The sequence below is a fragment of the Chryseobacterium sp. SC28 genome (assembly GCF_003932955.1).
GTDB lineage: Bacteria > Bacteroidota > Bacteroidia > Flavobacteriales > Weeksellaceae > Epilithonimonas.
Genome location: NZ_QOVY01000004.1, coordinates 1 through 55116, shown reverse-complemented (window position 1 = coordinate 55116; position 55116 = coordinate 1). Strand labels below are relative to the sequence as shown.

The following is a 55116-nucleotide window of genomic DNA, read 5'->3' as shown; positions in this document are numbered from 1 at the left end:
TGGGGATTTGAGCAAGATTGGTTCCCGAGAGCGAAAGCGTTTTCAGTTTTGATAGACCCGCGAGATTTCCGTAGCCATTTGCCACGATTGGATTATTGTCCAAAATCAAGGTTTCGAGGTTGGGGAATGTCGCAATTTTTGCCGGAACGGTAGTCAAACCAAGATCTGCGATATTCAGAAATTTGAGATTGTTGAAATTCTGAAGCATTCCGTTGGCGTCTGCAATGGTGAACATATTACCACCCAAGCCAAGATCCTCGACATTGAAAAGCCCGCCCAGAGCAGCAGATGGATCGCCCGTCAATCTGTTGTTGCTGATATCGAGTTTGGTCAATAAGCTGAGGGAAGAAACGCCCATCGCCAATTCGCCCGTGAGCTGATTGTTGCTGAGGTCTAATTTTGTGAGTTTTGTGAGAGAAGTGATAGTTGCAGGGAAAACCCCACGCAAGGCGTTTCCGGAAAGGTTAAGTTCCGCAACCAAACCATTTTTTACAACGACGCCAAACCAATTGCGTGGATCTTCCTCCAAGTTCCAAGTCCTATTCCAATTTTCGCCGTCGGTTGCATCATAAATATTGATCAGCAAAGCACGGTCGGCATTGGAAATGCTCCATTGCGCATAGAAAAAATTGGAAATCAGTAAAAAAAATAGAATTTTTCGCAAGTTTGTGTAAAATTAAAGCGCAAATATAATGTATAAACAAATTAAATAATCTGTTTGTAAGAAAATTAATGATTATTTTCGCACGTGATGTGATTTTTTTATGAGGAAATATCTGATTTACTATATTCTGCTTTTTACCATTGTTACCGGCTTTTATTATGCTTACTCTTACCTACAGTTATCGGGCAATCAGTTTGTCTATCCGATAGACGATGCCTACATCCATCTGGCCATTGCGAAACATTTTGGCGAAAGTGGATTTTGGTCTGTCAATTTGAATAGTTTTGACAGTGCCTCTTCATCGATTCTTTACACCTTGATATTAAGTGCGTTGATCCGCATTTTTGGCGATAACGTTTATTATCCGATGATTGTCAACATTATGGCCGGATATGTTGCGACTTATTGGATCTACAGATTTTTTCGGGATTTTTATTCGGAGAAAGAGCTGAAAGTGGGACTCATCCTTTTTTTGCCGGTTTCTTTATTATATATGATGGTTATCTTGGGTATGGAGCAGACGCTGCATATGATGTTATCGGTGATGGCGGTTTATTTTATCAAGAAAAATTTTAACAATCATTTTCAGCGGCGCGATTTAGCAAAACTCCTGATCACCGTTTTCTTTTTAGGAATGGTGCGGTTCGAAAGTATGTTTTTTGTTTTTTGGCTGAGCATCATTTTGATCATCGCTAAAAAATTCGAAGAAATGCTGTTGATTTTGCTGGTAGGTCTGGCGCCGATGGTTATTTTTGGTTTGATTTCAATCGCAAACGGCGGCTTCTTTTTTCCCAATTCGGTCATTATCAAAGGAAATTATCCCACCGGTAATCTGCTGAGAAGCACTTGGATAATGTTCGAAAATGGAATTTTATTGAATAAGAGTTTCTACAAATTGTTTCTTTTTCCGCTGATCTGCATTTTTCTCTATCTCATCAAAAACTACCGAAAAAAAAGCTTTAAAGAATTGATTCAAAATGAATCATTGCTGATAATCATTCTTGGCACAGCGCTTTTCCAAAGTTTTTTCGCGGTCATCAAATTTCGGTACGAGAACTATCTTATGGCGATGCTGGTGTTGGTTCTGATCCCAATGGCGGTAGAATATTTAGTTACAGAAAAGAAAAAGGCCGGATATTTTTTATTTGCCATCTCGTTTGTAGGCTTTGGTCTTGTAGGTTTTTACCGCTTTGCGGCGGCGCATCCTGTGCTAAAAAATTCGTCTAAAAACATCGAGGCACAACAAATTGAGATGGCCGGGTTTCTTCATCAATTTTACAAAGGACAAAAAGCCGTTGCAAACGATATTGGTGCCATTGCGTATTTTGGAGAAACGCAGCTTTTAGACATCGTGGGGTTGGGATCCACCGATGTTGCAAGGTTTTATATCGAGAATAGATCTTTGCCGGAATCTGATTTTAATAAAAAATACCATCAATTTTTAGCAGATTATATTTCGAGAAACGGATACAAAGTGGCGGTCATCTATCCCAAATGGTTTCCCGGGCAAGTCCCGAAAAGCTGGATTCCTGTGGCATCGTGGAGGATAGAAAACAATATTGGAACGGCTCAGAACCGGGTGGTTTGGTATGCCTTCAATAACAGCGATGCAGTAATTTTGAGGCGCAATCTGGCACAATTTGATCTCAATAAAAATGTGACTGCATATTATTTTATCAATAAATGAAAAAATCCAGCTTTGTAAGGAGCCGGATTCTAATTTTAAAAATTTTAACTTTTATTTGCCAAGGTAGGAACTGTACATCCAGACCTCTTTTTCTTGTTCCGTAATGTAGTCGCTCATTTGGGAGTTGGTGCCTTCGTCGCCCGCTTTTTCTGTGATTTCGAGAAGCTCTCTTTGCAGCTCAATCACTACCTTGAAAGAATTAAGAATGAGTTCGACGCTTTTGTTTCCGTCAGAAACTTCTTTGCTTTCTTTGATGGTCGATATTTGCAAATAGTCCGAATAGTTATGAGCCGGAGTAGCTCCCAGAGTTAAGATTCTTTCGGCAATTTCATCAATTTTTAAAACCAAACTATTGTAAAGTTCTTCGAATTTCGGATGAAGCGTGAAGAATTGCTCGCCTTTGATGTTCCAGTGAGAACCTCTGGTGTTTTGGTAAAAAACCGAGTAATTGGCTAATAAGACATTAAGTTTGTCTGCGATGGTTTTGCAATCGGTTTCTTTGAGGCCGATTAAAGTTGCATTTTTCATTATGTTAAAGATATTGGATTTATTGTTTAAATTTTGATTAATGGAAAATCGCCTATTTGTAAGCAATAATCTTTCCAAAATTAATCATTTCCGGAGAGATGCTGATGAAAATTGGACAAATGTCTTATTGAAAATTTCAATCGCTAATTATTTTTGTTCCAACTACTTGTAGATTACAAAATTATTCATATTTTTGCACCCTAAAATAAAAAGCAATTAAATGCCTACTATTCAACAATTAGTAAGAAAAGGAAGAGTCGCACTCACCAAGAAGAGTAAATCGGCTGCCCTTGATTCTTGTCCACAAAGACGAGGTGTATGTACGAGAGTATATACCACCACTCCTAAGAAACCTAACTCTGCACTGAGAAAAGTTGCAAGGGTAAGACTTTCCAACGGTAAAGAGATCAACGCCTACATCCCGGGCGAAGGACATAATCTTCAAGAGCACTCGATAGTATTGGTACGCGGCGGAAGGGTGAAAGACCTACCGGGAGTACGTTATCATATCGTAAGAGGAGCACTGGACACGGCAGGTGTCAACGGAAGAACTCAAAGACGATCTAAGTATGGAGCCAAGAGACCAAAACCAGGTCAGGCAGCTGCAGCGCCAGCTAAAGGAAAGAAAAAATAATCATTAAATAAAGGTACAGAAACAATGAGAAAGACAAAAGCGAAAAAAAGACCGTTGTTACCAGATCCGAAATTTAATGATCAATTGGTAACGAGATTCGTAAACAACTTGATGCTGGATGGTAAAAAATCTATCGCATTCAAAATATTCTATGACGCACTAGACATCGTAGAAACCAAAAAAGGAGAAACCGAAAAAACCGCCCTTGAAATCTGGAAAGATGCATTGACCAACGTGATGCCTCACGTAGAAGTACGTTCCCGAAGAGTAGGAGGCGCCAACTTCCAAATTCCGATGCCCATCAGAGCCGATAGAAAAATTTCTATGGCCATGAAATGGCTAATCAAATATTCTAAAGCTAGAAATGATAAATCTATGGCTTTGAAATTGGCCAACGAAGTGATAGCAGCCTCCAGAGAAGAAGGAGCCGCTTACAAGAAAAAATCTGATACTCACAAAATGGCGGAAGCTAACAAAGCTTTCTCACACTTCAAATTCTAATTATAAATGAGTAGAGATCTTAAATACACAAGAAATATAGGAATTGCCGCGCACATCGATGCCGGTAAAACCACTACAACCGAAAGAATCTTATTCTATACCGGGGTCAACCACAAGATTGGAGAAGTTCACGATGGGGCTTCTACAATGGACTGGATGGAGCAGGAAGCAGAAAGAGGCATCACCATTACTTCTGCCGCTACAACTTGCAATTGGAACTTCCCGACCGATCAGGGAAGACCGCTTCCGGAAACCAAATCCTACCATTTCAATATCATCGATACGCCGGGACACGTTGATTTCACAGTAGAAGTTAACCGGTCGTTGAGAGTATTGGACGGATTGGTATTCCTTTTCTCTGCAGTAGATGGAGTCGAGCCTCAGTCTGAAACCAACTGGAGATTGGCCGATAATTACAAAGTTGCAAGAATGGGATTCGTAAACAAAATGGACCGTCAAGGTGCCGACTTTCTTAATGTGGTAAACCAAGTTAAGACCATGTTGGGATCAAACGCTGTCCCGATTGTTTTACCCATCGGTGCCGAAGAAGATTTCAAAGGCGTGGTGGATTTAATAAAAAACAGAGCCATCGTTTGGGACGAAGAAGGGCAAGGCGCTACTTTTGAAGTGGTTCCGATCCCCGAAGATATGAAAGACGAAGTTTTGGAATATCGCGAAAAATTAGTCGAAGCTGTTGCGGATTATGATGACTCTTTGATGGAAAAATTCTTCGAAGATCCGGATTCTATTTCCGAAGACGAAATCAACGAAGCCCTTAGAAAAGCGACGATCGATCTTTCTATAATCCCGATGACTTGTGGTTCGTCGTTCAAGAATAAAGGTGTACAGTTTATGTTGGATGCCGTTTGCAAATATCTGCCGTCTCCATTGGATAAAGATGATATCAGAGGCACAGACCCGAGAACCGGCGCCGAAATCGCCAGGAAGCCAGACGTGAAAGAGCCTTTCGCAGCTTTGGCCTTTAAAATAGCTACCGATCCTTTCGTGGGAAGATTGGCGTTCTTCAGAGCCTATTCAGGAAGACTTGATGCGGGTTCTTATATTTTGAACAGCCGTTCGGGAGACAAAGAAAGAATCTCGAGAATCTATCAGATGCACGCCAACAAGCAAAACCCCGTAGATTATATTGAAGCGGGAGATATTGGCGCAGCAGTAGGTTTCAAATCTATCAAGACCGGTGATACTATGTGCGACGAGAAAAACCCAATCGTTCTAGAATCGATGGTTTTCCCGGAGCCCGTGATCGGTATTGCCGTTGAGCCTAAGACCAAAGCGGATCAGGATAAAATGGGTAATGCCCTGTCTAAACTGGCAGAAGAAGATCCCACTTTTACGGTACGAACAGATGAGGCATCCGGCCAGACCATTATCTCCGGGATGGGTGAGCTTCACTTGGATATCATCGTCGATCGTATGCGGAGAGAATTCAAAGTAGAAGTCAACCAAGGGCAGCCTCAAGTGGAATACAAAGAAGCACTCACGCAAGTGGCCAGCCATAGGGAAGTTTACAAAAAACAAACCGGTGGTAGAGGTAAATTTGCAGATATCGTTTTCGACATAGGTCCAGCGGACGAAGGTAAAACTGGTCTGGAATTCGTCAACGAAATCAAAGGCGGTAACATCCCGAGAGAATTTATCCCTTCCGTAGAAAAGGGTTTCAAAGAAGCCATGAAAAATGGACCTTTAGCAGGTTTCGAAGTCGAATCGATGAAGATCGTGCTCAAAGATGGATCTTTCCACGCCGTTGACTCCGATCAGTTATCATTCGAATTAGCTGCCAAAATGGGATTCAAAGAGGCCGGTAAAAAAGCAAAACCTGTGATCATGGAGCCTATCATGAAATTGGAAGTGGTAACTCCGGAAGAATATATGGGCGACATCGTAGGAGACCTCAACCGCAGAAGAGGTACGATAAACGGTATGGACGATAGAAATAATGCCAAGGTCATTAAAGCTTTCGTGCCACTATCTGAAATGTTTGGTTATGTTACTTCGCTCAGAACCTTGTCCTCCGGAAGAGCTACTTCTTCGATGGAATTCGAGAAATACGAACCGGCGCCACAAAACATTGCCGAAGAAATCATTGCTAAAGCTAAAGGTTAATTTTTTAAATTAAAAAAATGTCACAAAGAATCAGAATAAAATTAAAATCTTACGATTACAACTTGGTGGACAAGTCTGCCGAGAAAATCGTAAAAACGGTAAAATCTACAGGTGCTGTTGTAAACGGACCCATTCCTTTGCCAACCAATAAGAGAATCTTCACGGTGTTGAGATCTCCGCACGTGAACAAGAAAGCCAGAGAGCAGTTCCAATTATCATCGCACAAGAGATTGATGGATATCTACTCTTCTTCTTCCAAAACTGTGGATGCCTTGATGAAACTTGAATTGCCGAGCGGTGTAGACGTAGAAATTAAAGTGTGATGATTCAAATTATCATGAATATAATCCCCTTTCGAAAGATTGGGGATTTTTTGCTTTTACTGATGGATTTGATGATGGCGAGAATTTCTCACATAAGCGGGCATTAGTAAATATTTTCGGCTGTTCGAATGGGTAAATTAAATGGTGATGTTTCACAATTCCGTAACTCACAAATTATCAAATAATTTCCAAATATTTATTTGTCATTATAAAAAATATTCCTACATTTGCACACTCATTTTAGGGAAGGAGTATGCCTATTTCAAACATAGTACATTACGAACACCGCTAAAATGTTGTATTTTTTGAATATAGTAGATATATAATAAATAATGTCAGGTATTATTGGAAAAAAAATCGGGATGACATCTCTGTTTGACGAGAACGGCAAAAACTTGCCTTGTACCGTTATCCAGGCTGGTCCATGTACGGTTTTACAGGTCAGAACCGAAGAGAAAGACGGCTACAAAGCTGTTCAGTTGGGTTTCGATGACAAGAGTGAGAAGAACGTTGGTAAAGCGTTGGCCGGCCATTTCAAAAAGGCGGGTTCTACTCCTAAAGCAAAGTTGGTAGAGTTCTACAGAGAATTTGTAGACCAAGTGACGGTAGGAGAAGAGGTAACTGTAAAATTATTCGGCGAAGGAGAATTCGTGGATGTAACAGGTACTTCCAAAGGTAAAGGTTTCCAAGGTGTGGTGAAAAGACACGGCTTTGGAGGTGTGATGCAGGCTACTCACGGACAGCACAACAGACTTAGAGCCCCCGGTTCTATCGGTGCGGGTTCAGATCCCTCAAGAGTATTCAAGGGGATGAGAATGGCAGGCAGAATGGGAGGTAAGCAGGTCACCGTGCAAAACCTTCAGGTTTTGAAAGTAGATGAGGAACAAAATCTTTTAGTTGTAAAAGGTGCTATTCCGGGAGCAAAAAATTCTTATGTAATTGTCAGAAAATGGAATTAGTAGTATTAAATACATCAGGAAAAGAAACCGGAAGAAAAGTATCTCTTGACGAATCAGTTTTCGGAATAGAGCCCAATCAGCACGCGGTTTACTTAGAAGTTAAACAATATCTTGCCGCTCAGCGACAAGGGACTCATAAATCAAAAGAAAGAAGCGAGATCACAGGATCTACCCGAAAGCTTAAAAAGCAAAAAGGTTCCGGATCTGCAAGATATGGTGATATCAAGTCGCCAACTTTCAAAGGTGGGGGTAGAGTTTTTGGCCCGAAACCGAGAGATTACCGTTTCAAATTGAACAAATCTTTGAAAAGATTAGCCAAGAAATCTGTGCTTTCTCAAAAATTGAAAGACAACAGCGTTAGGGTTTTGGAAAATTTCAGTTTTGATGCGCCTAAGACCAAAGAATTCATCAAATTGTTGGATGCTTTGACGCTTACGGGTAAAAAATCATTATTCGTCCTTCCTGAGTCTAACAAGAATGTATATTTATCTTCAAGAAACTTGCCCAAAACAAAAGTTTTGAATTATAACGAGATCTCTTCTTATGATTTGATCAACGCCGGTGAGATTATCTTCTTGGAAGATGCCGTAGAAAAATTTCAGGAAAATCTAAAGAAATAAATCATGTCAGTTATTATTAAACCAATCATTTCAGAAAAAGCAAACTATCTTACAGAGTTGAGAGGTGCTTATTCTTTCTTAGTTGCTCCCAAAGCAAACAAGATCCAGATCAAAGGTGCAATAGAAGCACATTATGGTGTAAAAGTAGCAGACGTTAGAACGATGATTTATGCGCCTAAAGTTTCTACAAAAAACACCAAACAAGGACTCCAGGTTGGGAAAACCAATAAATTGAAAAAAGCGGTTGTAACACTGGCCGCCGGAGATGTTATTGATATTTTCGCAACGAATTAATTAATTATAAATAATAGTAATGTCTGTTAGAAAATTAAAACCTATCACCCCGGGACAGAGATTCAGAATTGTAAACAATTTTGAGGAAATTACTACCAACAAACCAGAGAAATCTCTTACCGTTGGTATTAGTAAGTCAGGTGGACGTAACCAAACTGGTAAGATGACCATGCGTTACACCGGCGGTGGACACAAAAAGAAATACAGAATTATCGACTTCAAAAGAAATAAGCACGACGTAGAAGCCACGGTAAAAACTGTAGAATATGATCCCAATAGAACTGCTTTCATCGCTTTGGTGGAATATGCAGACGGCGAGAAAAGATACATCATCGCTCCAAACGGAATCAAAGTAGATCAAAAAATAGTTTCAGGAGAAAGCGTAGAACCAAATGTTGGCAACGCTATGAAGCTGAAAAATATCCCGCTGGGAACTGTGATCTCTTGCATCGAAATGAAACCCGGGCAAGGTGCTATCCTTGCCAGAAGTGCCGGATCATCGGCTCAATTAACTTCAAGAGACGGGAAATATGCCATCGTGAAATTGCCTTCAGGAGAATCCAGAATGATCCTCACCGAGTGCTATGCAATGATTGGATCTGTTTCCAACTCAGACCATCAGTTGACTGTATCGGGAAAAGCCGGTAGAAGCAGATGGCTTGGGAGAAGACCTAGAACGAGAGCCGTCGTAATGAACCCAGTAGATCACCCGATGGGTGGTGGCGAAGGACGTTCGTCCGGAGGACACCCAAGATCTAGAAACGGTATGCCGGCCAAAGGTTACAAAACTAGAAAGAAAAACAAAGCGTCTAACCGTCACATCATATCTAAAAGAAAATAAATATGTCAAGATCACTTAAAAAAGGACCTTTTATTCATCATACTTTAGATAAGAAGGTTCAGACAAATATACAGTCTAATAAAAAGACAGTCATCAAAACTTGGTCCAGAGCGTCTATGATCTCTCCGGATTTCGTAGGTCAAACTATCGCAGTACACAACGGGAAATCTTTTATCCCCGTTTATGTTACAGAAAACATGGTAGGACACAAGCTAGGCGAATTTTCTCCGACAAGATCTTTCAGAGGTCACGGTGGTAACAAAAATAAAGGAGGTAGATAATCATGGGATCAAGAAAAAGAGAAAGTGCATTAGCACGTAAAGTAGCAAACCAAGATGTGGCAAAAGCGTTGTACAACGACTGCCCATCTTCTCCAAGAAAAATGAGATTAGTAGCTGATATCATCAGAGGAGTAGAGGTAGAGAAAGCTTTGTCCATCTTAAAATATTCTAAGAAAGGGGCTTCCGAGAAATTGGAAAAAGTACTCCTTTCTGCCATTGCCAACTGGCAATCCAAAAACGAAGGTGCCGACATAGAGGAAGCAAACCTGGTTGTAAAAGAAGTATTCGTGGATAGCGCAAGACAACTGAAGAGACTGAGACCGGCTCCGCAAGGACGCGGCTACAGAATCAGAAAAAGATCTAACCACATTACATTAATCTTAGGTACTAAAAATTAATTCAAGGTATGGGACAGAAGACAAATCCAATTGGTAACAGATTAGGAATCATCAGAGGATGGGATTCTAACTGGTTTGGTGGTAAAAACTACGGCGACAGAATCGCTGAAGATTACAAAATCAGAAGATACCTTGAAGCAAGATTATCCAAAGGCGGAATTTCAAAAATCTATATTGAGAGAACCCTGAAATTAGTAACTGTGACGATCACGACTGCCAGACCGGGACTTATCATCGGAAAAGGCGGACAAGAAGTGGACAAACTAAAAGAAGAGTTGAAAAAATTGACCGGTAAAGATATTCAGATCAATATCTTCGAAATCAAAAGACCCGAGCTGGATGCCGTGCTCGTTGCCGACAGCATTGCTAAGCAAATTGAAAACCGTATCTCCTACAGAAGAGCTGTGAAAATGGCCATCGCTTCTACGATGAGAATGGGTGCAGAAGGGATCAAAGTGCAAATTTCCGGAAGATTGAACGGCGCTGAAATGGCACGTTCCGAAAACTTCAAAGAAGGACGAATTCCTTTATCGACTTTCCGTGCAGATATCGATTATCACATCGGTGAAGCATTGACGCAGTATGGTAAATTAGGCGTCAAAGTTTGGATTATGAAAGGAGAAGTGTACGGCAAGAGAGAGCTTACGCCACTCGTAGGACAACAGAAAAAAGCACCTTCCGGAGGACGCAGCGACAGAAATGAAAGAGGCGGAGACAGAGAGAACCGAGGTGGCGAGAGAAAACCAAGAAGAAATAATTAATAAAATTTTAGAGGATAGTTTTTAAATGACCGTTACTTTTTTAAAATCTAAATTCTAAAATCTAAAATTTAAAATTATGTTACAACCAAAAAGAACCAAATTCCGCAGAGTTCACAAGATGAAGATGAAGGGGATTGCCCAAAGAGGGAATCAACTCGCTTACGGAACCTTCGGAATCAAAGCTACAGAGGGAGCTTGGATTACTGCAAGACAAATTGAAGCAGCCCGTATCGCTGCGACAAGATATATGAAAAGAGAAGGCCAGCTATGGATCAAAATATTCCCGGACAAGCCGATTACCAAGAAACCGGCCGAAGTAAGGATGGGTAAAGGTAAAGGTGCCGTAGAATATTGGGTAGCCGTAGTGAAACCCGGTAAAATTATGTTCGAAGTTGGTGGCGTACCTTACGATGTTGCCAAAGAAGCCCTTAGGCTTGCAGCTCAGAAGTTGCCGGTCGTTACGAAATTCGTAGTGGCAAACGATTTTGTTAAACCGCTATAATCTCTATTAAAATGAAAAAAGCTGACATCAAAAATTTAAGCAAAGAGGATTTACAAAACCAATTGGCTGAAGCCAAAGCTAATTATACAAGAACAAAATTAGCCCACAAAATCAGTCCGCTGGAAAATCCGATCTTAATCAGAGATTTGAGAAGATCTATCGCTAGACTAAATACCGCGTTAACTAACAAACAATAATTCCTTTTTACAATGGACAGAAATTTAAGAAAAGAAAGAATCGGAATAGTTTCCAGCAATAAAATGGAAAAGACTATTGTTGTTAGCGAAACTACGAGAGTGAAACATCCAATGTACGGCAAATTCGTTTTGAAAACGAAAAAATATACCGCTCACGATGAAAAAAACGAATGCACAGAAGGCGATACAGTTTTGATCACTGAAACCCGACCTCTGAGCAAAAACAAAAGATGGAGATTAGTAAGAATCATAGAAAAAGCTAAATAATGTTACAAACCGAATCAAGATTAAAAGTTGCTGATAACACGGGTGCTAAAGAAGTACTGGTAATCAGAGTTCTAGGAGGTACTAGAAGAAGATATGCTTCTGTGGGTGATAAAATTGTAGTGACTATCAAAGATTCTACACCATCAGGAAACGCAAAAAAAGGTCAGGTATCCAAAGCGGTGGTCGTACGAACAAAAAAAGCCGTGCGAAGAAAAGATGGTTCGTACATCAAATTTGAAGACAACGCTTGTGTGTTGCTCAACGCTGCCGGAGAAATGAGAGGAACCCGTGTTTTCGGGCCTGTGGCGCGCGAATTGAGAGATAAAGAATATATGAAGGTTATTTCATTAGCTCCTGAAGTACTTTAATTTTAAAATTTTACAAAAAAATGACAAAAGTTAAAATAAAAAGAGGAGACAATGTACTTGTAACTACCGGAAAAAATAAAGGTAAGAAAGGCGAAGTCCTACAAGTCATCAGAAAAGAAGGTAAAGATCCAAGGGTCATCGTTGCAGGACTGAATATCGTGAAGAAACACATGAAACCATCCGCCGCTAACCCTCAAGGAGGAATTGTTGAAAAAGAAGCTTCTATACACATCTCAAACGTGGCACTCATCGATAAAAACGGGAAAGCTACCAAAGTGGGAATCAAAATAGACGGAGACAAAAAAGTAAGAGTAGCGAAAACTACCGGCGAAACTTTATAATTAGATTTACGATGGAATATATAGCAAGACCAAAACAACAATATAAAGACAAGATCGTTCCTGCAATGATGGAAGAATTTGGGTACAAATCTGTAATGCAGGTGCCTAAATTATTGAAAATCGTTGTAAGCCAAGGACTGGGATCGGCGGTTCAGGATAAAAAAATCGTGGATTACGCTATCGAAGAGTTGACGGCAATCACAGGACAAAAAGCGGTAGGTACCCTATCCAAAAAAGATGAAGCAGCCTTCAAACTAAGAAAAGGAATGCCAATCGGGGCGAGGGTGACACTTAGAGCAGATAAAATGTACGAATTCCTAGACCGATTGACGTCCTCTGCGCTACCAAGAATTAGAGATTTTTCCGGTATCAAAGCTGACGGTTTCGACGGAAGAGGCAACTACAACTTAGGAATCACCGAGCAAATCATCTTCCCGGAGATCGTCATAGACAAAGTGAAAAAAATCCAAGGGATGGACATTACTTTCGTGACAACTGCAAAGACTGACAAAGAAGCAAAATCATTATTAACTCACTTCGGGTTACCTTTCAAAAAGAATTAAGAAATGGCTAAAGAATCAATGAAAGCGCGCGAGCGCAAAAGAGAAGCTACTGTAGCGAAATATGCTGAGAAAAGAAAAGCTCTGAAAGAAGCCGGAGATTACGAAGCATTGCAGAAGTTGCCCAAAAATGCCTCCCCCGTGAGATTACACAACAGATGTAAATTGACAGGCAGACCTCGAGGATATATGAGAACATTCGGCATTTCCAGAGTAACTTTCAGAGAAATGGCGAACAACGGCCTAATCCCCGGCGTGAAAAAAGCTAGTTGGTAAGCAACAAGAACAATCGAGGCAATTAAGTTGATTGTAGATAAAAGAAAAAAGTATAAAGAGAAAAGATTTTAAGGTCTTGGCTCTTTGTTCTTTTATCTTGATTCTTTTTCAAAACTGGTTGTCATAAACCAATAATTTAAAACAAAGAAATGGTAACAGATCCAATTTCAGATTTCCTGACCAGAGTAAGGAACGCACAAAGCGCAGGCCACAAAGTGGTGGAAATTCCTGCATCGAAAATCAAAAAAGAGCTTACGAAAATTCTTTTCGACCAAGGTTACATCTTGAATTACAAATTCGATGACAACACGGTTCAGGGAACAATCAAAATCGCTCTTAAGTACGACAAGCAAACTAATAAGCCGGCGATCAAGTCTATCCAAAGGGCTTCGAGACCGGGACTGAGACAGTACAAGGGTTCGGCCGAACTGCCAAGAGTGCTCAATGGCTTGGGCATCGCTATTATCTCTACTTCCAGAGGAGTGATGACCGACAAAAAAGCAAGACAAGAGAAAGTAGGAGGCGAAGTCATTTGCTACGTATATTAATTTTTTAAAACAAAGGAAAATGTCAAGAATTGGTAAAGCAATTATAGAAGTTCCTGCTGGTGTTACAATTTCTCAAAAAGATAATGTGGTAACAGTGAAAGGTCCAAAGGGCGAATTGGTTCAGGAACTTACAGGAGGAATTACCTTCACTCAGGAAGACGGCGTACTGACGTTCAGCCGACCGTCCGACTCAAAAGAACACAAAGCGCTTCACGGCTTGTACCGCGCGCTTATCCACAATATGATTGTGGGGACAACGACAGGATTCACCAAGCAATTAGAATTGGTAGGCGTTGGATACAGAGCATCCCACAGCGGCCAAAGATTAGAATTGGCTCTCGGATTTTCCCACGCTATCGTCTTGGAACTTCCAAAAGAAGTGACCTTGGATACATTGACTGAAAAAGGGAAAAACCCGATCGTTACGCTATCTTCTTACGATAATCAACTGCTGGGAATGGTGGCTGCAAAGATCAGATCTTTCAGAAAACCAGAGCCTTACAAAGGTAAAGGTGTGAGATTCGTAGGTGAAATCATTAGAAGAAAAGCCGGTAAATCTGCATAAAAATTAAGAAAATGGCATTAACAAAAGTTGAGAAAAGAAACAGAATCAAAAGAAGAGTAAGGGGTAAGATCTCAGGATCTGCAACCTTACCAAGATTGTCTGTATTCAAAAGCAATAAAGAAATCTACGCACAGTTGGTAGATGATAAAGAAGGAAAAACCTTGGTATCGGCCTCCTCCAGAGAAAAGGGAGTGGATGCTAAAGGCACAAAAACAGAAGTAGCTGCAGCCGTAGGTAAGGCAATTGCCGAAAAAGCCAAAGCCGCCGGTATCGAGAATATCGTTTTTGACAGAAATGGTTTCGTGTACCACGGCCGAGTGAAAGCTCTTGCAGATGGCGCCAGAGAAGGGGGTCTTAAATTCTAATCTTAAAAATTCGGAAAAAAAATGGTAGATAGTAGTATAGAAAGAGTAAAACCTGGAGGATTAGAATTAAAAGATCGCCTGGTAGATGTCAACAGAGTAACCAAAGTTACCAAAGGAGGTAGAGCTTTCGGGTTTTCTGCAATTGTTGTGGTAGGAAACGAAGACGGAATCATCGGGTACGGACTCGGTAAATCCAAAGAAGTGGCTTCTGCCATCGCAAAAGCCGTTGAAGATGCTAAGAAAAACTTGGTAAAAGTTCCTGTCATCAACCACACCATCCCGCACCAGACTTCTGCAAGATACGGCGGTGCCGATATCTTCTTGAGACCAGCGTCTCACGGTACAGGGCTCATCGCGGGGGGCGCCGTTCGTGCAGTATTGGAATCTGCAGGTGTACACGATGTATTGTCGAAATCTAAAGGTTCTTCTAACCCACATAATGTGGTGAAAGCGACTTTCAACGCATTGCTCGACATCAGAAGACCAGAGGAGATCGCAAGAATGAGGGGAGTTTCTTTAGATAAAGTGTTTAACGGTTAATCAATATCATAATGGCAACAATCAAAGTAAAACAAGTTCGAAGCGCTATTAATAGATCCAAAACCCAAAAAAGAACGCTGGAAGCTTTAGGATTTAAAAAATTGCACCAAGTGATCGAGCACGAAGCAACACCTTCCATCTTAGGAATGATCGCTTCTGTGAGTCACCTATTAGAAGTTCAAAAATAATAACAGATCAAGAGATGCAAGATGGGAGAGTTCTCTTCGGTCTCGCATCTATATCTCAAATATTCAATAAGACAATGAATTTAAATAACTTAAAACCATCAGCTGGTTCCACATTCAGCACAAAAAGAATCGGCAGAGGGCAGGGAAGCGGCTACGGTGGTACTTCAACCAAAGGTCACAAAGGTCAAAAAGCCAGAGCCGGATATTCTCAGAAAATCGGTTTCGAAGGCGGGCAGATGCCTTTGCAAAGAAGATTGCCAAAATTTGGTTTCAAAAACGTTAATAGAAAAGAGTTCAGAGCCATCAATCTCGATACCATCCAAACTTTGATCGATACCAAGAACATCACCGGTGATATCACCCGAGACGTCTTGGTAGAAAACGGTCTTGCATCTAAAAACGAATTAGTAAAAATCCTAGGCAGAGGAGATTGGAAAGCCAATGTTTCGATCGCTGCGGATAAATTCACTAAATCTGCTGAAGAAGCCATCAACAAAGCAGGAGGTAAAGCCATTACTCTTTAATCATTGACTAATGAAAGAATTTATACAAACACTTAAAAACATTTGGAGCCTGAAAGAGCTGAGAGATAAAATAATCCTGACGCTTTTGCTGGTCCTTGTGTATAGATTCGCATCGTATATTTCACTTCCGGCGATCAATACTGCAGAAGTAGGAAACTTACTGCAACACTACCAAAACCAAGGCGGAAACCAGCAGGGTGCGGGTCTTTTGGGTTTATTGTCTTCTTTCACCGGAGGCGCATTCAGCCGTGCTTCTATTATGGCGTTGGGAATTATGCCCTACATTTCTGCTTCTATTATTGTACAACTGATGGGTATGGCAATCCCTTATCTGCAGAAGTTGCAAAAAGACGGCGAAAGCGGCAGAAACACGCTCAACCAAATCACGCGCTGGCTAACCATCGGAGTCTGTCTTGTACAGGCGCCTTCTTACCTCACATCGGTAACACAATTTTTCCTGCCTTACTCGCAGTTCCAGTCGGCGTACTATATAGATCCCGCATCTGTAATGTTCTGGCTGCCAAGCATCATTATTCTGGTGGCTGGCTCGGTTTTTGCAATGTGGCTGGGCGAGAAGATTACGGATAAAGGAATTGGCAATGGTATTTCTATTCTTATTATGGTAGGAATCCTTGCAGATCTGCCGACAGCTTTTTATCAAGAGGTAATTACTCAGAACGGTAAAGGTGGTTTTGGCAGCATTATGATTTTGATAGAAATTATTTTCTGGCTTGTGGTCGTTCTGTTAGCAATCATATTATCGGTTGCCGTACGAAAAATCCCCATCCAGTATGTAAGCAGAGCCCAAGCAAGAGGTGGCGTGAGCAGAAATCTAATGGAAGGTGCCAGGCAGTGGATTCCCCTGAAGGTAAATGCAGCGGGCGTAATGCCCATCATCTTTGCACAGGCATTAATGTTCGTCCCGGGATTGCTTACAAAAGTTGACGAATCCAATACCTTTTTGGCAGGATTCAAAAATGTATTTAGCTGGCAGTACAATGTATTGTTTGCCTTATTAATTATAATTTTCTCGTTTTTCTATACGGCAATCACCATTCCTGTAAATCAGATGGCTGATGATTTAAAGCGCAATGGAGGATTGATTCCGAAGGTAAGACCCGGGAAGGAAACGGCTGATTATCTGGATGATATTTTGTCCAAGATTACCTTGCCGGGAGCAATATTTTTGTCTATCTTTGCAGTCCTTCCGGCGGTAGTGCATGGAACGTTTGTTCAGACAGATCGGTTTGCCTTGTTTTTTGGAGGTACATCGTTGCTGATTATGGTGGGCGTTATCTTAGATACCGTGCAGCAAATCAATACGTATCTGCTGAACCATCACTATGATGGGTTGATGCAATCTAAATTATCAAGATCATCAAACTATTAAAAAAGTCAATGGCTAAACAGAAACATATAGAACAGGACGGCGTGATTACCGAAGCACTTTCGAACGCGCAGTTCCGCGTAGAACTGGAAAATGGACACGTGTTGATAGCCCATATTTCCGGTAAAATGAGAATGCATTATATTAAACTCTTACCCGGAGACAAGGTAAGACTCGAACTCTCTCCTTATGACTTAACTAAAGGGAGAATAACTTTTAGATATTAAAAACAACAAAATGAAGGTTAGAGCATCTATCAAAAAACGAAGTGCTGATTGCAAAATTGTACGCAGAAAAGGTGTGCTTTTCGTAATCAACAAAAAGAACCCTAAATTTAAACAAAGACAAGGTTAAGAACCACAATTAAATTATGGCGAGAATTTCAGGTATTGATTTACCAAAAAACAAAAGAGGCGTTATCGGGCTTACTTACATCTACGGTATCGGAAGAAGAACGGCTTCAGAAATTTTGAAAAACGCTGGAATCAGCGAAGACAAGAAAGTCAACGAATGGAATGACGATGAATTGGCCGCAATCAGAAACTACATCACCGAAAATATCAAAGTAGAAGGTGAATTGCGTTCTGAAGTGCAATTGAACATCAAGCGATTGATGGACATAGGATGCCAACGAGGAATACGTCACAGACTAGGATTACCTTTAAGAGGCCAGAGAACGAAAAACAACTCCAGAACCCGAAAAGGAAAGAGAAAAACAGTTGCTAACAAGAAAAAAGCAAGTAAATAATCGTTAGGAATTATGGCAAAACAAACCAAAGTAGTTAAGAAAAGAAAAGTAAAAGTTGATGCTATCGGCGAAGCGCATATCCAGGCTTCCTTCAATAACATCATCATTTCTTTAACCAATAAAGCAGGAGAGGTAATCTCTTGGGCTTCTGCCGGCAAAATGGGTTTCAGAGGTTCTAAAAAGAATACGCCGTTCGCAGCGCAGATGGCTGCCGAAAACTGTTCGCAAGTCGCTTTCGAAGCAGGCCTCAGAAGAGTGAAGGTTTTTGTAAAAGGTCCCGGCGCCGGTAGAGAATCTGCCATCAGAACGCTGCACAACTCAGGGATCGAAGTAAGCGAAATCGTGGACGTGACGCCGCTGCCACACAACGGATGCAGACCACCTAAAAGAAGAAGAGTATAACCCGAAAGTTTTGAATTTTAAATTTTAAATGCATTCATTTTTAATCTAAAATCTAAAATCCTAAAATCCTACAAAACATGGCAAGATATATTGGCCCAAAAACAAAAATTGCTAGAAAATTTGGTCAAGCAATTTTCGGAGATGACAAAAACTTCGAGAAAAGAAAAAATCAACCACCGGGACAGCACGGCGTCAACAAAAGAAGAGGCGCAAAGAAATCGGAATATGCCGTACAGTTGGCAGAAAAACAAAAAGCTAAGTACACCTACGGCATCCTCGAGAAACAATTTGCTAACCTTTTCGAAAAAGCGCATAGAAGCAAAGGCGTAACCGGAGAAGTCCTGTTGCAACTTTGCGAATCGAGATTGGATAACGTGGTTTACAGACTTGGCTTTGCAAAAACAAGATCTGCAGCCAGACAACTGGTTTCCCACAGGCACATCACTGTGAATGGGGAATTGGTAAACATCCCTTCTTATTTGCTGAAAGCCGGCGACGTGATTGCAGTGCGAGAGAAGTCAAAATCCCTCGAAGTCATTGCAGACGCTCTCGCTTACAAAGCAAATTATGAGTGGTTACAATTCAATGACGAAAAGAAAACTGGCACTTTCACGACTGCTCCTGAGAGAATTCAAATTCCTGAGGATATCAAAGAACAGTTGATCGTCGAATTATACTCTAAATAATAATTTTTTCAAATTTTTGCTCAACCAGACTATGGCAATTTTAACATTTATAAAACCCGATAAAGTAATCCTTTTAAACTCCACAGACTTTAAAGGACAATTCGAATTCAGACCTTTGGAATCAGGTTTTGGGCTTACTATCGGTAATGCATTGAGAAGAGTTTTGCTTTCTTCTCTGGAAGGATATGCTATTACTTCTATCAAAATAGAAGGCGTAGAGCACGAATTTTCCACGATACCGGGAGTAATCGAAGATGTTACGGAAATCATTCTTAATCTGAAACAACTACGCCTCAAAGCGAAGACAGAAAACCCGGGAGCCGAGCAGTTCACTGCAAAAATATCGAACAAAGATGTTGTGACCGCCGGAGATTTGGGCGCCTCCATTACCAATTTCGAGGTTCTAAATCCGGATTTGGTGATCGCAACCCTCGCCAAAGGCGTAACGTTCGAAATCACTTTCAACATAGAAAAAGGAAGAGGATATGTGCCGTCTGATCAGAACAAATCCAGCAATGCACCCGTCGGAACTATTGCGATCGACTCCATCTTCACCCCAATCAAGAAAGTGCAGTACAGCATAGAAAATTATCGTGTAGAGCAAAAAACAGATTACGAAAAATTGGTGTTGGATATAGAAACCGATGGATCTATCACGCCACAGAACGCTTTGACAGAAGCTTCCAAAATATTGATCTATCACTTTATGCTGTTCTCCGATGAGAGAATCACATTAGAAACCGAAGCCGTAAAAGCTTCCATCCAATACGATGAGGAAACCCTTCACACCAGACAACTACTAAAGTCAAAATTAGCAGATATGGATCTTTCCGTAAGAGCCCTCAACTGCCTGAAAGCCGCTGAAGTAGAAACCCTTGGAGAATTGGTCTCTTTCAGTAAATCTGATTTGATGAAATTCAGAAATTTTGGTAAAAAATCGTTAACAGAACTTGAAGAATTGGTTCACTCAAAAGGACTTAATTTCGGGTTTGATGTTGCAAAATATAAGTTAGACGCTGATAAATAATCCTTACAATGAGACACGGAAAGAAAATCAATCACTTAGGCAGAACAGCCCCGCATAGAAAAGCAATGCTTGCCAATATGGCCTGTTCGCTAATTGAACATAAAAGAATCAACACCACAGTGGCCAAAGCCAAAGCTTTGAGAGTTTACGTGGAACCCATCCTCACAAAAGCTAAAGAAGATACCACACACAACAGAAGAACCGTTTTCTCCTACCTGCAAAGTAAAGAAGCCGTGACCGAATTGTTCAGAACTGTGGCTCCGAAAATTGCAGAAAGAAACGGTGGCTACACACGGATCATCAAAACCGGTTTCAGACTGGGCGATGCAGCCGATATGGCAATGATCGAGTTGGTAGATTTCAACGAGATCTACAACCCCAACGCAGAAGAGAAGAAAGCCACCAGAAGAAGCAGAAGATCCGGTTCAGCTCCTAAAAAGGAAGTTGCAGTGTTCGAAGCTACTGAAGCTAAAGCGGAAGAAACGCCTGCTTCAGAAACTTCTTCAGAAGAAAAAACCGAAGAATAAACATTCTCCGTTTTTATACAATAAACCATCTCATTTCGGGATGGTTTTTTTATGGTAATCTTCTCCGTAAATATACTTGAAATTGTAGCAGACTCTTTTTTTAATTCAAACTCTATTTCGACAATCCAACCATTTCCGTGATCTCAATATCGTAGCCTGAAATAACTGGTCTGATATTCGGATTCTGAGTGATAATCTTGAATTTGTGAATGCCAAGATCTTTCAGAATCTGGGTTCCGATTCCGTAATCCCGAAAGTTGGGAGCCACAGGAGGACGCACGCCTTTAGCCTGATAATTAAGAAATTGCTGCACTTTGCTCAGCGTGTTTTCTTTCGTAGAAACATTGTTGATAAAGACGATGGCTCCTTTTCCCTCAGCATTGATAAGATCTACCACCCGCTGCATCAATGGATGCTCCCCGTTGGCAAGCCTGCTCAAGACATCAAAATAAGAACCGGAAGATTGCACCCGCACCAGCACAGGCTCATCCGGCGCCCAAGTTCCCTTGGTCAACGCAAAATGGATCTGCTCCGTCGGTTTTTCCTCAAAGACATAAAATTTAAAATTTCCATAATAGGTCTGGATATCGCGCTCTTCGATTCTTTCTACCAGATCGCCTTGCCTTAACCGATACTGAATCAAATCTTCTATCGATACGATTTTCAGATCGTGCTTTTTGGCAAATTCCATCAGATCCGGCAGTCTCGCCATGCTTCCGTCTTCATTCATAATTTCGCAGATCACGCCACCTTCTTTCAGCCCCGCCAACCGCGTCAGATCGATTGCCGCTTCCGTATGTCCGGCTCTCTTCAGCACGCCGCCTTCCTTTGCCCGCAGTGGGAAGATGTGTCCCGGCCTCATCAAATCACCGGGTTTGGTCGCCGGATCCATGATGGCTTGGATGGTTTTCGCACGGTCGCCGGCCGAGATTCCGGTGGTAGTGCCTTTCCCCAGAAGATCTACCGATACCGTAAAAGCAGTTTCCTTGGGGTCGGTAGAATTGACGACCATCGTATTAAGTTCCAGTTCGTCGCATCTTTTTTCGGTCAACGGCATGCAGATCAAACCTCTGGCGTGGATCGTCATAAAGTTGATCATCTCCGTCGTCACCATCTCCGCCGCAGCCAGCAGATCGCCTTCATTTTCTCGGTCCTCATCATCTACTACGATGATCATTTTACCTTTTTTGAGATCGGCCAGTGCCTCCGGAATCGTATTGAGTTGGATCTTGTCCATTTATTCTAAAATTTCTGCAAAGATACTGATTTCGAACCTAAAAAACAGATGGCAACACCTTTAAAGATGTGGAAAACATCCATCATTTGGAGCCGGGAACCTGCTGTCCACTATTATCTTTTTGTTTTTCAGAAGGCTTGGTGATCCTCACACGGCGTGGCCGAAAAAACAAAAAGGATAGCCGTTACCATCAGGGCTAGTAACGCTTGGTCTTCAAAGTCTGTTTAGAATCCTTTCAAACTTATTTCTGAAATTAGAAACTTTTTAAATTTGAAATTTGAAAAAAAACACTAAATTTGCAAGCCAAGAAAAATGGTGCTTTGGCCGAGTGGTTAGGCAGTGGTCTGCAACACCATCTACAGCGGTTCGAATCCGCTAGGCACCTCATCCGAAAACCCCAATTCATTTTAATAATGTTTTAGGGTTTTTTTATTACATTACAGTTGTTCTAAAATCAAATAGTTGTTCGCTCCGATTTTTCTGCTAAAATATTTCCTTAATAATCTCCAAAGATTTTGGCTCGCGGAAGTCTGAAAAATGGCAATGGAAATAGACCAAAATAGAATCGAGGAAATTCTGTTTTTCGGCTCTGCTCAGTTTTATGGAATAAGGATCGTGGGAAGTAATAAGATTCCTCCAAACCCCCGAAACTTCTTTGCCAAACAAAGGATGAACTTCTGCATCTTCGAAATGTCCGGTCTCGGGATTCAAAAACGTTTTCTCCGAGAAGAGCGGCTGCAAGCCTTGTTGCTTGAGAAGCCTGAAAATAAAAATCAAATGCGACTGGAAATTATTAATCTGCAACTGACTTAAGAAAATAGAAATTTCGGAATAGATGCCCACATTTCGATGCTCATTCCTCAAAACCTGATTGAGCAAATCTGATATAAAAAACAAAATGGAACTTTTCCGAATGTCTGTACTGAAAAAATCGACATTTTTTTGCTCCATTTTCAGGACGTTCGGAATATTTTTTTTCTTGTCCGAAGTGTACAGTACGAGCTCATTCAACGGAAAAAGAAAAGCCTTCTTATTATTTTTGGGCGCGTATATTCCTTTGGCAAAGAAACTTTCGAAGCCATTTTCTTTGCAAAAACAATGGAGAACCGCATCCTGATCTCCATATTTGGTATAAGACAGTAGAAAAACTTCCTGTGTCATCGGTTAATTCACGACCGCAATCTTGGCCGTGGCCGTATCGGTTCCGTCTTCGTTGGTCATCAGCACAAAATAGATTCCGGAGGCCACCCGCACGCCACGCTGATTTGCCAAATTCCACTCGAAATACCCGCCCGTTGCCACCGCAGAATGTACCAGATTTCCCGCCGCATCGGTGATCCGGATATTGGTTTTTGCGGCCAGCCCGCGTATTCTCACGTTGCCTTTGTATTGGGCATAGACCACCGGATTGGGGTAAACCAGAACGTCGCCAAAGTTGGAAGTCACTTCTGCGACGTCGCCCTGGTAAACCACGATGCCGTCCAAGGTTACGAAATAGACTTTCCCGGTTTTGCTGTCGATTTCGATATCGGTAACGCTGTCATTGGGCAAAGGGGAGTTGGATTTTGTAAATTTATAGATGGTTTTGTCGCCATTGGAACTGATGTAGAAAACACCGCCGCCATCGATGGAGATCCATTTTTGATTTCCGGAGTCTGTCCTGATTTGCAAAAGCTTTGCATCCCTGAAAAGTTCTTCTGCCAGGCCATTCTCTTCGATGATAATGGGATCGGTCTGCGGATTATCTTCCAAAATGGCAGCTTTCGGATTCGACAATATGCGCAGACCTTCGTTGTTGCCAATCCAAACATCATCATTGTTGTCGATGCTTACAGATGTAGTACCGTCGATGGGTAGATTATTACCTTTTTTCAACACCTTGAATCTGTCATCGGAAGTGGAACTCGCGGTGTTGTTGTAATCATAAATCATCAGTCCGCCGTCACTCGTGTAGGGTGCCGGAATATACAGGACGCCGTCTTTGGTAACCGGCTTTTGGATGCCTCCGATATTAAAAGTCGTAAAGGGATTGACCCCAAATGCATCGTTGGACTTATTGAATAAATAAAAGCTGGAGGTAGGACAAGGATCATTAAAAGCCGGACAAGTGGACTGGACGGTGCAGAAAAGATTATTCTGACTGTCGAAAACTAATCCCACAGGCTTGTACCAATACGCCCTTTCATCACTATTGAAAGAATATCTTTTGACAAATTCATTATTCCGCATCTTATAAACGCCTTTGTCGGTTGGCGAAAATCCGTTGGAATAAAAATTGGTAAAATAGATCTCTGTGGGATTGGACGGATCGGGAACCACATCCAAAATATTGAATTTGACGGAGGTATTGTTTAAAAAATAGGTTGGATAGTTCCATTTGGTGCCGTCGAAATGGTAATAGCCGATTTTGTCTTCGTTGGGATTGCCGGCAGTGGCTACAGGATCAGAATTTCTATTGCCCGAGGCCACCCATATTTCGTTATTGAGTAAGCTAAGCTTATAAGCTCTGTTGTTGTAGGGACCATCGGGTCGGAAACTGTTTTTTTGCTCATTATAGATTCCCGAAAATTTTGTTCCTGTAAACAAAGTATTGTTATAGACCAATGCAGTATTGACTATTTCTCCCGCATCAAAGGTTTTCTGAAGCGCACCCGCCGTGCTGTAGATATAAACTTGGCTCTGATCTGTCACGATGATTTGGTTCTCCGTCACTCTCAAATCCTGAATATTTGTAAACGTTTTGCTAAGGTTAGAATAAGTGGGGCCGGTGCCATAGCTCACTTGTGTGCTCGTGGCAAAAGCAATTGTACTGTTGGCATCTACTTTTTTAAAAGTTCCGCCGAGAGGCGTTGCCCAGCTGGAAAATACAGGGAAAGTCGCGTCCACTTCGTGGGACTTGATGCCGGAACTGGTTGCGGCGTATATCGTATTGTCTTTCAAGACTGCGGCATTGGCAGCCAAATATGTTCCGCCGGTTGCAAAAAAAGCCGTGTCTCCAAATTCTCTTCTGCCAATATTGAAGATAGAAACGCCATAGCCCACCGAGATCACAGCCCGGTCGCCATTAATGGAGATATGATTGATTCTCTTGCTGCCGTTGTAGCCGGTGGCCAAAGGAATATCGACGATCAGGAAAATACCCTCGGGCGTGATGACATCCATCGAGCCGTTTTGATAGCCTACGATTCCCATCTTCGTAGCCGAATTGTAATCAAAGGCGGAAATTTTCACCTCGTGCAGACCATTGGCTTTAGAGAGTTTTTTGATCTCCCCCGTCGATGGATTATAGTAGAAAATACCGTTTTCCGTAGCCGCTATCAATCGGTCGCCATCTTCCCGAATAGTCAAAACATTGTTGTAGGAGAACAGGTCGCTCCATTTGGTGGAAGTCTGAGCTTGGCAAAGCAGCGCAATGCCAAACGATATCAATAATAAAATTTTCTTCATTCTAAACAATGATGTTTCCATCTATTAACTGATTATTCCACGAAATATTTTTCAAATCCTTTTGATTATCGAAATAAAAATCCAGTCTTCCCAGTAAGATCCCGGCCCAACCTACCTGATTGACAATCACATTCTTCCCCGCTTTATTTTGAAAAGTCAAAGGCTCCTTCAAAAAAGTATGGGTGTGACCGCCCAAAATCAAATCTATCCCCGAGGTTTTGGCAGCCAGATGCTTGTCCGATATTTTCGCAGGATCATCTTTATAATCAAATCCAATGTGGGACAGGCAGATCACGAGATCACATTTTTTATCTTTCCGAAGAAAATCTGCATAGTGCTGCGCAATTTCGATCGGGTTTTGATAAATCGTTTCGGCATAATTCTTCTTACTCACCAAGCCATTCAATTCAATCCCCACCGCAAAAACGCCCACTTTGATCCCGTCTTTGCAGAAGATTTTGTAAGCCTCCGTTTTGCCGTCTAATAGGGTATTTTTAAAATCATAATTGGAGCAGATGAAGGGGAACCTGGCATTGGGCAAGACTTTCAGAAAACCTTCCAAACCGTTGTCGAAATCGTGGTTTCCCATTGTAGAAGCGTCGTACTTCATCATACTCATCAGCTTGAACTCCAGCTCGCCACCGAAAAAATTGAAATAAGGCGTTCCCTGGAAAATATCGCCCGAGTCCAGCAACAAAACATTTTTTTCTTCGGAGCGGATTTGTTGTATTAATGAGGCGCGCCTTGCAAATCCGCCTTGGTTAGGGTTCTTGGTGTAAGACGAGTCAAATGGCTCAATCCTGCTGTGCTGATCGTTGGTATGCAAGATGGTCAGTTTGTAAGCCGATTTTTTATTGATAGAATCCAGTTGATCGGCCAACAGAAGATTGGGAGCCAATGTTAAAGCAAGGCTTCCGGCGCCAACATATTTTAGAAATTCCTTTCGTTGCATTATTCTTCGGATTTTTTATTTTTGAAAATCAATCGCACATCATTGGGTGCAGAAATTTCGGGATTTTGCTGGAACTTTTCCAAAAAAAGATCACGCATTTTGATTCCGGTTGAGATCAGTTCGCCTTTGCCAAAAAACAACATATTATCACCGCCCAAAGCCAGATAATCCGAAGTAGCAATGTAGTATGTTTTGTTGTAATCTATGGCTTTTCCGTTGATTAGCTTCTGAGAAAGTTTTCCATTTTCCGTTTCGATGATGAGGTGCGATACCGGATTATTCTTTTGGGTTTTCAAATAATAATCAAACAGTCCTTCCATACCTTTACCGCTCATTTTCACGATCACGATTTCGTTTTCAAAAGGCATTACTTCGTAAATCTGTTTGGTTTGGATGTCACCTTTCGGGATGATCGTCCGGATGCCGCCGATGTTGATGACGGCCGCATCTACCGGCGGCCGATTGTTTTTCTTTGCCCATTCATCGGCACCTTCAAAGGTGTAATCTGCCAGCAGATTCCCAAGATTGCTGTTGTCTCCGGCTTTCGTCAGTTCTACATTCGTGTGGGAGATGACGGTGTTCATCTTGCCTTCCAGCTCTTGCTTGTAGGGCTGGATTGCCGCATTCATCGCTTCATTTTCTTTGAGCTGATCGGTAATGTAAATATTCTTTTCGGTATGGATGTTTGCGACATTAAGCGGCGTTTTGCAGCTTATCATCAGCAATCCGACGATTCCGAATCCCAAAAGTCTGTTTTTCATCGAGAAATATATGACTACAAATCTAATGATTTTAGATTTTGAAAACTAACTGTTTAATTAGCATCTTCGTTGCCGAATCATTAATTCTTGGAGAGCAGCAGCAAGGTTTCGTCTTTGCGAAGACCGAAAAAGATATCTTGACCAAAAGTTTTGATTTGAACTTGGAATCCCGCATTTGCGAGCCGTTTCGCCAATCCATTTACCGAATAGATTCTCACGTGATCTTTTTGTCCAAAGTATTTCAGCCGGTCTTCATCGGTTTTCACTTCCGGATCTTCATAGATTTCGCCTTCTTTGAAGGGCGTCTGCACAAATATTTTTCCTTCAGATTTCAAAACTCTGTACAATTCTTTCATGGCTTTGGCATCGTCGTCAATATGTTCCAAAATATGATAGCAAAAGATGAAATCAAAAAACCGTTCATCGACGGCAAGGTCGGTTATGTCATATTGATATTCAGAAATGAAGTCGGTGGACAAATCGGTGGGATAATATTCTATGTTCTTGATCGATTTTAATTTTCTGTACAAAGATCTGGACGGCGAAAAATCCAACAACCTGACTTTTTCTTTTCCCGAAAATTCCTTTTGAAATTCGATAAACAAGCGCCTGTCTCGGGGCATACTTCCGCAACTTGGACACAGCTTTTCGCCACGCTGATTCATCAAAAATTTCCGAAATTTCTTTTCGCAAATGGGGCATTGATGGCTGTTGCCTCGATAAAAAATATAGATAAATCTCCTGAAGAATTGTTCATTTTTGATTAAAATATTTTTCGGGACTAATTTTTTCAGCGTGTTATAGGGCATTTTTAGATTTTCAGGATGGGAATTTGCTTTTTAGATAAACACAAATATAATGTTTGTCCTTTTACGAAAATAGATTAAATTTGAGAAAATTAAAGTACTAGTAAAAAATGGGTCATTTAAAAGGCGTTGGTGTCGCTTTGGTAACACCTTTCAACGAAGATCTCTCCGTAGATTTTGATGCTCTTACCAAGCTAATCGATTTTAATATAGACAACGGAATCAATTTTCTGGTGGTTTTGGGAACCACAGCCGAAGCTGCAACGCTTTCTAAGGAAGAAAAGGAGCAGGTCATTGCGCACGTCGTCAAGATCAACAACAACAGATTGCCGCTGGTGTTGGGAATTGGCGGAAACAATACGGCAGAAGTGAAACAGCAGATTCTGGATGCCGATCTTTCCGATTTTGAGGCCGTCTTGTCGGTTTCGCCGTACTACAACAAACCCAATCAGGAAGGGCTTTATCAGCATTTCAAAGCCTTGGCGGAGACCGGCGCAAAAATTATCATTTACAATGTTCCCGGAAGAACGGGTCAAAATGTGGAAGCCGCGACAACTTTGCGATTGGCAAACGATTTCCCAAATCTGATTATGGTGAAAGAAGCCTCACCAAATATCCTGCAATATTTTGACATTCTGAGACAGAAGCCAAAGCATTTTTCGCTGATGTCCGGCGATGACGAGTTCACTTTGCCCGTGACTTTAGCCGGCGGCGATGGCGTGATATCCGTCATCGGGCAAGCCTATCCCAAAGAGTTTTCTACAATGGTAAAACTGGCGCTGAACCGCGAAGTGGACGAGGCTTACAAAATCCATAACTCGCTGGTAGAAATCACCAGGCTCATCTTTGCCGAAGGAAATCCGTGCGGCGTGAAGACCATCTTGGCAGAAAAAGGACTGATCAAAAACCATCTAAGACTTCCTCTTGTAAAGGCTTCGGCAGGATTGCACGAAAAAATAAAAGCCGAAATGCAAAAACTTGCGTAAAATAAAAAATCAGGCTGTTTTTTTTCTAAAACTTATGCCCAATTCATCTCAGTTTGAATGGGAGATCTGTTCTTGAAAAACAACGGCTCCTTCACGGTCGTAATACGTGCAGGTGTCGGCGTTCAAATCCACGATCCATTTGAAAATGCCACTGTCTGCGCAATCTTTGCAGAATTGGAAGAAGTCTATATGGCCTTGCCGGTAATGGCGGAGCGCTTCCAAAAATTTTGGCGGATTGACGATGCCGTAGATCAGCAATGGTGCATACTGCTGTGCAGCAGTAACTTGCGAATCGTCCTCGCCTTTATAAATTGTAGAGCCGTCTTCTACGAAAGTCTCAATGGTGCAAACGCCCAATTCTTTGATTTTGGCGGCAAATTTTGGGAAGTCTTTTCCGCTTTCTATTTCAGAATGCGCAGTTTCTATTTCGGCTAATGTGAACATCATTGGTCAGTTTTGATTGGTCTTTGTCTTTTTTGAAATTTCTCGGATTTCCTTTAGCAGCAACTGGAAACCCGGCTTTGCCATACCCACGTGGTCAAACCCATCTTCTTCCAGCAATTTGACCGAAGGATGCTTTACCAACTCCAACATTCTTGCCAAATAGGCGTTTTCTTCATAGCGTCCGAACAGCTCCAGTTCTCGGTCTCCGGTGATTAGTACGATCGGGGGCGCTTCTCTCCGGATATGAAATAATGGGGCATATTCATCAATCGTAGGCTGCAATTCCGGGATTCCTTGTTCTTTTCTGATTTGAAAATGTGTGATGGCCTGGCCGCTGAAAGGCACCAACCCCGCAATCTGATCGGCATCGATTTTATATTTGGCCAAATATTTTTTGTCCAATGTAATCATCATGGCTAAATATCCGCCCGCGGAATGTCCGGACTGGAAGATAAGATTTTTGCTGCCACCATATTTTTCGATATTGCCAAAAACCCAGGCCGTGGCTGCGGCTGCATCCTCGATGTAAGCCGGCGCCTTCACTTTGGGAGCAAGCCGATATGCCACACTTACTACAGCGATATTTTCATTTAGTAGTTCCTTTGGCAGCTCATTGCTGCCGCCGGTCAATCCGCCACCGTGAAACCAGATGACGGTTGAGAAGTTTTTGACATTGGTGGGATAATAGAAATTCAGCTTGCATTGAGAATTGATATAAGCATCTTTTTGCGAAATATTTTCAGGGTAATAGGCAATATTGTTCTCTGTTCTATATTCTGTCTGAGTAAATGCTAATGCAAATACAAGAATTAAAATAAGGCTCAAATGTTTTCTTAGCATTGTGTTTTTTTTATAAAAATTTAACTTCTACTTTGCCCGATTCGTGATAGAAAAAGCCGTGTTCATCGTATTCCACATTCGATAGGCCTTCCAAAACATCATAGACCATTTTCTGCAAAACGCCATCGCCGATGCCGTGGATGATTTCCAGATTTTTGATGTGATTTTTCCTGCAGAAATCTATGCTTTCCAGTAGCTTTTCCTTCTGAATCATCAATCTTTCGAAAGCGTCATATTCTGCGGGATTTTTTACGAGAGTTTGAAAATGAAGATCTACCTTCAGAGGCGTTTTGTTGTGCTTTTTAGAAACGTTTTTGGAACTTTCATTTTTCTTGACAATTGGCGAATTTTCATACAATTTGGCGTCGACGAGGGTTAACTTGTTTTTAGGAAAATCATACGTGAAGCCGTGCTCATCTTGGATTTTCACCTGGTCTGCGATGATTTTCAAAATGGTTCCTCTCAGATCATCATCGATGAGAGAAACTTTGTCTCCTACTTTCATGTTTATAATATTAATGATGATTCTTAAAAAAAATCTCCAACCCAAAAGCGCTCCACATCTACGTGCTTCCCAGCTCGATCACTTCCAGATCTTTGATTTCGTCTTTATGAATGGTAAACCGCATCATCGTTCTCACTTTGTGCCAGCCCGCTTTGCCGCAAGCGCCGGGATTAAGGTGCAGCAGATTGTTCTTCTTGTCGTACATCGCTTTCAGAATGTGGGAATGACCGGAAATGAATAATTTCGGCTTTTTGTCGGCAATTTCCTGCTTCGCCAAAGCAGAATATCTGCCGGGATAACCGCCAATATGAATCATCAAAACCGCTACATCTTCGCATCGGAAACTTAGAACTTTGGGAAAAACTGTTCTGATTTTGGCTTCGTCAATATTTCCGAAAACGCCGCGCAGTGGTTTGATTTTTTCCAGAGCTTCAACGACTTCCATACTTCCAAAATCTCCGCAATGCCAGATTTCATCGGCATCAGACGCATAATCGAGAATCCTGTCGTCGATGTAAGAATGCGTGTCGGATAAAAGAAGAATGCGTTTCATTTCTAAAAGTTTGAAATTGTTTACAGCCGAAAGATGATGCCATATTTTAAATAATACCAAAAGACACTGCCGACCAAAATGCCAATTAATCCCATCAAAATCAAAAGCCAAAAAGCCAGCGTTTTGACGCCCTTTTTGTAGATTATCACAAAAACCAATTGCAAAAGAAAAAAAAGAATGACCAAAACCAAAAAGTTGATCATAATCTGCACATCCGACCGGTCTTGACTAAACAAGAAAACCGATACCAACACAAAGATGACGACCATCAGTTTGATGAATTCTGCCGGATCGGAAAGCCTGTTCTTTTTGATCGGTTTCATTTTCTTTTAAGATTTTCGAACTACAAAATTACGAATTAAGAATTTCTTGATAATTAAAAAAAAAGCAGGAAATTTACACCCGAGATGAGATATTTTATAGAATTTGCTTACGATGGTTCGTCTTTTTTTGGCTACCAAATCCAGCCCAATCAGATTTCTGTACAGGAAGAATTGGAAAAAGCATTGTCAACCATTCTTCGTGAACCGATAAAAACCACAGGAGCCGGCCGAACGGATACGGGCGTACACGCCAAGAAAATGTTTGCCCATTTCGAGACCGATCAAAATTTTGGAGAAAATTTGGTTTATCAGCTCAATTCTTTTTTGCCTGAAAGCATCGCGATCAAGCGGATTTTCCCCGTGTCCGGTGATATGCACGCCAGATTCAGCGCCACTTTTCGAACATACGAATATTATATTTCTCAAAAAAAAGATCCATTTTCGGCGCATTCGTCGTGGCAAACTTGGCGTCAGAAGCCATTGAATATCGACGCAATGAACTATGCCTGCAAAATTCTGTTGGAATACGAGGATTTTACCAGTTTTGCCAAACTCCATACCGACAACAAAACCAATATTTGCAAGATCTACAAAGCCGAATGGGAACAGATTGGTAGTCATTTGAAATTTACGATTTCTGCGGACCGTTTTCTACGCAATATGGTTCGGGCAATTGTCGGAACGATGGTCGAAATCGGAACCGGAAAACTGCAGCCAAACGATTTGCGAAAAATCATTGAAGATCAATCCCGAAATTCAGCCGGCGTTTCTGCGCCGGCGCAAGGTCTTTTTTTGGTAGATGTAGGCTATGATTTTTAATACAGATTTCGATGAAGATCTGAAAGTTTAAAATTTTAAAGTCCTATTTTTGCAAGGATTTTTGCGGAATCAAAATTTCCGGAATTAAAAGAAAAAATGAAGAAACAGACAACTTGGGAGGTTATAAAGAGGCTTTTTCTGATTGGAATGAAATTTCGCTCGTGGTTCATCATCACACTGATTATTTCGATATTCCTTGCGATAGTTTCTACGTACAGACCCATACTGACCAAGAATGTTGTGGATATCGACATCGTTCAGCTCAAGGACAAGGCGCAGCTGATGAAGCACATTTATTTGCTCATCGGCTTGGTGATTGCAGAGACTATTTTGAATTTCTTTCTGGTTTTTCTATCGAATTATATTTCGCAAAACGTCATTCGGGATATTCGCGAAAGGCTTTATCACAAATTAATCTATTTCCGAACGGCATTTTTTGACAGAACGCCCATTGGCAGTTTGGTCACCAGAGCAGTTGGTGACGTAGAAACCATTGCAACCGTTTACACAGACGGGTTTCTGATGATTTTCGGAGATATTCTCAGGATTGTGATGGTTTTATTTGCGATGTTTCAGGTCGATACACAGCTCAGCTTTATTTCTTTGGCGATTCTGCCGCTTATGCTCATCATCACGAGAGCTTTTCAGAAACGGCTGAAAACAGCTTTCGCCTTGGAGAGAAGCTGGACTTCTACGCAGAACAGCTTTGTACAGGAGCGCTTGGCGGGGATGCCCCTGATCCAAGTGTTCAACAGAGAGGAAGCGGAATTTAAAAAATTCGACAAGATCAATACCGAGTTGAAGAAGGCACTGTTGAGAACAGTTTTCATCTTCTCATTGTTTTTTCCGGTAGTAGAGCTGATTTCTTCACTTTTCATTGGATTCATCCTCTTTTATGGCGGTTTTATCCACTCTTCGCCGGGCGTCATCATTGCTTTTATCCAGTTTATCAATATGCTGATCCGGCCACTAAGGCAGATTGCGGACCGATTTAATAATATACAGCGCGGAATCGTGGGTGCAGAGCGGGTGTTTGGCATCATGGACGAAGATCAGGCAATGCCGAATAACGGGACGGTGGTACGAAATCATTTTGACGGAAAGATTGAATTTCAAAACGTCCATTTTGCTTATGACGAAAAGCAATTGGTTTTGAAAGGCATCAATTTCCAAGTGAATCCAGGAGAAACGGTCGCGATCGTGGGCGCAACCGGCGCTGGAAAATCTACGATTATCAGCTTGATTACCAGACTATATGATATTAACTCGGGCAAAATATTGCTGGACGGGATCGACATTCGAGATTACGAACTGTATAATCTCAGAAGTCACATCGGCGTGGTGCTGCAGGATGTTTTCCTGTTCCACGGCAGTATTTTTGAAAACCTGACTTTGGGCGACGAAAGCATCACTTTGGAACAAATAAAAAAAGCGGCAAAAGAAATCGAGGTGGACGAATTTATCGAGCAACTGCCGGGCGGTTACGATTATGTGGTGAGCGAAAGAGGATCGTCGATTTCCCTCGGACAAAGACAATTATTATCGTTTTTGAGAGCTTATCTTTCTGACCCGAAAATTTTAATTTTAGATGAAGCCACTTCATCCATCGATCACGAAAGTGAAAAGTTAATCCAAAGGGCGACGGAAAAAATCACGAAAAACAGAACTTCAATTCTGATTGCTCACCGACTTTCAACCATTGAAAAAGCGGACAAAATCATCGTGATGGATCACGGATTGATTGTGGAAGAAGGCACACATCAGGAATTGCTTGCGAAAAATGGATACTATTCTTTGCTTTACAAGGCTCAGGTAGTTTCTCCGGATGCAGATACGCTGATTTAATCATTGAATCTGCTTTATTATTTTAGTTGAAAATATTTGTAATTTTGATTTAAACCTTTTGAAAAAGAACATCGAAACGAGAAAAATAGGATTTTTTCAGGCTTTTATGATGCGAAATTAGATTCAATTCTTCACAATTTTGCCCCTAAAACTCAGCGTTCCGTTCTCATAGTTCATTTGATGGTTTTAGTTTTTAATAGCCTTTTAATCAGATTTTAAAACCTTCCATGCATTTTCGATTTCATTGTTTTTTAAATAATTCTGAGCTAATAAATGTACCTCTTTTTCCGAACAAAAACTTCCGGTTGGTAAAATTTCAATATTGGCAAGCATTCCCAAATCGTTGCCTGTGAAAATATGACTTTGTTTGATCTCATTTGGAAGCCGATCGTAGCCAATTCCTTTTGTAACCAGCGGTTTTGGAACTTCGAAGATATTATTTTCGTTGTTTCGGGAATAGAAATTACTTCCCAATCTCGCAACCAAATCCAATTTTTTTTGGTCCAGATTTCCAGCTTCGTCGAGATATTTTTCCTTGATATGAATTTTTACAATTTCTGCAATCACGAGATTTCCCGCGCCTCCCAGATTCCCCAAAGATTTAATTTCCATCACTTTGCACTCAAAATTAACCGGCGATTCTGCAATCAAAGGTGGTTTTACAATGTCGGCTGGCTTCATCGTCAATCCCGATTTGATGAATTCATTTACGCCTTTTTCGTATTCTGTACTGGCTAAGGAAACCTGCTGCACCATTTCGAAATTGACATTTCCGATGACCAATTCCGGCACTTCTTTCAGATTCTCCAAAGTATGTTTGGTCGTATTATCACGGACTCGGGTAGAAGGTGAAATGATGACCACGGGCGGAACCGTGCTGAACATATTGAAAAAACTGAACGGCGAAAGATTGACTTCTCCTTTTGCATTAATGGTGCTTGCCAAGGCAATCGGCCGGGGCGCGATGGCTGTCTGCATCACTTGCTGGAGCTGCAATGCGGAAATATCGGAAGGGATGATTGTTTTCAATGACTTATTAATTTGATTCTATTTTATGGTAAAATGGCAGGCAAAATTTTTCCGGAAACTTCTCCAAAACCAACGCGGATTCCGTCTTTTTCAGACCACGCTCTCATCGTTACCGTATCGCCATCTTCCAAAAATTTTCTTTCGATTCCGTTTTTCAGTTGCAACGGTTTCGTTCCTTTCCAAGCCAATTCCAGCAAGGATCCGTAGGATGTTTCTTCTTCTCCGGAGATCGTTCCGCTGGCGTAAACGTCGCCCACTTCCACATTGCAACCATTCACGGTGTGATGTGCCAATTGCTGGCACATATTCCAGTACATGCATTTGTAATTGCTTTGCGAAATCAGGTTTTCTTCAGAATTTTCCGGTTTCAAATAAACTTCAAGATGGATGTCGTAATTTTTGTCACCATCAAATTTCAGATAATCCAAAACTTCCGGCTCCTGCTTCGGAGATTCAGTCTTGAATGGGTTTAAAGCTTCCAAAGTCACGATCCAAGGCGAAATAGAAGAACCGAAATTCTTTCCTAAAAATGGCCCAAGCGGCACATATTCCCAACTCTGAATATCTCTTGCCGACCAATCGTTGAAAATCACCATTCCAAAAATCGCATCTTCGGCTTCCGCAACCGAAATTCTTTCACCCAAATCGGTATTTTTGTTAACAACGAAAGCCATTTCCAGCTCAAAATCGAGTTGTTTCGAAGGACTGAAAATCGGTTTGTCAGAATCCGCCGGTTTGATTTGTCCGCACGGTCTAACAATGTCTATTCCCGATAAAACGATTGACGAAGCGCGACCGTGATAGGCCACCGGAAGATGTTTCCAATTGGGAAGCAGCGCATTTGCGGGATCGCGGAAGAGCGTGCCGACATTGGTGGCGTGCTGGATGCTGCTGTAAAAATCGGTGTAATTGGGGATGTGCAAAGGCATCATCATTTGAACCTCATCCAGATCGTAAAAACAATCCTCAATGGATCTTTCGTCTTTGGACAAGAGCGAATCTTCGAGCAAAAGCTGCTGTATTTTTTCACGGACTGCGTTTGTAATCGGTTTTCCGAGTTCGATGAATTCGTTGAGCGTATAAGCTTCGAAAACGTTTTCTTCCAAGCCTTTGATGTCATCGAAAAAACCAAGGTCGTACAGCGTGGCCAGATCGATCACGATGTCGCCAATTCTTGTGGCGCAGGCGATAAATTCTTTGTTGAAAACACAGACCCCAAACGGGATATTGTGAATGGAAAAATCGGAGTTTGCGGGATATTCTATGAAAGATTTCATTAAGAATTTAGAGTTTAGATGTTAGAATTAGATAAAAAATTAAAGCATTAAAAATAATGCTTTAATTGAATCTTGAACGATTTGTTTTATAAATTGCCGCGTTTTTCCTGCTCTCTTTCCAAGGCTTCGAAAAGTGCTTTGAAATTTCCTGCTCCAAAACTTTGCGCACCGTGTCTTTGGATGATTTCATAGAAAAGCGTTGGCCGGTCCTCCACGGGTTTGGTGAAAATCTGCAGCAGATATCCTTCTTCATCGCAATCTACGAGAATGCCCAGATCCTGAAGTTTTTTGATGTCTTCATCGATGTTCCCCACTCTGTCCGGGATCATATTGTAATAAGCTTCGGGCGGAGCCGAGAGAAATTCTACGCCTCTATTTTTGAGTTCTGTCACAGTTTTCACGATATCTTTGGTGGCGACGGCAATGTGCTGCACACCTTCGCCTTCGTAGAAATCCAGATATTCCTCGACCTGAGATTTTCTTTTGCCTTCAGCGGGTTCGTTGATGGGAAACTTGGCAAAACCATTTCCGTTGGACATCACTTTGCTCATCAAAGCGGAATATTCTGTGTTGATTTGTTTGTCGTCAAAGGACAGAATATTCACAAATCCCATCACTTTCTCGTACCATTTGACTGTGGGGATCATCCTGTTCCACCCGACGTTTCCGACGCAATGATCGACGTACAGAAGACCGACTTCCGACGGATTATAATCGCTTGTCCAAGGTTCGTAACCTGGCATAAAAGCGCCACTGTAGTTCTTGCGCTCGACGAACATATGAACGGTTTCGCCGTAGGTGTAGATGCCGGACATTTTGACTTCGCCAAAGTCGTCCGTTAAAGTTTGTGGTTCCAGATAAGGTTTGCCGCCCCGTTTGGTGGTTTCTTCGAAGGCTTTTTCGGCATCATCTACCCAAAGTGCAAGGATTTTAACACCATCGCCGTGTTTTTTTTGGTGTTCACAAATTGGAGAATCGGATTGGAGTCCGGAGGTGAGAACCAAGCGTATTTTTCCCTGTTGGAGGACATAGGACGCCCGATCCCGGACGCCGGTTTCGGGACCAGCATACGCCACGGATTGAAAGCCGAAAGCTGTTTTGTAAAAATGAGCCGCTTGCTTGGCATTTCCCACATAAAATTCTAAATAATCTGTTCCGTTGATCGGGAGAAAATTCTCGGCTTGTGCGATTTTCTCGGAAAAAGTAAGTGTTGACATTTTTCTTTTAAATTTAATATCTGACGAGACCAAGATAAGAATTTTTCGGTGAGAAGCTAAGAAGGATTAATTTTCTTATTTGAACCTCTCAAAAGCAGCTTTTTCCAGCATTTCTCTGTCGTCGGGATGAGAAATTTCGATCAAAGCTTTTGCTCTCTGACGAAGATTTTTGCCATAGAGATAAGCCGTGCCGTACTCCGTCACGACATAATGAATATGACCCCGCGTCGTCACGACACCTGCACCTTGCTTCAAGAAAGGAACGATTCTTGGAACGCCTTTTTTGGTTCGGGAAGACAAAGCCATAATGGGTTTTCCGCCTTCGCTGAGAGCAGCACCACGCATAAAATCCATCTGCCCGCCAATACCACTGAATTGATAGGTTCCGATAGAATCTGCACAAACCTGACCGGTCAAATCGATTTCGATGGCCGAATTGATGGCGTGCATTTTCTTGTTTTTCATAATATTAATCGGGAAATTAACGTGCTGAACATCCATAAACGAGACGGCCGGATTATCATCCACAAAATCGTACAATCGTCTGGTTCCGAAGCAGAAACTCGTGATCGTTCTGTTGGCGTGCGTGCCTTTATATTTGTTATTAACAACCTCATTTTTTATTAAATCAATAACGCCGTCGCTCAGCATTTCGGTATGGACACCCAGATCTTTATGATTATTAAGACATCGCAAAACGGCATCAGGGATAGTCCCGATTCCCATTTGGATCGTCGCTTTGTCATCGATCAGTTCAGCCACATTCCTTCCGATTTTCATTTCTTCTTCGCCCACTTTTTCGCCGTAGTTGATGGTCAAAAGTTCTTCCTCGCTCCAAACCATTTTTTCGATTCTTTTGATGTGAATCATCCCGTCGCCGTGGGTTCTTGGCATCTTTGGGTTGACGATGGCGATGATTCTTTTTGCAGTATCAATTGCACTGCGAGCAACATCTACTGAAGTTCCCAGCGTGCAATAGCCGTGAGCGTCTGGTGGCGAAACCGTGATCAAAGCGACATCAATTGGCAGAATTCCGTTTTTGAAAAGAATGGGAATTTCGCTTAGGAAAATCGGAACGTAATCGCCATTTTCACCGTTTACAGCCTCACGAACCGGCCCTGAAGTGAATAAGGAATTAATATAAAAACTGTCTTTATACTGAGGTTTTGCAATTTCTACATTTCCCTGTTGCGTGATGGAAACCATTTCCACATTTTGCAATCTGGAGGCTTGCTTTGCCAACTCATTGTATAACAAATTTGGTGTACAAGCACTGCCGTGTCCGAAAATTCGGTCACCGCTTTTAATGATTGAAACTGCTTCTTCTGCGCTTACGTAATTGATCATTATTTTTAATTTTTAAGCAAAAATAAACCTTAGAACATCATTAAAAAATGAGCGTTATCAGTTTGGTAAAAAGTCATATTTTAAAATATTCCGGTCGCTATATTATAATTTAGAACACAGCTAATTTGACTCCAGCCAACTGGTTTTGTAACCGGAATCTTCCACTTTTATTGCTTCTTCCGTCAGTTTCAAAGGTCGGAATGGGTCAACCATCACCGCGTATTCATCGGTAGATTTTTTTCCGATGCTTCGTTCCATTGCGCCGGGATGCGGACCGTGAACAATTCCGCCGGGATGAAGTGAAAAATCCATCAAATCCACGTGGTTTCTGCTCATAAAATCGCCTTCTGTATAAAATAAAACCTCGTCTGAATCGATGTTTGAATGGTTGTAAGGTGCCGGAATGGCCTGAGGATGATAATCGTACATCCTCGCCACAAACGAACAAACGACAAAATTGTGACCTTCGAAATTCTGATGAACCGGAGGCGGCTGATGAATCCGCCCCGTAATCGGTTCGAAGTTTTTGATATTGAATTTGTAAGGATAAAAATAACCATCCCAACCCACAACATCAAACGGATGCGTGGCGTAAATAAAATCGGTAATTTGGTTTTCTTTTTTCACTTTGATGAGAAAATCGCCTTTCTCGTTTTTTGGCTCTACGAAAGTGGGCGGAACAATATCTCTCTCGCAAAACGGCGAATGTTCCAGCAACTGCCCGAACTCATTTCGGTAACGTTTTGGCGTGTAAATCGGGGAATGCGCTTCTATGAAAAAGAAAACATTGTCTTCAGATTCCAATTCCAGCTGATAAATAGTTCCTCTCGGAATGATGAGATAATCGCCGACTGAAAAATCGATGTTACCGAGCATTGTTCTCAGAATTCCTTTTCCGGCGTGAACAAAAAACAGCTCGTCGCATTCTGCATTTTTATAGAAATAGTCGGTAGATTTTCGTGGTTTTGCCAAGCCCATTTTCAAATCGTTGTTTAGCATCAAAACCTTTCGGCTGTCCAAAAAATCGTCTTCGGCGGTCACTTTTGCGCCTTTTATCATTCTTGGCGTTACGTTTTTCTCGACTGCAATTTTCGGTGTCACGTCTTTTGCTTCGCCGATAGATTTAATCTGAGTTGGGCGATGTGTGTGATAAAGCAACGACGAAATCCCGTGGAAACCTTCAGTTCCAAAGAGTTGCTCGTAATAAAAGTTGCCGTCTTCGGATTTGAAAATCGTATGTCTTTTTGGCGGAATCTTACCCAGCTGAACGTATCTCATTTTATTAGATTTGGCTTTTCTCAAATGTAATATTTTTTTATGACACTTGGATTTATTGATGGAAAGCGCCATTTTTTCCGGGATTTTATTGGTTTTTAAAAATTAAAAAAACCACAAGTTTAGTAGGATTGTCAAAAAAAAACCTCCCGAAAATTGTTCCGGAAGGTGGATTGTCTATTTTTATTATAAAATTATTTAGTCAGATCCAAGCCTCCGAAATTTCCGGAACTCATCATCAAAAAAGCGCCTTTGGTCTTGTCCAAAGTTTCCCAATAAGCGTGAAGATCTTCTGCATTGGTAAAGACTTTCAAATTCTCATTTTTGAATTTTTCTTTAATTAAATCCGGCGAAATCGGATCCATTCTTTTGATTTTCAACGCCTCTTCTGAATAGAAAACGACGGCATTATTCAAGCCATCCAAAGCGTGATCATACTGTTCTAAAAAAATAGGATTGAGGCTGGAATAAGTATGCAACTCCAAAAATCCAAAAGTTTCGGTATCAGGAAATTGCTCTGCAAATGCGGCAACCGTCGCTTTCACTTTACTTGGTGCGTGCGCAAAATCTTTGTAGAGCAAGCCACCATCGGCTCTTTCCACTTTTTCCAGACGTTTGGAAGCGCCTTTGAAACTCATAATCGCTTCGTAAAAATCCTCTTCCATAATCCCCAGTTGCGAACAGATTATTCTCGCCCCTTCCATATTCAGGAGATTGTGCTTTCCGAAAACCGACAATGGAACATCGCCCATATTGGTTTTCAGGCTTACGATGCCGTTTTCTATTTTGTAATCGGGTGTTTTGTATGGGATTTTTCGGAAATAATTATCGGCATTTTCAACCACTTTTACCACTTCTGCATCTTCCTCGTTGTAAACCAAAACGCCGCCGGGTGTGATGGTTGCGACAAATTTCCGAAACTGATCGATATAGTCGTCGAAGGTTTTGAAAACGTTGATGTGATCCCAGGCAATTCCGGACAGCAGGGCGATATTGGGTTGATACAGTAAAAATTTGGAACGTAGATCTATCGGCGAAGACAGATATTCGTCGCCTTCCAAGATCATAAAATCATTGTCCTCGGTGATTTTCACCATACAATCGAAGCCTTCCAACTGGGCGCCGACCATATAATCGATATCTTTGTGATGAAAGTTGAGAACGTGAAGAATCATCGATGTAATCGTCGTTTTCCCGTGCGAACCGCCAATGACCACTCGGGTTTTTTCTTTGGATTGCTCGTAGAGAAATTCCGGATAGGAATAGATTTTTAGGCCTAATTCTTTGGCTTTTGCCAGCTCAGGATTGTCGGCGTGGGCGTGCATCCCGAGGATGACGGCATCGATATCTGGAGTTATTTTTTCCGGGAACCATCCCAACTGCTCGGGAAGAATTCCTTTTCTATCCAAGCGCGATCTGGAAGGTTCGAAGATGGCATCATCGGAGCCGCTTACCTGATAGCCTTTGTCTTTGAGTGCGATGGCAAGATTGTGCATCGCAGAACCGCCGATAGCAATGAAATGGGTTTTCAATTCTGAATAATTTTAGACAAAAGTAAGGAAGATGCGAGAAACTGCGGGCAAGAATTTAGATTTTTTGTTTTGATGCGGGCTGAATAAAAGTTTCGGAAGTTTCCGTTCAACAGGGTTTTCATCGTCCGTGAGTTGCACGCAACTGAAAATCATCTGAGTCACCTGGGATTTTGCCTGCCCAAAATATTCTCAATTGTTGAAACTAATGTCTCAATAATGTTGATTTTATTAACGTTCAGAGCCGATAATTTTAACGACGCTGCTTTTTTTCCACTTTATTCAATGGGAGGCAACATCCAAATATACAAAAATATACAACCCCTCCGAAAAAATCTATTTCTATGAAAATTTCAGGATTTTTTTTCGAAATGTTAGCGTTATTCAGAAAAAATCAGAAGGAAAATGCCTAACCGAAATGCCCGCTGATGTAGCTTTTGGTGGTTTCCAACTTTGGATTGTTGAAGATCTGGCTGGTTTCGCCTTCCTCTATAATTTCGCCGAGATACATAAAAACCGTTTTGTCCGCTACGCGCTGCGCTTGCTGCATATTGTGGGTGACTATTACAATCGTATATTGCTCTTTCAGTTTATGAATTAGATTTTCGATTTTGGAGGTACTTATCGGGTCCAACGCAGAGCACGGCTCGTCCATCAGGATTACTTCCGGGCGCAGCGCCACGGTTCTGGCAATGCAAAGCCGCTGTTGCTGCCCTCCCGAGAGTCTGGTAGCCGGTTTTTTCAGGTCGTCTTTTACTTCGTCCCAAAGATAGGCTTCTTCCAAGGCTTTTTGTACCGTAGCCGAATCGGCTGGCAAGTTGTTGATTTTTAATCCATAAGCGATGTTTTCGTAAATGCTTTTGGGAAAAGGATTGGCTTTTTGAAACACCATTCCTATTCTCCTGCGGACACTGGTCACCTCGATTCCTTTCTGATAAAGATCTTGCCCTTCCAAAGCAATTTTTCCATCGATTTTGGCATCGGGGTACAAATCGTGCATCCTGTTGAAACAGCGGAGCAGCGTGCTTTTCCCACAGCCCGAAGGCCCTATCAATGCCGTGACTTGCTTTTCCGGAAATTCTACAGAGATATTTTTTAAAATAAGTTTGTCCCCGAAAGATAGATTCAGGTTTTCCGCAGTTAGTTTACTTTTCATCTTTTCTATATTTATATCGGATATAAAATGCGGTCAAATTCATCAGAAATACCACCACTATCAGCACAAGAGCAGTCCCGTAAGCAATAGGACGAACCTCCTCAATGGATTGATGCTGGGTGGACAGCATATATAAATGGTAAGGCAAAGCCATAAATTCCTGATTGGGCGTACCCAAAGCCGTGGTAATGTAAAATGCGGCGCCAGTAAACAGAATGGGAGCCGTTTCTCCAGCAGCCCGCGACAAGGTCAAAACCACGCCCGTTAAAATTCCGGACATCGACGAGGGCAACACCACATCTCTGATGGACTCGTATTTGGTAGCGCCTACTCCCAAAGCGGCCTCGCGCATACTCGCGGGGATTCTCAGCAAAGCTTCTTCGGTGGTAGTGATGATGTAGGGGAGCGACAATAAACCAAGGGTTAAACCTGCCGACAAAATAGATGTTCCAAAATGCAAAGCCTGAACGAACAATGCCAATCCAAAAAGCCCGTAAATGATGGAAGGAACTCCCGAAAGATTTCGGATAGAAGCACGAATGGTCCTCGTAAGCCAAGTATTTTCGGCATATTCATTGAGGTAAATGGCGCAGCATATTCCAAAAGGAATGGAAAAAAGTGCTGCGATGAAGGTTAAAACCACCGTTCCGATTATCGGCGTCAGGATTCCGCCTTTCGTCATTCCGTCTGTGGGAAATTGGGAAATAAAATCCCAAGAAATCACCGAAATTCCCTTGCTGAAAATGTCGTACAAAATGACAATCAGGAAAACACACACCGAGATGGTGCAGAACAGCAAGCTTCCCCATTCTATGATCGGGGTTATTTTTTTTAGTTTAGACGGCATGGAATTTTCTAAATTTGTTAATAAAATATTCACCCGTCAAATTGGCAATCAAGGTCATAAAAAACAGCACGATGGCAATGGCGAACAGCGCGTAGTAATGGGTAGTTTGGTAAGGAACTTCGCCCATCTCGATGGCAATCGTGGCGGTAATCGTTTTTACAGAATCAAAAAATCCTTTCGGAAAAATGGCGGCATTACCCGTTGCCATCAGCACGGTCATCGTTTCGCCAATCGCCCTTCCCAATCCCAGCATAATGGCCGCGATAATCCCCGGACTGGCTGCCGGAATGGTGACTTTTCTCAAGGTCTGCCATTGGGAAGCGCCTAATCCGTAACTCGCTTCGCGATAGGTTTGCGGTACCGAATTGATGGCATCTTCCGAAATGGTGATTATCGTAGGCAAGGCCATAATTGCCAAAAGAATTGCGCCGTTCAGTGCATTTAAACCATTGGGCAAATTGCTCATTTCGGCAATGTGAGGCCCCAAAAGAACTATTCCCAAAAATCCGATGACCACCGATGGCACGGCAGCCAGCATCTCGATGGCGGGTTTCAAAAATGCCTTCAATTTCGGACTGGCATACTCCGATATAAAAGCGGCAGTTCCTATCCCCAAAGGAATGGCAATGAGCATCGCACCAAAGGAAACCAAGGTGGTGCTAGCAATGAGGGGCAACAAGCCGTAAACGGGTGTCGGAGCTGTGGGATTCCACTCCATTCCCGTGATAAAGTCTAAAGGAGAGACTTTGAAAAAGAATGAAAGTGAATTGTACAAAAGCATAAAAAAAATGCCTCCCAGCAAAGCCAAAACCAGCAAACCAGTAGATTTGAAGAGGACTTTGGCCACATTATCGATGACGATTCTTTTTTTGTATTGCATAAGATTTAATTGATGAGATAATATCCGGAATTTTCAATAATATGCCGCCCCATTCCTTTGGTTTCAAAATCGATAAAGGGTTTTACCTTTTCCCAAGATTCAACGGGAATAAACTGATACAAAGGCCGTTGGAAAAAGTATTTTCTATTTTTTATAGACTCCGGATTCAGAGGAGAAACGGCTACGGCGTTGGCGTTGGCTTTGATTTTCAATACTTTTATGCCTTTGTTTTGGTGCGGATTTTTGGAAATATATCCTGCGCCCACATATCCGATGCCCGATTTATCAATCTTAATCCCTTCCAATATTTGGGCGTTTCCCGTCATTTCTTTGGCTTTCGGGCTGTATTGAATTCCTAATTTTTTCTTGATGAAAGAGTGCGTGCCGGAGCTGCTCTGCCTTCCGTATATATTAATCGGCAAATCCAATCCTGAAACCGATTTCCACGTCTGGATTTTCCCACTCATAATCTCGCTCAAAGTCTGTACATCAATTTCCTCAATCGGATTTTCTTCGTGTACCACGAATGCCGTGGCATCCTCAGCAAAAACCACGGTTTTCAGTTCGATTTTTTTATCCTTAAACATCCGTTCTTCCTCATCGGTGAGTGGTCGAGATGAGTTGGCAATATCGGCTTGTCCGTTCAAAAGAGAAGTGATTCCCAAGCCTGAGCCGCCGCCCGAAACGGAAATGCTGTAGTGTTGATTGGTTTTATAAAACTGTTCGGCCAAGTTGACCGCCAAGTTCACTTCCGTATCCGAGCCTTTTATTTTGATTGTTTTATCATTTTGATTACAAGAGCACAAAATGATAAAGCTTAAAAACAGGAACCAATTGATTTGATGGGCAGAAGTTTTCATTGCTTCCAAATATACTTCCTTGAAGTGGTTTAATTTTTAAAAACAAGTTAAGATTCAGTTAACTTTATGTGTACGAAAAAAGTACAAATCTAACTGCTTCTAAATTAGCCATATAATTCTTTATCCGTATATTAAATTTAAAATATTCTAATAAAAGCAAAAATTATTTGGCGGTTTGAAGATCAATTTGTACTTTTACGGGGCTTTTGAGTGAATCACTGAGGAGCAATAAATTTTTTTTCATCATTTGTGTTTTTAGAATCGTACCTCGTGTGCGATTCTTTTTTTATGCTTCATATCGTACCAGCAGAGCGATGAAATAAGAATAGGTAATGCTCCCATCCTGCCGGTTCGATTTTAAAAATAAATCGTTTGTAAATCCAAATACCGTATTCAAGAAACTGTCGTGTTTCTCAAAAAACTGCAGCTCGTTCGCCCGGTCTCTCTTCATCTTCGCAGAATATTTCGAGAGAATATCTTTTACAAATGCTTTATTATTTTCCGACAGATTTCTTAGAAGACTTTTAAGCACATACAGTTGCGCGCAGTATTTCAATTCCACATTGTCGGAGTCTTTTGCGCACAAATAGGCCACAAAGCTTGCTTCCTGCTCCCGCGCATAGCCAAGCTGGTGAGACATCTCGTGCGCCAAGGTAAACGGAAGCTGGGTAGATGGCAGGTGCGGGTTGTATTGCGCCTCCGCAGTGAAAGGATTGTAGTAGCCCAATAGCCCGCTATAATCCATTAAGCCGCTATACAGACTCGGCTTTACCGACAAATGCTCTACAGGACTTTTGTCACTCAATGCGCGAGGTAATTTCTTTTGTTGCAATAATATTTCTGTGCAGATAGCTCGCGGGTCATTGATGACGAAAATTCCGTTTTGGTCTTCGGAAGTTCTTTCCCTTGTTGCTTTGCAGAGATCAAGATATCGGAGGGCTAAGTTTTTTAATTGGATGTCCGAAATTTCTTTCTTTGGCAGTTTTTCTATCATCGGAGGTTGGAAGTATAGCATTCCCCAGAAGCATTGATAGACGAAGAATGAAAAATTAATGAAAATTAGTAATTGCACCCCTATTTTGCTTTTCTTTTTCCGAATCAAACTGATGAGGGCATAGATCGAATAGAGCGAAATAACCGCATAGAGGATGTCGCCGGCAGAGAACCCGAATTTGGAAAATAGTAAGATGTGCAAGTTCTTTTTCCATTCAAAAAGCCTTGAGAAGAATGCGACAGCAAAATCTGTTTTCGACAGGATGTAGAACAACAAAAATTGGACAACCAAAATGATTGCCCAATATGTGATTTTATGTGGAATTTTATTTACCATACCAAAGCACTTGCGCCCAAAATAGCCGCATCGGCTTCTTTCAAATCGCTGTAAAGAATCTTCACCTGGTTTTTAAATACCTGGAGCAGGTTGGCTTCCATAGCTTGGCGGGTGGGTTTCATAATGAGATCTCCGGCTTTGGTAAGTCCTCCAAAAAGGACGATGGCTTCCGGGGCAGAAAACAGCACAAAGGTAGCCAAGGCTTCGCCCAAAATCTTACCGGTAAATTCAAAAATGTTGTTTGCCAGTTTGTCACCTTGTTTAGCGCACAGGAAGACGGTTTCGCTGGTCAACTCATCGATCGAGTAATTTCTCAGGAGACTGGGCGTTTCGGGATTGCGTTGCAGAAGTTCTATGGCGGTATCTCTCAGTCCGCTGGCAGACGCATAGGATTCCAGCGAGCCCTTCAGGCCTGTTCCTTTGTGCAGTCTTCCGTTGTATCGTACGATGACGTGTCCCAATTCGCCTGCAAAACCATTGTGACCCAGCACAATTTTTCCGTCGATGATGATGCCGCTTCCCACGCCGGTTCCCAGGGTGATGGTGATAAAATCTTTCATGTTTTTAGCCGCGCCGTACTTCATTTCTCCCACTGCTGCTGCATTGGCATCATTGGTGAGTCTTGCGACGATCCCGAATTTCTTCTCCAAGATTTCAGCCATTGGGATAATGCCTTTCCATTTCAGATTTGCGGCATATTCTATGGTTCCTTTGTAATAATTGGCATTGGGAGCGCCCATACCGATGCCGACGAAGTTTTCTTTGCCGCCGTATTGGTCAATCATAGGTTGCAGTTTTTCCGCAAGATCTTCGATGAAGCCCTCCACATTCTCTTTTTCGTTGGTTTTTATCCGGTCTTGGACAAGAATTTGACCTTTTTTGTTCACGACGCCAAACTTCGTGTTGGTGCCGCCTACGTCTATTCCTATTGCAAATGTCTCTTTCATAATAATTGTTGTACAGGGATATCGGGGTTAACATTTTTACTGCCGGCGAGGGCATAGAATAAAATATACAGCAGGCAGATGACAATGACCCAATAGCTTTCTATGTAGCCGAATAAATCTGCGGCCCAGCCTTGAATGGCCGGGATGATACCACCGCCGCAAACCATCACCATAAAAATTCCGGATGCGGAAGCCGTGTATTTGCCGAGTCCGGCAGTTGCAAGATTGAAAATCCCGCCCCACATTACCGAGGTACACAGTCCACACAGCACGAGCAACGTAACGCTCAATGGTACCTCTGCAAGTCCAAAAGAAATATCAGATCGAAAAACCGGCATACTCACCACTTGGTCTTTGGGCAAGAGAATCGCCAAAGTCACCATTAATAGAGCTAATAGGGAGACAAACGTAAGCATCGCCTTGCTGGAGAATTTGGCACCAAGCAAGCCGCCGATCAGTCTGCCTATGAGCATCAAAAACCAATAGGTACCTACTACCGTACCTGCTGTGGTGGCATTTATTTTTAAATCGCCGGTCATGTAGAGATTGGCGATATTGGGGATGCCCACTTCGGTTCCCACATAGACGAATATGGCTAAAGCTCCTAAAGTGAAATGTCTGAAAGATAGAGGGCTGTGCGCATTTTTTTCTAAGGACTTTTCTCTGATGATGTGAGGTTCCGGAATCTTCATCAGATATAGCACTAAGAACGCCAAAATAAAAATTCCGATGGCAAGAAATATCGCAGGATTTGCATCCGAAATAGTGGCTCTGGTGACATCGCCCATAAGATAGCCCACCAAGACGGGAACAATAGTAGCACCCATAGAATTGAGCGCTCCCCCAAACTGTAAAAGCTGATTTCCCTTTTTTCCCTCGCCGCCCAGCGTATTGAGCATCGGGTTCACAACTGTATTCAACATACACATCGAAAAACCTGAAATAAATGCACCGATAAGATACACCGGAAAACTCCCCGATTGGCCGGAAAGATAAGTAATGCCGACACCGGCAATCCCAACTAAAATAGCAGTAAGTGCCGTTTTTTTATAACCAATTTTTTGAAGCATCATTCCCGCCGGAATCCCCATAAAGGCGTACGCAATAAAATTGGCAAAATTCCCCAGTTGTGACAAGAAATTGCTCGCGTGAAACTGGTTTTTCACAATTACACCCATTGGGTTCTGCAAACCGGTCACAAAGGCAATCATAAAAAAGAGTGCAAACATCATTGCAATTGGCAAAGCATAGCTTTGGCTTTTCGTTTGAGTAGTCATATTACAATTATTTTTAGTTGTGTTGTTTTTTGGTGTTTTAACAATATTTCAAGATTAACAAATATAAACAAAAACCCTACTTTAAATTAATTTAACAATAATTATTTTAATTTCTCGAGGAGAGCCAGTCGCATTTCCTCGTGCGCTTTTTCTTTCAATTGTTTCAGCGGCGCTTCGGGCCACAGAATATCATTGAAATAGACATCTACTCTGCCGGGATAGCCTTTTTTGTAGTCAAAAGGAAACATCTCTTTCAATCCTACAAAGGTATAGACGGCAATCGGGAATTTATGTTTTGTGGAAAGGATGAAGGCACCATCTTTAAAATCGTCGAGTATTACAGCGGGATCATCCGGCACGCCGCCCTCGGGAAAGATAACAATGCTTTGTCCCTCTCGCATCCTCTCGGCACATCTTCTGTAAACTTCGGCGCGGCTTCGAACACTTTTTCTGTCGACCATCACGCAGACACGTTTATAAACTGTTCCGAAGACAGGGATTTTTTCCAATTCCTTTTTCCCAACGTAGCAAAGCGGATGATTGGGAAATAGGATGCAGGGCAGCATCACATCCATCAGAGAAGTGTGGTTGCTAATGATGACGTAAGCTTGGTTTTTATCGATTTTTTTATTGGTTTTGTTGATAATCCGATACCGGAAACCGGTTCCATAGAAAATGCCCATGGCCCATAGCCGGATGAAGAAGTAGCAGGTTTTGTAATGCGACTTTCGGATGGATAGGAGATAGACCGGCAAAAAGAAAATAAGGGTCAGCACGGTGGCAAGGACCATCATCCAAAAGCGCCAGAGATAGACCAAGAAAACTTTGATCAAATTCATATCAACTTCAACATAAGATTTTTATCCGTTAAATATCATTTTTTTCTTAATAGAATAATTCAGCAGCGATACTATCACAATAGAAACAATTTTACTCATCATTTCGCGAGACACAACAAAAATACCCAAATCCAATGCATCTCTGAAAATAAAATGATAAAGAATTTGGAATAGGAACAAACCGATAAACGTAGAAACAAAAGAAAGACAAACAAAATAAGCAAATTCTCTGCGCTTAGAATATCTTCCTCTTGTAAAAACAAACCAAATGCTGAGGAAATAATTGGTGAGGATGCCACAACTGGTGGACAAGATATTACTGAAGGGATATTTGATGCCATACAGATTATATTCGGCGATGAAAATTCTGGGAAGATAAACGCTCAAAATCTTGAAACTACCGATCTCCACGACAGCACTGATTCCACCGGCAATGGTGAAAAATAAAATTTGCTTATGGCGAAGGATTAGATGTCTCATTTCGCTTGCAAATTTATACGAATAGTTAAATGTTTTTAAAATAATAGTTAAATAATTTTTTTATATCAAAAATATTTTTACTTTTATTTTATTAATGATTCGAGCAATTTGATTGAATAATTGTTTGCTTTTGAAGCCGATAATTGTCAAAATCCTAATACCTATCGATGTTTTAAGTGAATCCTGGCTCTAAAATTTTAGCCGGGACGTTTTTTCATCGTATGCTTAGACACCACACACCACAAAATATTAGTACAAAACAATGAAAAATTCTAACAGACCGTACAGAAAATTTCAGCCTCAGCAAAAGAAAATTGAGGAGCTGGAAAAGAGTAGCGCCAGGTTCAAAAGAATCTATTCGGAATACGAGTTTATGTCCGATGAACTCTGGGATATGGAAAGCAACCAAACCTCCGAAAGCATCCCCGACGATTTTATAAATGCCATAAAGCTGCAAACCTCCTGCTTAGAAGAGGAGATACAGGACTGGCTCATCAAAGATCCGCAGTAACCAAAATAGAGAGAATCTTCGCAAAAAACATTACTTTAGCATTTTAAAAAAGATATTATATGATTGCTATTGTTGACGGAGGATCTTCCAAATGCGACTGGGTTATCTTGGAAAATGATGGTACGGAAGTGCTCAAGACCGAGACCATCGGCTTCAATCCCAATATCATCAAGGGCGAACTGATAGCACCGGAATTAGAAAAAAATCAGGCGCTAACGAAGTTTCGGGATTATCTGGAAAATATATTTTTTTACGGCTCCGGCTGTGGCACTTCAGAAAACAGCCTCATCGTAGAACGGGAAATTCAAAAGGTTTTCACCAAAGCACAAATTCGGGTCAAAGAAGATCTTTTGGCTGCTGCTTATGCGGCGTACCGGGGCGTCCCGGCTATCGTCTGCATTCTCGGCACAGGTTCCAACGCATGCTATTTCGATGGGGAAAACGTAAAAACCGAGCTGCCTTCTTTGGGTTTCCTAATTGGCGACGAGGGCAGTGGTAGCGCGATGGGCAAGCAGCTGGTGCGCCATTATTTTATGAAAAAGCTGCCGCCGGATCTTCACCAGCAGTTTACTGAGATTTATCAGCTTAATATTGATGATCTTCTCAAAAATATGTATCACAATCCGCGGGCAAATGCTTACATGGCGGATTTTACGCGCTTCATTGTGGACAGAAAGACGCATCCCTATTTTCAAAATTTCATCTACAAAGAACTCAAGAATTTCCTCGGGTTTCAGGTGATGCCGTACGAGGAGTGCCGCCAGGCTGAGGTCAATTTTATTGGCTCGATTGCGTATTTCTTCGAAGACACACTTCGGGCGGCAGCCTCAGATTTTCATTTCAAAATCGGCACCGTTGTCCAGAAACCGATCGAAAGTCTGGTAAATTATCACCGCGAGTATATCATTCCAAAACTTTAACTTTGCAGAATATTTCAAGGATTTCCGTTGTTATTCCTGAAATTTTAACCTCATACTTTTCAACTTTATGAGGCTTGTAAAGTAAAACCTGTGGATCATTATTTCTGAAATTGATTCACGCAAAAGAAATTAAAAAATGTCAACTACTTCAAGAGATCAGATCGCGTTCGATAAAGCCGCTTTAGACTATCACAGTCAGGAACCGAAAGGCAAAACCGAGGTCATTCCATCCAAACCGCATTCGTCGCAAAGAGACCTTTCTTTAGCATATTCGCCTGGCGTTGCGGTGCCTTGCATGGCAATCCACGACGATCCTCAGAAAGTTTATGACTACACATCCAAAGGAAATCTGGTGGCCGTAATCTCCAACGGAACCGCTGTTTTAGGTTTAGGAGATATCGGTCCCGAAGCGTCCAAACCGGTGATGGAAGGCAAAGGTTTGCTCTTCAAAATATTTGCGGGCATCAATGTTTTCGATATCGAAATCAACGAGAAAGATCCGGATAAATTCATCGAGACCGTTAAAGCCATTGCACCAACATTTGGTGGGATTAATCTGGAAGACATCAAAGCACCAGAAGCCTTTTACATAGAACAAAGGTTGAAGGAGGAATTGGATATTCCGTTGATGCACGATGATCAGCACGGTACCGCCATTATCTCTGCGGCTGCTTTGATCAACGCTTTGGAGATTGCCGGCAAAAAAATCGGGGAAGTGAAGATGGTGATCAACGGCGCCGGCGCAGCTGCAGTGGCTTGTGGAAAATTATATATTTCGTTGGGGCTTGACAAAAATAATATTTTGATGTGCGATAGCAAAGGCGTCATCCATCACAGAAGAGAAAACCTGACTCCGGAAAAGTTAAATTTTGTAGCGCAAACTGATAAAGAAACTTTAGCAGAAGCCTTAAAAGGTGCCGATGTTTTCATCGGTTTGTCCAAAGGAAATGTGATGACCGCCGAGATGCTGCTTTCGATGGCAGAAAATCCGATCGTATTTGCATTGGCCAATCCGGATCCGGAGATTAGCTATGACCTCGCAATCGCTACCCGACCGGATGTGATGATGGCAACCGGAAGAAGCGATTTTCCCAACCAAGTGAATAATGTTTTGGGTTTCCCGTATATTTTCCGCGGCGCACTAGACGTTCAGGCCAAAGGGATCAACGAAGCAATGAAAGTAGCATCGGTCTATGCTTTGGCAGAATTGGCAAAAGAGCCCGTTCCTGAAATGGTAAAATTGGCGTATAATGTAACCAATATAAGCTTCGGGAAAGACTATTTCATCCCGAAACCTTTTGATAACCGATTGATCACCAAAGTTTCTATCGCTGTTGCAAAAGCAGCGATGGAAAGTGGCATTGCCGCAAAACCGATTGAAGATTTCGAAGCATACGAAACGCAACTGCTGGACAGGATGGGACGCGACGAGAAACTCGTACGAATGATGCAAAACCGCGCCAAAGCCAATCCGAAAAGAGTGACCCTCGGAAACGGAGAAGAATACAATATTCTGAAAGCCGCGCAAATCTTGCTGGAAGAAGGCATCGCCTATCCAAGTTTGCTGGGCAGCAAGAGACTCATCAAAGAAAGAATGACGCAGTACGGGATGGATTTTGATATTCCCATTATTGATCCTAATGATGACGAACAGAAAGAAACCCGCAAAAAATACCGCGAAACACTTTTGAATAAAAGAAATCGCAAAGGGGTCAACGAGTACAAGGCAAAAAGATACGTCCGCCAGCGCGACTACTTCGGGCCCTTGATGTTGGAGCACGGCGACACCGACGCTCTGATTGTAGGATTTTCCAAAAGCTATTCCTCGATTTTGAAACCTATTTTGGAAATTATTCCTAAAAAACCTGGGGTAAAAAAAGCAGCGGCGATGATGATGATTCTTACGGCAAAGAAACCGCTTTTCTTCGCAGATACCTCCATTAATAAAAATCCTTCTGTTGAAGATCTTGTGGAAATTGCAAAAATGGCTGAAATAGCTGTGAAATCTTTTGCCATCGAACCACGGATTGCAATGCTGGGCTACGAGAATTTTTCCGCCAAAGCAGATTCTTCCAAAAAAGTAGCGGAGGCGGTGAAAATCCTTCATCAAAAATATCCCGAAATGATCGTAGATGGCGAGATCCAGCCGGATTTTGCGCTAAACAGCGATCATCTGGCCGATTATCCTTTCTCGAAATTGGGAACCAATCCCGCGAACGTTCTGGTTTTTCCCAATCTCGAAAGTGCCAATCTTTCTTATAAGATCATTAGAGGGATAAAAGCGGCACAAACCATTGGTCCAATCTTGATGGGACTGGATCATCCGGTTCACGTTTTGCAGATGCGATCCAGCGTAGACGAAATCGTCAATCTTGCCACAATTGCCGTTTTGGATGCACAGATGAAAGAGAAAAAGTAGTTTCCGTTAATTACAACAGAGATAAAAAGCCATTTTAGTTACTAAGATGGCTTTTATCATTAAGTTAATTTATATCTTCGCAAAATCCAATTTTTGATTTTAATGATTTATTCTTTAAGAGGTTTGGTTCAGGAGCTGACACCAACATTTGCCGTCGTTGAGGTGAATGGCATCGGGTATTATGTAAATTTAAGCCTTCAGACGTCGCACCAGTTGAAATTGAATACTGAGGTTTTTCTTTATATACAGCAAATCATCCGCGAGGATGCTCATCTGCTGTATGGGTTTTTTACGAAAGAAGAAAAGGAAATGTTCAACCTGTTAATAAGTGTTAACGGCGTGGGGCCGGTTTCTGCACTGATTTTACTCTCTTCCCTCAGTCTGTCAGACACTGCCAGCGCCATCCTCTCGCGGAATAGTGGACTCATCCAAAAAGTCAAGGGAATAGGCGTAAAAACGGCGGAGCGGATAATTGTAGATCTGCGCGACAAGGTAGGAGGATTCGGCCTTTCCGAAGAAAAACTTTCTAATCTTGTAAACAATAAAATAAAGAATGAGGCGTTATCTGCTTTAGAAGTTTTGGGGATTTCGCGGAAAGTGAGTGAGAAGATTGCAGACCGAATTTTGCATCAGAATCCGGAAATTTCCATCGAAGAATTAGTCAAAGAGATTTTAAAAAACATTTAACATTTGATGCATTTTTGTCATCAATTCAGGCCAAACGCATTAAAAAATATTTCAAATAATTTTCATTAAATTGCTGAAATTCAGGGTTTTATATTTGGTTTTTCAAATAATTTTTCGTATATTTATCTGAAAATCAGA

68 protein-coding genes and 1 tRNA gene (1 of these 69 only partly in view) are annotated in these 55116 nt (G+C 41.7%); 41 read left to right on the top strand and 28 right to left on the bottom strand.

Annotation, left to right across the window (positions count from 1 at the left end; all coding sequences use genetic code 11):
• On the bottom strand, window positions 1-664 hold the start of the coding sequence (locus DTW91_RS03815) for a T9SS type A sorting domain-containing protein (RefSeq protein WP_125202090.1). 974 nt of this gene lie to the left of the window's left edge; only the first 664 of its 1638 coding nucleotides appear in the window; the start codon lies at window positions 662-664; the stop codon falls past the left edge of the window.
• Between the two features lie 100 nt (window positions 665-764).
• On the opposite strand from DTW91_RS03815, the gene DTW91_RS03810 reads away from it, so the two are divergent.
• On the top strand, window positions 765-2351 hold the full coding sequence (locus DTW91_RS03810; RefSeq protein WP_125202089.1) for a hypothetical protein: 1587 nt from the start codon (window positions 765-767) through the stop codon (window positions 2349-2351).
• Between the two features lie 51 nt (window positions 2352-2402).
• Here DTW91_RS03810 and DTW91_RS03805 read toward each other — a convergent pair whose 3' ends face one another.
• Complete coding sequence (locus DTW91_RS03805; RefSeq protein ID WP_125202088.1) at window positions 2403-2879, bottom strand: Dps family protein; 477 nt, start codon at window positions 2877-2879, stop codon at window positions 2403-2405.
• Between the two features lie 220 nt (window positions 2880-3099).
• Here DTW91_RS03805 and rpsL point away from each other — a divergent pair, with 220 nt between their 5' ends.
• The 32 genes from rpsL to rplQ all read left to right on the top strand — a co-directional run bounded on the left by rpsL (window position 3100) and on the right by rplQ (window position 20633).
• Window positions 3100-3513 carry a 30S ribosomal protein S12 gene (rpsL, locus tag DTW91_RS03800; protein ID WP_125202087.1) on the top strand — a complete coding sequence of 138 codons (414 nt, stop codon included), beginning with the start codon at window positions 3100-3102 and terminating at the stop codon, window positions 3511-3513.
• Window positions 3514-3537: 24 nt separating this feature from the next.
• Window positions 3538-4014: a 30S ribosomal protein S7 gene (gene rpsG, locus DTW91_RS03795; RefSeq protein ID WP_125202086.1), complete on the top strand. Its 477-nt coding sequence runs from the start codon at window positions 3538-3540 to the stop codon at window positions 4012-4014.
• Window positions 4015-4020: 6 nt separating this feature from the next.
• On the top strand, window positions 4021-6138 hold the full coding sequence (gene fusA, locus DTW91_RS03790) for an elongation factor G (protein ID WP_125202085.1): 2118 nt from the start codon (window positions 4021-4023) through the stop codon (window positions 6136-6138).
• 17 nt (window positions 6139-6155) lie between these two features.
• Complete coding sequence (gene rpsJ, locus DTW91_RS03785; RefSeq protein ID WP_125202084.1) at window positions 6156-6461, top strand: 30S ribosomal protein S10; 306 nt, start codon at window positions 6156-6158, stop codon at window positions 6459-6461.
• Between the two features lie 332 nt (window positions 6462-6793).
• Entirely contained in the window at window positions 6794-7420 is a 627-nt protein-coding gene (rplC, locus tag DTW91_RS03780) for a 50S ribosomal protein L3 (RefSeq protein ID WP_125202083.1), read from the top strand.
• The gene (rplD, locus tag DTW91_RS03775; RefSeq protein WP_125202082.1) at window positions 7411-8040 is read left to right on the top strand and encodes a 50S ribosomal protein L4; all 630 of its coding nucleotides are present in this window, start codon (window positions 7411-7413) and stop codon (window positions 8038-8040) included. Before rplC ends, rplD begins: the two co-directional genes overlap by 10 nt.
• Before the next feature lie 3 nt (window positions 8041-8043).
• Window positions 8044-8334, top strand: coding sequence for a 50S ribosomal protein L23 (gene rplW / locus DTW91_RS03770; protein ID WP_125202081.1), 291 nt, complete (start codon window positions 8044-8046; stop codon window positions 8332-8334).
• A gap of 19 nt (window positions 8335-8353) precedes the next feature.
• Entirely contained in the window at window positions 8354-9175 is an 822-nt protein-coding gene (gene rplB, locus DTW91_RS03765; protein ID WP_125202080.1) for a 50S ribosomal protein L2, read from the top strand.
• Window positions 9176-9177: 2 nt separating this feature from the next.
• Entirely contained in the window at window positions 9178-9456 is a 279-nt protein-coding gene (gene rpsS, locus DTW91_RS03760) for a 30S ribosomal protein S19 (RefSeq protein WP_125202079.1), read from the top strand.
• A gap of 2 nt (window positions 9457-9458) precedes the next feature.
• Entirely contained in the window at window positions 9459-9854 is a 396-nt protein-coding gene (rplV, locus tag DTW91_RS03755) for a 50S ribosomal protein L22 (RefSeq protein ID WP_125202078.1), read from the top strand.
• 8 nt (window positions 9855-9862) lie between these two features.
• Window positions 9863-10615, top strand: coding sequence for a 30S ribosomal protein S3 (gene rpsC, locus DTW91_RS03750; protein ID WP_125202077.1), 753 nt, complete (start codon window positions 9863-9865; stop codon window positions 10613-10615).
• 76 nt (window positions 10616-10691) lie between these two features.
• The gene (gene rplP, locus DTW91_RS03745; protein WP_125202076.1) at window positions 10692-11117 is read left to right on the top strand and encodes a 50S ribosomal protein L16; all 426 of its coding nucleotides are present in this window, start codon (window positions 10692-10694) and stop codon (window positions 11115-11117) included.
• Window positions 11118-11128: 11 nt separating this feature from the next.
• Window positions 11129-11314: a 50S ribosomal protein L29 gene (rpmC, locus tag DTW91_RS03740; protein ID WP_125202075.1), complete on the top strand. Its 186-nt coding sequence runs from the start codon at window positions 11129-11131 to the stop codon at window positions 11312-11314.
• Between the two features lie 12 nt (window positions 11315-11326).
• Window positions 11327-11581 carry a 30S ribosomal protein S17 gene (gene rpsQ / locus DTW91_RS03735; RefSeq protein ID WP_125202074.1) on the top strand — a complete coding sequence of 85 codons (255 nt, stop codon included), beginning with the start codon at window positions 11327-11329 and terminating at the stop codon, window positions 11579-11581.
• Complete coding sequence (gene rplN, locus DTW91_RS03730) at window positions 11581-11949, top strand: 50S ribosomal protein L14 (protein WP_027383311.1); 369 nt, start codon at window positions 11581-11583, stop codon at window positions 11947-11949. Before rpsQ ends, rplN begins: the two co-directional genes overlap by 1 nt.
• Window positions 11950-11969: 20 nt before the next feature.
• Complete coding sequence (rplX, locus tag DTW91_RS03725) at window positions 11970-12290, top strand: 50S ribosomal protein L24 (protein WP_125202073.1); 321 nt, start codon at window positions 11970-11972, stop codon at window positions 12288-12290.
• An 11-nt stretch (window positions 12291-12301) separates the two neighbouring features.
• The gene (gene rplE, locus DTW91_RS03720; RefSeq protein ID WP_125202072.1) at window positions 12302-12853 is read left to right on the top strand and encodes a 50S ribosomal protein L5; all 552 of its coding nucleotides are present in this window, start codon (window positions 12302-12304) and stop codon (window positions 12851-12853) included.
• Window positions 12854-12856: 3 nt separating this feature from the next.
• The gene (gene rpsN, locus DTW91_RS03715; protein WP_027383308.1) at window positions 12857-13126 is read left to right on the top strand and encodes a 30S ribosomal protein S14; all 270 of its coding nucleotides are present in this window, start codon (window positions 12857-12859) and stop codon (window positions 13124-13126) included.
• A 149-nt stretch (window positions 13127-13275) separates the two neighbouring features.
• Window positions 13276-13674: a 30S ribosomal protein S8 gene (gene rpsH / locus DTW91_RS03710; protein ID WP_125202071.1), complete on the top strand. Its 399-nt coding sequence runs from the start codon at window positions 13276-13278 to the stop codon at window positions 13672-13674.
• Window positions 13675-13693: 19 nt separating this feature from the next.
• Window positions 13694-14239, top strand: coding sequence for a 50S ribosomal protein L6 (gene rplF / locus DTW91_RS03705; protein WP_125202070.1), 546 nt, complete (start codon window positions 13694-13696; stop codon window positions 14237-14239).
• An 11-nt stretch (window positions 14240-14250) separates the two neighbouring features.
• Window positions 14251-14604 (top strand): 50S ribosomal protein L18, encoded by a 354-nt coding sequence (gene rplR, locus DTW91_RS03700; RefSeq protein WP_125202069.1) that lies wholly within the window; start codon window positions 14251-14253, stop codon window positions 14602-14604.
• A gap of 21 nt (window positions 14605-14625) precedes the next feature.
• Window positions 14626-15144, top strand: coding sequence for a 30S ribosomal protein S5 (gene rpsE / locus DTW91_RS03695; RefSeq protein ID WP_125202068.1), 519 nt, complete (start codon window positions 14626-14628; stop codon window positions 15142-15144).
• 11 nt (window positions 15145-15155) lie between these two features.
• Window positions 15156-15332, top strand: a complete 177-nt coding sequence (gene rpmD, locus DTW91_RS03690; RefSeq protein WP_125202067.1) for a 50S ribosomal protein L30 — start codon at window positions 15156-15158, stop codon at window positions 15330-15332.
• 74 nt (window positions 15333-15406) lie between these two features.
• Window positions 15407-15856: a 50S ribosomal protein L15 gene (gene rplO, locus DTW91_RS03685; RefSeq protein ID WP_125202066.1), complete on the top strand. Its 450-nt coding sequence runs from the start codon at window positions 15407-15409 to the stop codon at window positions 15854-15856.
• 10 nt (window positions 15857-15866) lie between these two features.
• Window positions 15867-17246, top strand: coding sequence for a preprotein translocase subunit SecY (secY, locus tag DTW91_RS03680; RefSeq protein ID WP_125202065.1), 1380 nt, complete (start codon window positions 15867-15869; stop codon window positions 17244-17246).
• Between the two features lie 8 nt (window positions 17247-17254).
• Window positions 17255-17470 (top strand): translation initiation factor IF-1, encoded by a 216-nt coding sequence (infA, locus tag DTW91_RS03675; RefSeq protein ID WP_027383300.1) that lies wholly within the window; start codon window positions 17255-17257, stop codon window positions 17468-17470.
• A gap of 10 nt (window positions 17471-17480) precedes the next feature.
• Window positions 17481-17597 (top strand): 50S ribosomal protein L36, encoded by a 117-nt coding sequence (gene rpmJ / locus DTW91_RS03670; protein ID WP_007839480.1) that lies wholly within the window; start codon window positions 17481-17483, stop codon window positions 17595-17597.
• Between the two features lie 16 nt (window positions 17598-17613).
• Entirely contained in the window at window positions 17614-17991 is a 378-nt protein-coding gene (gene rpsM / locus DTW91_RS03665) for a 30S ribosomal protein S13 (protein WP_125202064.1), read from the top strand.
• 12 nt (window positions 17992-18003) lie between these two features.
• The gene (rpsK, locus tag DTW91_RS03660; RefSeq protein ID WP_125202063.1) at window positions 18004-18393 is read left to right on the top strand and encodes a 30S ribosomal protein S11; all 390 of its coding nucleotides are present in this window, start codon (window positions 18004-18006) and stop codon (window positions 18391-18393) included.
• A 77-nt stretch (window positions 18394-18470) separates the two neighbouring features.
• Complete coding sequence (gene rpsD / locus DTW91_RS03655) at window positions 18471-19079, top strand: 30S ribosomal protein S4 (protein ID WP_125202062.1); 609 nt, start codon at window positions 18471-18473, stop codon at window positions 19077-19079.
• A 31-nt stretch (window positions 19080-19110) separates the two neighbouring features.
• Window positions 19111-20106 carry a DNA-directed RNA polymerase subunit alpha gene (locus DTW91_RS03650; protein ID WP_125202061.1) on the top strand — a complete coding sequence of 332 codons (996 nt, stop codon included), beginning with the start codon at window positions 19111-19113 and terminating at the stop codon, window positions 20104-20106.
• A gap of 8 nt (window positions 20107-20114) precedes the next feature.
• The gene (rplQ, locus tag DTW91_RS03645) at window positions 20115-20633 is read left to right on the top strand and encodes a 50S ribosomal protein L17 (protein WP_125202060.1); all 519 of its coding nucleotides are present in this window, start codon (window positions 20115-20117) and stop codon (window positions 20631-20633) included.
• A gap of 112 nt (window positions 20634-20745) precedes the next feature.
• Here the strand turns inward: rplQ and ribB are convergent, their stop codons facing one another.
• Entirely contained in the window at window positions 20746-21870 is a 1125-nt protein-coding gene (ribB, locus tag DTW91_RS03640; protein WP_125202059.1) for a 3,4-dihydroxy-2-butanone-4-phosphate synthase, read from the bottom strand.
• A gap of 314 nt (window positions 21871-22184) precedes the next feature.
• Between ribB and DTW91_RS03635 the strand changes: the two genes are divergently transcribed.
• Window positions 22185-22255: transfer RNA gene (locus DTW91_RS03635), tRNA-Cys, on the top strand.
• A 98-nt stretch (window positions 22256-22353) separates the two neighbouring features.
• Here the strand turns inward: DTW91_RS03635 and recO are convergent.
• From recO to DTW91_RS03610, 5 genes are all read right to left on the bottom strand, one after another.
• Window positions 22354-23031, bottom strand: coding sequence for a DNA repair protein RecO (gene recO, locus DTW91_RS03630; protein WP_125202058.1), 678 nt, complete (start codon window positions 23029-23031; stop codon window positions 22354-22356).
• Window positions 23032-23034: 3 nt separating this feature from the next.
• A complete protein-coding gene (locus DTW91_RS03625; RefSeq protein ID WP_125202057.1) occupies window positions 23035-25317 on the bottom strand; it encodes a T9SS type A sorting domain-containing protein in 2283 nt (760 codons plus the stop codon).
• Between the two features lies 1 nt (window position 25318).
• On the bottom strand, window positions 25319-26269 hold the full coding sequence (locus tag DTW91_RS03620) for a bifunctional metallophosphatase/5'-nucleotidase (RefSeq protein ID WP_125202056.1): 951 nt from the start codon (window positions 26267-26269) through the stop codon (window positions 25319-25321).
• Complete coding sequence (locus DTW91_RS03615) at window positions 26269-27030, bottom strand: 5'-nucleotidase C-terminal domain-containing protein (RefSeq protein ID WP_125202055.1); 762 nt, start codon at window positions 27028-27030, stop codon at window positions 26269-26271. Before DTW91_RS03615 ends, DTW91_RS03620 begins: the two co-directional genes overlap by 1 nt.
• A gap of 80 nt (window positions 27031-27110) precedes the next feature.
• A complete protein-coding gene (locus DTW91_RS03610) occupies window positions 27111-27839 on the bottom strand; it encodes a class I SAM-dependent methyltransferase (protein WP_125202054.1) in 729 nt (242 codons plus the stop codon).
• Window positions 27840-27946: 107 nt separating this feature from the next.
• On the opposite strand from DTW91_RS03610, the gene dapA reads away from it, so the two are divergent.
• Window positions 27947-28822, top strand: coding sequence for a 4-hydroxy-tetrahydrodipicolinate synthase (gene dapA / locus DTW91_RS03605; protein WP_125202053.1), 876 nt, complete (start codon window positions 27947-27949; stop codon window positions 28820-28822).
• A gap of 48 nt (window positions 28823-28870) precedes the next feature.
• Here dapA and DTW91_RS03600 read toward each other — a convergent pair whose 3' ends face one another.
• The 5 genes from DTW91_RS03600 to DTW91_RS03580 are packed head-to-tail and all read right to left on the bottom strand — an operon-like array spanning window position 28871 to window position 31487.
• Window positions 28871-29269 carry a DUF1398 domain-containing protein gene (locus DTW91_RS03600; protein WP_125202052.1) on the bottom strand — a complete coding sequence of 133 codons (399 nt, stop codon included), beginning with the start codon at window positions 29267-29269 and terminating at the stop codon, window positions 28871-28873.
• Window positions 29270-29272: 3 nt separating this feature from the next.
• A complete protein-coding gene (locus DTW91_RS03595; RefSeq protein ID WP_125202051.1) occupies window positions 29273-30106 on the bottom strand; it encodes an alpha/beta hydrolase in 834 nt (277 codons plus the stop codon).
• A 10-nt stretch (window positions 30107-30116) separates the two neighbouring features.
• Window positions 30117-30611 (bottom strand): Smr/MutS family protein, encoded by a 495-nt coding sequence (locus DTW91_RS03590; protein WP_125202050.1) that lies wholly within the window; start codon window positions 30609-30611, stop codon window positions 30117-30119.
• Between the two features lie 58 nt (window positions 30612-30669).
• Window positions 30670-31164 (bottom strand): metallophosphoesterase family protein, encoded by a 495-nt coding sequence (locus DTW91_RS03585; RefSeq protein WP_125202049.1) that lies wholly within the window; start codon window positions 31162-31164, stop codon window positions 30670-30672.
• 20 nt (window positions 31165-31184) lie between these two features.
• On the bottom strand, window positions 31185-31487 hold the full coding sequence (locus DTW91_RS03580; RefSeq protein ID WP_125202048.1) for a hypothetical protein: 303 nt from the start codon (window positions 31485-31487) through the stop codon (window positions 31185-31187).
• An 84-nt stretch (window positions 31488-31571) separates the two neighbouring features.
• Here DTW91_RS03580 and truA point away from each other — a divergent pair, with 84 nt between their 5' ends.
• Together truA and DTW91_RS03570 are read left to right on the top strand one after the other, a co-directional pair.
• Window positions 31572-32306, top strand: a complete 735-nt coding sequence (gene truA, locus DTW91_RS03575; RefSeq protein WP_125202047.1) for a tRNA pseudouridine(38-40) synthase TruA — start codon at window positions 31572-31574, stop codon at window positions 32304-32306.
• A 96-nt stretch (window positions 32307-32402) separates the two neighbouring features.
• A complete protein-coding gene (locus DTW91_RS03570; protein WP_125202046.1) occupies window positions 32403-34151 on the top strand; it encodes an ABC transporter ATP-binding protein in 1749 nt (582 codons plus the stop codon).
• A gap of 204 nt (window positions 34152-34355) precedes the next feature.
• Here DTW91_RS03570 and DTW91_RS03565 read toward each other — a convergent pair whose 3' ends face one another.
• The 15 genes from DTW91_RS03565 to DTW91_RS03495 all read right to left on the bottom strand — a co-directional run bounded on the left by DTW91_RS03565 (window position 34356) and on the right by DTW91_RS03495 (window position 50441).
• The gene (locus DTW91_RS03565) at window positions 34356-35180 is read right to left on the bottom strand and encodes a flavin reductase family protein (RefSeq protein WP_125202045.1); all 825 of its coding nucleotides are present in this window, start codon (window positions 35178-35180) and stop codon (window positions 34356-34358) included.
• Between the two features lie 23 nt (window positions 35181-35203).
• A complete protein-coding gene (gene fahA, locus DTW91_RS03560) occupies window positions 35204-36457 on the bottom strand; it encodes a fumarylacetoacetase (protein WP_125202044.1) in 1254 nt (417 codons plus the stop codon).
• Window positions 36458-36543: 86 nt separating this feature from the next.
• Window positions 36544-37674 carry a 4-hydroxyphenylpyruvate dioxygenase gene (gene hppD, locus DTW91_RS03555; protein ID WP_125202043.1) on the bottom strand — a complete coding sequence of 377 codons (1131 nt, stop codon included), beginning with the start codon at window positions 37672-37674 and terminating at the stop codon, window positions 36544-36546.
• Window positions 37675-37749: 75 nt separating this feature from the next.
• On the bottom strand, window positions 37750-39021 hold the full coding sequence (locus DTW91_RS03550) for an acetyl-CoA hydrolase/transferase family protein (protein WP_125202042.1): 1272 nt from the start codon (window positions 39019-39021) through the stop codon (window positions 37750-37752).
• Between the two features lie 120 nt (window positions 39022-39141).
• The gene (locus tag DTW91_RS03545; RefSeq protein ID WP_125202041.1) at window positions 39142-40299 is read right to left on the bottom strand and encodes a homogentisate 1,2-dioxygenase; all 1158 of its coding nucleotides are present in this window, start codon (window positions 40297-40299) and stop codon (window positions 39142-39144) included.
• 191 nt (window positions 40300-40490) lie between these two features.
• Entirely contained in the window at window positions 40491-41828 is a 1338-nt protein-coding gene (locus DTW91_RS03540) for a UDP-N-acetylmuramate--L-alanine ligase (RefSeq protein WP_125202040.1), read from the bottom strand.
• Between the two features lie 406 nt (window positions 41829-42234).
• Window positions 42235-42981 (bottom strand): phosphate ABC transporter ATP-binding protein PstB, encoded by a 747-nt coding sequence (gene pstB / locus DTW91_RS03535; RefSeq protein ID WP_125202039.1) that lies wholly within the window; start codon window positions 42979-42981, stop codon window positions 42235-42237.
• Complete coding sequence (gene pstA / locus DTW91_RS03530) at window positions 42971-43828, bottom strand: phosphate ABC transporter permease PstA (RefSeq protein ID WP_125202038.1); 858 nt, start codon at window positions 43826-43828, stop codon at window positions 42971-42973. The genes pstB and pstA overlap by 11 nt, the downstream gene beginning before the upstream one ends.
• Window positions 43818-44708, bottom strand: a complete 891-nt coding sequence (gene pstC / locus DTW91_RS03525) for a phosphate ABC transporter permease subunit PstC (protein ID WP_125202037.1) — start codon at window positions 44706-44708, stop codon at window positions 43818-43820. The genes pstA and pstC overlap by 11 nt, the downstream gene beginning before the upstream one ends.
• Before the next feature lie 5 nt (window positions 44709-44713).
• Window positions 44714-45568 (bottom strand): substrate-binding domain-containing protein, encoded by an 855-nt coding sequence (locus DTW91_RS03520; RefSeq protein WP_125202036.1) that lies wholly within the window; start codon window positions 45566-45568, stop codon window positions 44714-44716.
• Window positions 45569-45854: 286 nt separating this feature from the next.
• Window positions 45855-46898, bottom strand: a complete 1044-nt coding sequence (locus tag DTW91_RS03515; RefSeq protein WP_125202035.1) for a DUF3810 domain-containing protein — start codon at window positions 46896-46898, stop codon at window positions 45855-45857.
• Window positions 46892-47845 carry an ROK family protein gene (locus tag DTW91_RS03510; RefSeq protein WP_125202034.1) on the bottom strand — a complete coding sequence of 318 codons (954 nt, stop codon included), beginning with the start codon at window positions 47843-47845 and terminating at the stop codon, window positions 46892-46894. Before DTW91_RS03510 ends, DTW91_RS03515 begins: the two co-directional genes overlap by 7 nt.
• Entirely contained in the window at window positions 47842-49122 is a 1281-nt protein-coding gene (locus DTW91_RS03505; RefSeq protein WP_125202033.1) for an MFS transporter, read from the bottom strand. Before DTW91_RS03505 ends, DTW91_RS03510 begins: the two co-directional genes overlap by 4 nt.
• A 101-nt stretch (window positions 49123-49223) precedes the next feature.
• Window positions 49224-49961 (bottom strand): lysophospholipid acyltransferase family protein, encoded by a 738-nt coding sequence (locus DTW91_RS03500; RefSeq protein ID WP_125202032.1) that lies wholly within the window; start codon window positions 49959-49961, stop codon window positions 49224-49226.
• A 21-nt stretch (window positions 49962-49982) separates the two neighbouring features.
• Window positions 49983-50441: a GtrA family protein gene (locus DTW91_RS03495; RefSeq protein ID WP_125202031.1), complete on the bottom strand. Its 459-nt coding sequence runs from the start codon at window positions 50439-50441 to the stop codon at window positions 49983-49985.
• 262 nt (window positions 50442-50703) lie between these two features.
• On the opposite strand from DTW91_RS03495, the gene DTW91_RS03490 reads away from it, so the two are divergent.
• The 4 genes from DTW91_RS03490 to ruvA all read left to right on the top strand — a co-directional run bounded on the left by DTW91_RS03490 (window position 50704) and on the right by ruvA (window position 54978).
• The gene (locus tag DTW91_RS03490; protein WP_125202030.1) at window positions 50704-50952 is read left to right on the top strand and encodes a hypothetical protein; all 249 of its coding nucleotides are present in this window, start codon (window positions 50704-50706) and stop codon (window positions 50950-50952) included.
• Between the two features lie 59 nt (window positions 50953-51011).
• Window positions 51012-51872 carry a BadF/BadG/BcrA/BcrD ATPase family protein gene (locus DTW91_RS03485; RefSeq protein ID WP_125202029.1) on the top strand — a complete coding sequence of 287 codons (861 nt, stop codon included), beginning with the start codon at window positions 51012-51014 and terminating at the stop codon, window positions 51870-51872.
• Window positions 51873-52008: 136 nt separating this feature from the next.
• The gene (locus DTW91_RS03480) at window positions 52009-54291 is read left to right on the top strand and encodes an NADP-dependent malic enzyme (protein WP_125202028.1); all 2283 of its coding nucleotides are present in this window, start codon (window positions 52009-52011) and stop codon (window positions 54289-54291) included.
• Window positions 54292-54393: 102 nt separating this feature from the next.
• On the top strand, window positions 54394-54978 hold the full coding sequence (ruvA, locus tag DTW91_RS03475; protein WP_125202027.1) for a Holliday junction branch migration protein RuvA: 585 nt from the start codon (window positions 54394-54396) through the stop codon (window positions 54976-54978).
• Window positions 54979-55116 lie beyond the last annotated feature (138 nt).

What these genes read in the sequence shown, in the direction of transcription:
- pstB (WP_125202039.1), bottom strand. Translation starts at nt 42,981, where the DNA reads ATGAAAAGTAAACTAACTGCGGAAAACCTGAATCTATCTTTCGGGGAC.
- DTW91_RS03625 (WP_125202057.1), bottom strand. Translation starts at nt 25,317, where the DNA reads ATGAAGAAAATTTTATTATTGATATCGTTTGGCATTGCGCTGCTTTGC.
- rplO (WP_125202066.1), top strand. Translation starts at nt 15,407, where the DNA reads ATGAATTTAAATAACTTAAAACCATCAGCTGGTTCCACATTCAGCACA.
- rpsC (WP_125202077.1), top strand. Translation starts at nt 9,863, where the DNA reads ATGGGACAGAAGACAAATCCAATTGGTAACAGATTAGGAATCATCAGA.
- DTW91_RS03495 (WP_125202031.1), bottom strand. Translation starts at nt 50,441, where the DNA reads ATGAGACATCTAATCCTTCGCCATAAGCAAATTTTATTTTTCACCATT.
- DTW91_RS03480 (WP_125202028.1), top strand. Translation starts at nt 52,009, where the DNA reads ATGTCAACTACTTCAAGAGATCAGATCGCGTTCGATAAAGCCGCTTTA.
- truA (WP_125202047.1), top strand. Translation starts at nt 31,572, where the DNA reads ATGAGATATTTTATAGAATTTGCTTACGATGGTTCGTCTTTTTTTGGC.
- infA (WP_027383300.1), top strand. Translation starts at nt 17,255, where the DNA reads ATGGCTAAACAGAAACATATAGAACAGGACGGCGTGATTACCGAAGCA.
- fusA (WP_125202085.1), top strand. Translation starts at nt 4,021, where the DNA reads ATGAGTAGAGATCTTAAATACACAAGAAATATAGGAATTGCCGCGCAC.
- rpsS (WP_125202079.1), top strand. Translation starts at nt 9,178, where the DNA reads ATGTCAAGATCACTTAAAAAAGGACCTTTTATTCATCATACTTTAGAT.
- rpsK (WP_125202063.1), top strand. Translation starts at nt 18,004, where the DNA reads ATGGCAAAACAAACCAAAGTAGTTAAGAAAAGAAAAGTAAAAGTTGAT.
- secY (WP_125202065.1), top strand. Translation starts at nt 15,867, where the DNA reads ATGAAAGAATTTATACAAACACTTAAAAACATTTGGAGCCTGAAAGAG.
- DTW91_RS03610 (WP_125202054.1), bottom strand. Translation starts at nt 27,839, where the DNA reads ATGCCCTATAACACGCTGAAAAAATTAGTCCCGAAAAATATTTTAATC.
- DTW91_RS03515 (WP_125202035.1), bottom strand. Translation starts at nt 46,898, where the DNA reads ATGGTAAATAAAATTCCACATAAAATCACATATTGGGCAATCATTTTG.
- ribB (WP_125202059.1), bottom strand. Translation starts at nt 21,870, where the DNA reads ATGGACAAGATCCAACTCAATACGATTCCGGAGGCACTGGCCGATCTC.
- rplN (WP_027383311.1), top strand. Translation starts at nt 11,581, where the DNA reads ATGTTACAAACCGAATCAAGATTAAAAGTTGCTGATAACACGGGTGCT.
- rplC (WP_125202083.1), top strand. Translation starts at nt 6,794, where the DNA reads ATGTCAGGTATTATTGGAAAAAAAATCGGGATGACATCTCTGTTTGAC.
- DTW91_RS03520 (WP_125202036.1), bottom strand. Translation starts at nt 45,568, where the DNA reads ATGAAAACTTCTGCCCATCAAATCAATTGGTTCCTGTTTTTAAGCTTT.
- DTW91_RS03600 (WP_125202052.1), bottom strand. Translation starts at nt 29,269, where the DNA reads ATGATGTTCACATTAGCCGAAATAGAAACTGCGCATTCTGAAATAGAA.
- DTW91_RS03615 (WP_125202055.1), bottom strand. Translation starts at nt 27,030, where the DNA reads ATGAAAAACAGACTTTTGGGATTCGGAATCGTCGGATTGCTGATGATA.
- DTW91_RS03580 (WP_125202048.1), bottom strand. Translation starts at nt 31,487, where the DNA reads ATGAAACCGATCAAAAAGAACAGGCTTTCCGATCCGGCAGAATTCATC.
- pstC (WP_125202037.1), bottom strand. Translation starts at nt 44,708, where the DNA reads ATGCAATACAAAAAAAGAATCGTCATCGATAATGTGGCCAAAGTCCTC.
- rplQ (WP_125202060.1), top strand. Translation starts at nt 20,115, where the DNA reads ATGAGACACGGAAAGAAAATCAATCACTTAGGCAGAACAGCCCCGCAT.
- rpsM (WP_125202064.1), top strand. Translation starts at nt 17,614, where the DNA reads ATGGCGAGAATTTCAGGTATTGATTTACCAAAAAACAAAAGAGGCGTT.
- hppD (WP_125202043.1), bottom strand. Translation starts at nt 37,674, where the DNA reads ATGTCAACACTTACTTTTTCCGAGAAAATCGCACAAGCCGAGAATTTT.
- rpmC (WP_125202075.1), top strand. Translation starts at nt 11,129, where the DNA reads ATGAAAAAAGCTGACATCAAAAATTTAAGCAAAGAGGATTTACAAAAC.
- rplP (WP_125202076.1), top strand. Translation starts at nt 10,692, where the DNA reads ATGTTACAACCAAAAAGAACCAAATTCCGCAGAGTTCACAAGATGAAG.
- fahA (WP_125202044.1), bottom strand. Translation starts at nt 36,457, where the DNA reads ATGAAATCTTTCATAGAATATCCCGCAAACTCCGATTTTTCCATTCAC.
- rplB (WP_125202080.1), top strand. Translation starts at nt 8,354, where the DNA reads ATGTCTGTTAGAAAATTAAAACCTATCACCCCGGGACAGAGATTCAGA.
- DTW91_RS03595 (WP_125202051.1), bottom strand. Translation starts at nt 30,106, where the DNA reads ATGCTAAGAAAACATTTGAGCCTTATTTTAATTCTTGTATTTGCATTA.
- rpsD (WP_125202062.1), top strand. Translation starts at nt 18,471, where the DNA reads ATGGCAAGATATATTGGCCCAAAAACAAAAATTGCTAGAAAATTTGGT.
- DTW91_RS03490 (WP_125202030.1), top strand. Translation starts at nt 50,704, where the DNA reads ATGAAAAATTCTAACAGACCGTACAGAAAATTTCAGCCTCAGCAAAAG.
- DTW91_RS03805 (WP_125202088.1), bottom strand. Translation starts at nt 2,879, where the DNA reads ATGAAAAATGCAACTTTAATCGGCCTCAAAGAAACCGATTGCAAAACC.
- DTW91_RS03545 (WP_125202041.1), bottom strand. Translation starts at nt 40,299, where the DNA reads ATGAGATACGTTCAGCTGGGTAAGATTCCGCCAAAAAGACATACGATT.
- DTW91_RS03505 (WP_125202033.1), bottom strand. Translation starts at nt 49,122, where the DNA reads ATGACTACTCAAACGAAAAGCCAAAGCTATGCTTTGCCAATTGCAATG.
- DTW91_RS03590 (WP_125202050.1), bottom strand. Translation starts at nt 30,611, where the DNA reads ATGAAAGTAGGAGACAAAGTTTCTCTCATCGATGATGATCTGAGAGGA.
- rplV (WP_125202078.1), top strand. Translation starts at nt 9,459, where the DNA reads ATGGGATCAAGAAAAAGAGAAAGTGCATTAGCACGTAAAGTAGCAAAC.
- DTW91_RS03550 (WP_125202042.1), bottom strand. Translation starts at nt 39,021, where the DNA reads ATGATCAATTACGTAAGCGCAGAAGAAGCAGTTTCAATCATTAAAAGC.
- rpsE (WP_125202068.1), top strand. Translation starts at nt 14,626, where the DNA reads ATGGTAGATAGTAGTATAGAAAGAGTAAAACCTGGAGGATTAGAATTA.
- rplR (WP_125202069.1), top strand. Translation starts at nt 14,251, where the DNA reads ATGGCATTAACAAAAGTTGAGAAAAGAAACAGAATCAAAAGAAGAGTA.
- rpmJ (WP_007839480.1), top strand. Translation starts at nt 17,481, where the DNA reads ATGAAGGTTAGAGCATCTATCAAAAAACGAAGTGCTGATTGCAAAATT.
- rpsN (WP_027383308.1), top strand. Translation starts at nt 12,857, where the DNA reads ATGGCTAAAGAATCAATGAAAGCGCGCGAGCGCAAAAGAGAAGCTACT.
- rpmD (WP_125202067.1), top strand. Translation starts at nt 15,156, where the DNA reads ATGGCAACAATCAAAGTAAAACAAGTTCGAAGCGCTATTAATAGATCC.
- ruvA (WP_125202027.1), top strand. Translation starts at nt 54,394, where the DNA reads ATGATTTATTCTTTAAGAGGTTTGGTTCAGGAGCTGACACCAACATTT.
- DTW91_RS03500 (WP_125202032.1), bottom strand. Translation starts at nt 49,961, where the DNA reads ATGAATTTGATCAAAGTTTTCTTGGTCTATCTCTGGCGCTTTTGGATG.
- rpsH (WP_125202071.1), top strand. Translation starts at nt 13,276, where the DNA reads ATGGTAACAGATCCAATTTCAGATTTCCTGACCAGAGTAAGGAACGCA.
- rplW (WP_125202081.1), top strand. Translation starts at nt 8,044, where the DNA reads ATGTCAGTTATTATTAAACCAATCATTTCAGAAAAAGCAAACTATCTT.
- rplD (WP_125202082.1), top strand. Translation starts at nt 7,411, where the DNA reads ATGGAATTAGTAGTATTAAATACATCAGGAAAAGAAACCGGAAGAAAA.
- rpsJ (WP_125202084.1), top strand. Translation starts at nt 6,156, where the DNA reads ATGTCACAAAGAATCAGAATAAAATTAAAATCTTACGATTACAACTTG.
- rpsL (WP_125202087.1), top strand. Translation starts at nt 3,100, where the DNA reads ATGCCTACTATTCAACAATTAGTAAGAAAAGGAAGAGTCGCACTCACC.
- DTW91_RS03570 (WP_125202046.1), top strand. Translation starts at nt 32,403, where the DNA reads ATGAAGAAACAGACAACTTGGGAGGTTATAAAGAGGCTTTTTCTGATT.
- rpsQ (WP_125202074.1), top strand. Translation starts at nt 11,327, where the DNA reads ATGGACAGAAATTTAAGAAAAGAAAGAATCGGAATAGTTTCCAGCAAT.
- DTW91_RS03620 (WP_125202056.1), bottom strand. Translation starts at nt 26,269, where the DNA reads ATGCAACGAAAGGAATTTCTAAAATATGTTGGCGCCGGAAGCCTTGCT.
- rplX (WP_125202073.1), top strand. Translation starts at nt 11,970, where the DNA reads ATGACAAAAGTTAAAATAAAAAGAGGAGACAATGTACTTGTAACTACC.
- DTW91_RS03585 (WP_125202049.1), bottom strand. Translation starts at nt 31,164, where the DNA reads ATGAAACGCATTCTTCTTTTATCCGACACGCATTCTTACATCGACGAC.
- DTW91_RS03510 (WP_125202034.1), bottom strand. Translation starts at nt 47,845, where the DNA reads ATGAAAGAGACATTTGCAATAGGAATAGACGTAGGCGGCACCAACACG.
- rplE (WP_125202072.1), top strand. Translation starts at nt 12,302, where the DNA reads ATGGAATATATAGCAAGACCAAAACAACAATATAAAGACAAGATCGTT.
- rpsG (WP_125202086.1), top strand. Translation starts at nt 3,538, where the DNA reads ATGAGAAAGACAAAAGCGAAAAAAAGACCGTTGTTACCAGATCCGAAA.
- pstA (WP_125202038.1), bottom strand. Translation starts at nt 43,828, where the DNA reads ATGCCGTCTAAACTAAAAAAAATAACCCCGATCATAGAATGGGGAAGC.
- rplF (WP_125202070.1), top strand. Translation starts at nt 13,694, where the DNA reads ATGTCAAGAATTGGTAAAGCAATTATAGAAGTTCCTGCTGGTGTTACA.
- DTW91_RS03810 (WP_125202089.1), top strand. Translation starts at nt 765, where the DNA reads ATGAGGAAATATCTGATTTACTATATTCTGCTTTTTACCATTGTTACC.
- DTW91_RS03650 (WP_125202061.1), top strand. Translation starts at nt 19,111, where the DNA reads ATGGCAATTTTAACATTTATAAAACCCGATAAAGTAATCCTTTTAAAC.
- DTW91_RS03485 (WP_125202029.1), top strand. Translation starts at nt 51,012, where the DNA reads ATGATTGCTATTGTTGACGGAGGATCTTCCAAATGCGACTGGGTTATC.
- dapA (WP_125202053.1), top strand. Translation starts at nt 27,947, where the DNA reads ATGGGTCATTTAAAAGGCGTTGGTGTCGCTTTGGTAACACCTTTCAAC.
- recO (WP_125202058.1), bottom strand. Translation starts at nt 23,031, where the DNA reads ATGACACAGGAAGTTTTTCTACTGTCTTATACCAAATATGGAGATCAG.